Annotated in this window: 55 protein-coding genes (1 of these 55 cut by a window edge); 23 read left to right on the top strand and 32 right to left on the bottom strand. The window is 74.1% G+C overall.

The genetic code is table 11. From position 1 onward, the window contains the following. Positions 1-96 carry the beginning of a phenylacetate--CoA ligase PaaK gene (gene paaK, locus O2W16_RS08170; protein WP_269158317.1) on the bottom strand. Its footprint begins 1,260 nt before the window's first position, so the window shows 96 of its 1,356 coding nt (coding positions 1-96); its start codon is at positions 94-96; the stop codon falls past the left edge of the window. Between the two features lie 366 nt (positions 97-462). Here paaK and paaA point away from each other — a divergent pair, with 366 nt between their 5' ends. From paaA to paaE, 5 genes are all read left to right on the top strand, one after another. Then, a complete protein-coding gene (paaA, locus tag O2W16_RS08165; RefSeq protein WP_269158316.1) occupies positions 463-1,467 on the top strand; it encodes a 1,2-phenylacetyl-CoA epoxidase subunit PaaA in 1,005 nt (334 codons plus the stop codon). Continuing rightward, positions 1,467-1,859, top strand: a complete 393-nt coding sequence (gene paaB, locus O2W16_RS08160; RefSeq protein ID WP_442928903.1) for a 1,2-phenylacetyl-CoA epoxidase subunit PaaB — start codon at positions 1,467-1,469, stop codon at positions 1,857-1,859. The genes paaA and paaB overlap by 1 nt, the downstream gene beginning before the upstream one ends. A gap of 99 nt (positions 1,860-1,958) precedes the next feature. Beyond that, positions 1,959-2,870, top strand: a complete 912-nt coding sequence (gene paaC / locus O2W16_RS08155) for a 1,2-phenylacetyl-CoA epoxidase subunit PaaC (protein ID WP_269158315.1) — start codon at positions 1,959-1,961, stop codon at positions 2,868-2,870. Positions 2,871-2,878: 8 nt separating this feature from the next. Continuing rightward, positions 2,879-3,388 carry a 1,2-phenylacetyl-CoA epoxidase subunit PaaD gene (paaD, locus tag O2W16_RS08150; RefSeq protein ID WP_269158314.1) on the top strand — a complete coding sequence of 170 codons (510 nt, stop codon included), beginning with the start codon at positions 2,879-2,881 and terminating at the stop codon, positions 3,386-3,388. Beyond that, on the top strand, positions 3,388-4,464 hold the full coding sequence (gene paaE / locus O2W16_RS08145; protein ID WP_269158313.1) for a 1,2-phenylacetyl-CoA epoxidase subunit PaaE: 1,077 nt from the start codon (positions 3,388-3,390) through the stop codon (positions 4,462-4,464). The genes paaD and paaE overlap by 1 nt, the downstream gene beginning before the upstream one ends. Positions 4,465-4,514: 50 nt before the next feature. Here paaE and O2W16_RS08140 read toward each other — a convergent pair whose 3' ends face one another. After that, a complete protein-coding gene (locus tag O2W16_RS08140) occupies positions 4,515-5,702 on the bottom strand; it encodes an aldose epimerase family protein (RefSeq protein WP_269158312.1) in 1,188 nt (395 codons plus the stop codon). Positions 5,703-6,136: 434 nt separating this feature from the next. On the opposite strand from O2W16_RS08140, the gene O2W16_RS08135 reads away from it, so the two are divergent. From O2W16_RS08135 to O2W16_RS08125, 3 genes are read left to right on the top strand one after another with little or no spacing between them, the layout of a single operon-like run. Beyond that, positions 6,137-6,301, top strand: a complete 165-nt coding sequence (locus O2W16_RS08135; protein WP_269158311.1) for a hypothetical protein — start codon at positions 6,137-6,139, stop codon at positions 6,299-6,301. A 44-nt stretch (positions 6,302-6,345) separates the two neighbouring features. Next, positions 6,346-6,498: a hypothetical protein gene (locus O2W16_RS08130; protein ID WP_164699637.1), complete on the top strand. Its 153-nt coding sequence runs from the start codon at positions 6,346-6,348 to the stop codon at positions 6,496-6,498. Between the two features lie 47 nt (positions 6,499-6,545). Further along, positions 6,546-7,817 (top strand): D-arabinono-1,4-lactone oxidase, encoded by a 1,272-nt coding sequence (locus O2W16_RS08125; protein ID WP_269158310.1) that lies wholly within the window; start codon positions 6,546-6,548, stop codon positions 7,815-7,817. A 17-nt stretch (positions 7,818-7,834) separates the two neighbouring features. On the opposite strand, the gene O2W16_RS08120 is transcribed toward O2W16_RS08125, so the two are convergent. From O2W16_RS08120 to O2W16_RS08070, 11 genes are all read right to left on the bottom strand, one after another. Beyond that, positions 7,835-8,758, bottom strand: coding sequence for a CapA family protein (locus O2W16_RS08120; protein WP_269158309.1), 924 nt, complete (start codon positions 8,756-8,758; stop codon positions 7,835-7,837). A 689-nt stretch (positions 8,759-9,447) separates the two neighbouring features. Continuing rightward, on the bottom strand, positions 9,448-10,284 hold the full coding sequence (ppk2, locus tag O2W16_RS08115) for a polyphosphate kinase 2 (RefSeq protein ID WP_269158308.1): 837 nt from the start codon (positions 10,282-10,284) through the stop codon (positions 9,448-9,450). Between the two features lie 84 nt (positions 10,285-10,368). Next, entirely contained in the window at positions 10,369-11,376 is a 1,008-nt protein-coding gene (locus O2W16_RS08110) for a sugar phosphate isomerase/epimerase family protein (protein ID WP_269158307.1), read from the bottom strand. Between the two features lie 10 nt (positions 11,377-11,386). After that, on the bottom strand, positions 11,387-12,562 hold the full coding sequence (locus O2W16_RS08105; protein WP_269158306.1) for a Gfo/Idh/MocA family protein: 1,176 nt from the start codon (positions 12,560-12,562) through the stop codon (positions 11,387-11,389). A gap of 71 nt (positions 12,563-12,633) precedes the next feature. Beyond that, on the bottom strand, positions 12,634-13,692 hold the full coding sequence (locus O2W16_RS08100) for a substrate-binding domain-containing protein (protein WP_269158305.1): 1,059 nt from the start codon (positions 13,690-13,692) through the stop codon (positions 12,634-12,636). 99 nt (positions 13,693-13,791) lie between these two features. Then, entirely contained in the window at positions 13,792-14,961 is a 1,170-nt protein-coding gene (locus tag O2W16_RS08095; protein WP_269158304.1) for an ABC transporter permease, read from the bottom strand. Then, the gene (locus O2W16_RS08090; protein ID WP_269158303.1) at positions 14,961-16,514 is read right to left on the bottom strand and encodes a sugar ABC transporter ATP-binding protein; all 1,554 of its coding nucleotides are present in this window, start codon (positions 16,512-16,514) and stop codon (positions 14,961-14,963) included. Before O2W16_RS08090 ends, O2W16_RS08095 begins: the two co-directional genes overlap by 1 nt. 377 nt (positions 16,515-16,891) lie before the next feature. Beyond that, positions 16,892-18,091: an ROK family protein gene (locus O2W16_RS08085; protein WP_269158302.1), complete on the bottom strand. Its 1,200-nt coding sequence runs from the start codon at positions 18,089-18,091 to the stop codon at positions 16,892-16,894. Between the two features lie 56 nt (positions 18,092-18,147). Next, a complete protein-coding gene (locus tag O2W16_RS08080; RefSeq protein ID WP_269158301.1) occupies positions 18,148-18,588 on the bottom strand; it encodes a flavodoxin family protein in 441 nt (146 codons plus the stop codon). Between the two features lie 18 nt (positions 18,589-18,606). Further along, entirely contained in the window at positions 18,607-19,413 is an 807-nt protein-coding gene (locus O2W16_RS08075; protein ID WP_269158300.1) for a creatininase family protein, read from the bottom strand. Further along, on the bottom strand, positions 19,410-19,874 hold the full coding sequence (locus tag O2W16_RS08070; protein ID WP_269158299.1) for a RidA family protein: 465 nt from the start codon (positions 19,872-19,874) through the stop codon (positions 19,410-19,412). Before O2W16_RS08070 ends, O2W16_RS08075 begins: the two co-directional genes overlap by 4 nt. 69 nt (positions 19,875-19,943) lie before the next feature. Here O2W16_RS08070 and O2W16_RS08065 point away from each other — a divergent pair, with 69 nt between their 5' ends. Beyond that, positions 19,944-21,488: an ATP-dependent DNA ligase gene (locus O2W16_RS08065; protein ID WP_269158298.1), complete on the top strand. Its 1,545-nt coding sequence runs from the start codon at positions 19,944-19,946 to the stop codon at positions 21,486-21,488. A gap of 10 nt (positions 21,489-21,498) precedes the next feature. Here O2W16_RS08065 and O2W16_RS08060 read toward each other — a convergent pair whose 3' ends face one another. The 8 genes from O2W16_RS08060 to O2W16_RS08025 all read right to left on the bottom strand — a co-directional run bounded on the left by O2W16_RS08060 (position 21,499) and on the right by O2W16_RS08025 (position 28,248). Next, positions 21,499-21,876: a DUF4267 domain-containing protein gene (locus O2W16_RS08060; protein WP_269158297.1), complete on the bottom strand. Its 378-nt coding sequence runs from the start codon at positions 21,874-21,876 to the stop codon at positions 21,499-21,501. Next, complete coding sequence (locus tag O2W16_RS08055; RefSeq protein WP_269158296.1) at positions 21,873-22,454, bottom strand: hypothetical protein; 582 nt, start codon at positions 22,452-22,454, stop codon at positions 21,873-21,875. Before O2W16_RS08055 ends, O2W16_RS08060 begins: the two co-directional genes overlap by 4 nt. After that, a complete protein-coding gene (locus tag O2W16_RS08050) occupies positions 22,451-23,125 on the bottom strand; it encodes a class I SAM-dependent methyltransferase (RefSeq protein ID WP_269158295.1) in 675 nt (224 codons plus the stop codon). The genes O2W16_RS08055 and O2W16_RS08050 overlap by 4 nt, the downstream gene beginning before the upstream one ends. Before the next feature lie 79 nt (positions 23,126-23,204). Continuing rightward, a complete protein-coding gene (locus O2W16_RS08045; RefSeq protein WP_269158294.1) occupies positions 23,205-24,293 on the bottom strand; it encodes a lysylphosphatidylglycerol synthase transmembrane domain-containing protein in 1,089 nt (362 codons plus the stop codon). Positions 24,294-24,442: 149 nt separating this feature from the next. Next, complete coding sequence (locus tag O2W16_RS08040; RefSeq protein ID WP_269158293.1) at positions 24,443-25,009, bottom strand: HNH endonuclease signature motif containing protein; 567 nt, start codon at positions 25,007-25,009, stop codon at positions 24,443-24,445. A gap of 18 nt (positions 25,010-25,027) precedes the next feature. Further along, positions 25,028-26,254: a hypothetical protein gene (locus O2W16_RS08035; RefSeq protein ID WP_269158292.1), complete on the bottom strand. Its 1,227-nt coding sequence runs from the start codon at positions 26,252-26,254 to the stop codon at positions 25,028-25,030. Positions 26,255-26,335: 81 nt separating this feature from the next. Then, positions 26,336-26,962: an SRPBCC family protein gene (locus tag O2W16_RS08030; protein ID WP_269158291.1), complete on the bottom strand. Its 627-nt coding sequence runs from the start codon at positions 26,960-26,962 to the stop codon at positions 26,336-26,338. A 257-nt stretch (positions 26,963-27,219) separates the two neighbouring features. Further along, positions 27,220-28,248: an Atu2307/SP_0267 family LLM class monooxygenase gene (locus tag O2W16_RS08025; protein ID WP_269158290.1), complete on the bottom strand. Its 1,029-nt coding sequence runs from the start codon at positions 28,246-28,248 to the stop codon at positions 27,220-27,222. Positions 28,249-28,372: 124 nt separating this feature from the next. Here O2W16_RS08025 and O2W16_RS08020 point away from each other — a divergent pair, with 124 nt between their 5' ends. The 3 genes from O2W16_RS08020 to O2W16_RS08010 all read left to right on the top strand — a co-directional run bounded on the left by O2W16_RS08020 (position 28,373) and on the right by O2W16_RS08010 (position 33,299). Continuing rightward, on the top strand, positions 28,373-29,710 hold the full coding sequence (locus O2W16_RS08020) for a M20 family metallopeptidase (RefSeq protein WP_269158289.1): 1,338 nt from the start codon (positions 28,373-28,375) through the stop codon (positions 29,708-29,710). 104 nt (positions 29,711-29,814) lie between these two features. Next, on the top strand, positions 29,815-32,220 hold the full coding sequence (locus O2W16_RS08015; protein WP_269158288.1) for a phosphoketolase family protein: 2,406 nt from the start codon (positions 29,815-29,817) through the stop codon (positions 32,218-32,220). After that, positions 32,217-33,299 (top strand): acetate/propionate family kinase, encoded by a 1,083-nt coding sequence (locus tag O2W16_RS08010; protein WP_269158287.1) that lies wholly within the window; start codon positions 32,217-32,219, stop codon positions 33,297-33,299. The genes O2W16_RS08015 and O2W16_RS08010 overlap by 4 nt, the downstream gene beginning before the upstream one ends. On the opposite strand, the gene mug is transcribed toward O2W16_RS08010, so the two are convergent. Further along, complete coding sequence (gene mug, locus O2W16_RS08005) at positions 33,289-33,834, bottom strand: G/U mismatch-specific DNA glycosylase (protein WP_269158286.1); 546 nt, start codon at positions 33,832-33,834, stop codon at positions 33,289-33,291. The genes O2W16_RS08010 and mug overlap by 11 nt on opposite strands. An 89-nt stretch (positions 33,835-33,923) precedes the next feature. Here mug and O2W16_RS08000 point away from each other — a divergent pair, with 89 nt between their 5' ends. The 4 genes from O2W16_RS08000 (at position 33,924) to O2W16_RS07985 (ending at position 38,218) form a co-directional block, all read left to right on the top strand. Then, positions 33,924-34,784: an NAD-dependent epimerase/dehydratase family protein gene (locus tag O2W16_RS08000; protein WP_269158285.1), complete on the top strand. Its 861-nt coding sequence runs from the start codon at positions 33,924-33,926 to the stop codon at positions 34,782-34,784. Further along, positions 34,781-36,094, top strand: a complete 1,314-nt coding sequence (locus O2W16_RS07995; RefSeq protein WP_269158284.1) for a glucose-6-phosphate dehydrogenase — start codon at positions 34,781-34,783, stop codon at positions 36,092-36,094. Before O2W16_RS08000 ends, O2W16_RS07995 begins: the two co-directional genes overlap by 4 nt. A gap of 208 nt (positions 36,095-36,302) precedes the next feature. Continuing rightward, entirely contained in the window at positions 36,303-37,442 is a 1,140-nt protein-coding gene (locus O2W16_RS07990; protein WP_269158283.1) for a globin domain-containing protein, read from the top strand. Next, complete coding sequence (locus tag O2W16_RS07985; protein ID WP_269158282.1) at positions 37,439-38,218, top strand: DivIVA domain-containing protein; 780 nt, start codon at positions 37,439-37,441, stop codon at positions 38,216-38,218. The genes O2W16_RS07990 and O2W16_RS07985 overlap by 4 nt, the downstream gene beginning before the upstream one ends. A 42-nt stretch (positions 38,219-38,260) precedes the next feature. Here the strand turns inward: O2W16_RS07985 and gdhA are convergent, their stop codons facing one another. Beyond that, positions 38,261-39,610, bottom strand: a complete 1,350-nt coding sequence (gdhA, locus tag O2W16_RS07980; protein ID WP_269158281.1) for an NADP-specific glutamate dehydrogenase — start codon at positions 39,608-39,610, stop codon at positions 38,261-38,263. 90 nt (positions 39,611-39,700) lie between these two features. After that, the gene (locus tag O2W16_RS07975; RefSeq protein ID WP_269158280.1) at positions 39,701-40,462 is read right to left on the bottom strand and encodes an HpcH/HpaI aldolase family protein; all 762 of its coding nucleotides are present in this window, start codon (positions 40,460-40,462) and stop codon (positions 39,701-39,703) included. A 162-nt stretch (positions 40,463-40,624) separates the two neighbouring features. On the opposite strand from O2W16_RS07975, the gene O2W16_RS07970 reads away from it, so the two are divergent. Continuing rightward, positions 40,625-42,028 carry a short-chain fatty acid transporter gene (locus O2W16_RS07970; protein ID WP_269158279.1) on the top strand — a complete coding sequence of 468 codons (1,404 nt, stop codon included), beginning with the start codon at positions 40,625-40,627 and terminating at the stop codon, positions 42,026-42,028. Positions 42,029-42,055: 27 nt separating this feature from the next. Here the strand turns inward: O2W16_RS07970 and O2W16_RS07965 are convergent, their stop codons facing one another. Together O2W16_RS07965 and O2W16_RS07960 are read right to left on the bottom strand one after the other, a co-directional pair. Beyond that, on the bottom strand, positions 42,056-42,280 hold the full coding sequence (locus O2W16_RS07965) for a hypothetical protein (protein WP_269158278.1): 225 nt from the start codon (positions 42,278-42,280) through the stop codon (positions 42,056-42,058). Positions 42,281-42,401: 121 nt separating this feature from the next. Next, positions 42,402-42,857 (bottom strand): Lrp/AsnC family transcriptional regulator, encoded by a 456-nt coding sequence (locus O2W16_RS07960; protein ID WP_269158277.1) that lies wholly within the window; start codon positions 42,855-42,857, stop codon positions 42,402-42,404. 131 nt (positions 42,858-42,988) lie between these two features. On the opposite strand from O2W16_RS07960, the gene pdhA reads away from it, so the two are divergent. From pdhA to O2W16_RS07940, 4 genes are all read left to right on the top strand, one after another. Beyond that, positions 42,989-44,080 carry a pyruvate dehydrogenase (acetyl-transferring) E1 component subunit alpha gene (gene pdhA / locus O2W16_RS07955; protein ID WP_269158276.1) on the top strand — a complete coding sequence of 364 codons (1,092 nt, stop codon included), beginning with the start codon at positions 42,989-42,991 and terminating at the stop codon, positions 44,078-44,080. A 1-nt stretch (position 44,081) separates the two neighbouring features. Further along, positions 44,082-45,110: an alpha-ketoacid dehydrogenase subunit beta gene (locus O2W16_RS07950; RefSeq protein ID WP_269158275.1), complete on the top strand. Its 1,029-nt coding sequence runs from the start codon at positions 44,082-44,084 to the stop codon at positions 45,108-45,110. Then, on the top strand, positions 45,107-46,498 hold the full coding sequence (locus O2W16_RS07945; protein WP_269158274.1) for a dihydrolipoamide acetyltransferase family protein: 1,392 nt from the start codon (positions 45,107-45,109) through the stop codon (positions 46,496-46,498). Before O2W16_RS07950 ends, O2W16_RS07945 begins: the two co-directional genes overlap by 4 nt. 74 nt (positions 46,499-46,572) lie before the next feature. Further along, positions 46,573-46,998, top strand: coding sequence for a thioesterase family protein (locus tag O2W16_RS07940; protein WP_269158273.1), 426 nt, complete (start codon positions 46,573-46,575; stop codon positions 46,996-46,998). 22 nt (positions 46,999-47,020) lie between these two features. Here the strand turns inward: O2W16_RS07940 and O2W16_RS07935 are convergent, their stop codons facing one another. The 5 genes from O2W16_RS07935 to O2W16_RS07915 form a co-directional block, all read right to left on the bottom strand. Further along, entirely contained in the window at positions 47,021-48,220 is a 1,200-nt protein-coding gene (locus tag O2W16_RS07935; RefSeq protein ID WP_269158272.1) for an alpha-hydroxy acid oxidase, read from the bottom strand. Further along, complete coding sequence (locus O2W16_RS07930) at positions 48,217-49,005, bottom strand: ABC transporter ATP-binding protein (protein ID WP_269158271.1); 789 nt, start codon at positions 49,003-49,005, stop codon at positions 48,217-48,219. Before O2W16_RS07930 ends, O2W16_RS07935 begins: the two co-directional genes overlap by 4 nt. A gap of 52 nt (positions 49,006-49,057) precedes the next feature. Further along, positions 49,058-50,959: a branched-chain amino acid ABC transporter ATP-binding protein/permease gene (locus tag O2W16_RS07925; RefSeq protein WP_269158270.1), complete on the bottom strand. Its 1,902-nt coding sequence runs from the start codon at positions 50,957-50,959 to the stop codon at positions 49,058-49,060. A 3-nt stretch (positions 50,960-50,962) separates the two neighbouring features. Further along, the gene (locus tag O2W16_RS07920; RefSeq protein WP_269158269.1) at positions 50,963-51,832 is read right to left on the bottom strand and encodes a branched-chain amino acid ABC transporter permease; all 870 of its coding nucleotides are present in this window, start codon (positions 51,830-51,832) and stop codon (positions 50,963-50,965) included. Positions 51,833-51,932: 100 nt separating this feature from the next. Further along, positions 51,933-53,132 (bottom strand): ABC transporter substrate-binding protein, encoded by a 1,200-nt coding sequence (locus tag O2W16_RS07915; protein WP_269158268.1) that lies wholly within the window; start codon positions 53,130-53,132, stop codon positions 51,933-51,935. 218 nt (positions 53,133-53,350) lie between these two features. Here O2W16_RS07915 and O2W16_RS07910 point away from each other — a divergent pair, with 218 nt between their 5' ends. Together O2W16_RS07910 and O2W16_RS07905 are read left to right on the top strand one after the other, a co-directional pair. After that, positions 53,351-53,815 (top strand): pyridoxamine 5'-phosphate oxidase family protein, encoded by a 465-nt coding sequence (locus O2W16_RS07910; RefSeq protein ID WP_269158267.1) that lies wholly within the window; start codon positions 53,351-53,353, stop codon positions 53,813-53,815. Between the two features lie 5 nt (positions 53,816-53,820). After that, a complete protein-coding gene (locus O2W16_RS07905; protein ID WP_269158266.1) occupies positions 53,821-55,554 on the top strand; it encodes a GAF domain-containing sensor histidine kinase in 1,734 nt (577 codons plus the stop codon). 28 nt (positions 55,555-55,582) lie between these two features. Here O2W16_RS07905 and O2W16_RS07900 read toward each other — a convergent pair whose 3' ends face one another. Beyond that, the gene (locus O2W16_RS07900; RefSeq protein ID WP_269158265.1) at positions 55,583-56,260 is read right to left on the bottom strand and encodes a response regulator; all 678 of its coding nucleotides are present in this window, start codon (positions 56,258-56,260) and stop codon (positions 55,583-55,585) included. Positions 56,261-56,423 lie beyond the last annotated feature (163 nt).

The raw sequence follows: 56,423 nt of genomic DNA, 5'->3' as shown, positions 1-56,423 counted from the left end.
CATCCGCTCCGCCGGGTCGAGCTGCGCGGGGTCGGGCGCCGAGCCCAGCCGGCGGGCGTTCTCGTCGGTGCCCGTGGCCCCGGTCGCTGTGGTCATGCGCTGTGTCCTCCGCGGTCGCCGAGCGTCGTTGCCGGCCGGCCGGCCGGGCGCACAGGGCACCCAAATACCGTCCAGGTGGTCAGTAACCAACTCCTCACCGGGACCGCTGTCAACCCGCACCGCGCCCCGCCCCCGGGTCCCGCCCCGGCCCCGACCCGGGACCCTGGCTCCGCTGTGCACGCCCAGTGCCCGCAGTGCTCGTGCTTCAGCACGAGCACTGCGCACGAAGCGCGTGCAACGTCCTCGGCAGCCTCCGCCGCGACAGCGGACTCGAGCGGGGACGGCGCCTCCCGCCGTCCGGTGGGACGGCTTGTGCTGCGCCGGGTGAGGGTGGACACTGAATACCGACCGCATGGTCAGTAAATGATCGCCCGACGAGGGGACGACATGTCTGCGCCGACGCTGGACCGCCCTGTTCCTGACGAGACCGCGCTGCAGCAGCAGTTCGACGCCACGATCGCGGCCGACCACCGCATCGAGCCGCGCGACTGGATGCCCGAGGGCTACCGCAAGGGCCTGATCCGGCAGATCGCCCAGCACGCGCACTCGGAGATCATCGGGATGCAGCCCGAGGGCGACTGGCTGCTCGCCGCCCCCAGCCTGCGCCGCAAGGCGATCCTGCTGGCCAAGGTGCAGGACGAGGCCGGCCACGGGCTGTACCTCTACTCGGCCGCCGAGACCCTCGGTGCCGACCGGGCCGACCTCACCGACAAGCTCATCGAGCGCAAGCAGAAGTACAGCTCGATCTTCAACTACCCGACGCCCACCTACGCCGACGTCGGCGTCATCGGCTGGCTGGTCGACGGCGCGGCGATCTGCAACCAGGTGCCGCTGTGCCGCAGCTCCTACGGGCCCTACGCCCGGGCGATGATCCGGGTCTGCAAGGAGGAGTCCTTCCACCAGCGGCAGGGCTACGAGCTGCTGATGACGATGATGCGCGGCACCGACGCCCAGCGGGCGATGGTGCAGGACGCCGTCGACCGCTGGTGGTGGCCCTCGCTGATGATGTTCGGCCCGCCGGACGACGACAGCCCCAACTCGGCGCAGTCAATGGCGTGGGGGGTCAAGCGGCACAGCAACGACGAGCTGCGCCAGCGCTTCGTCGACATGTCCGTGCCGCAGGCCGAGGTGCTGGGCGTGACCCTCCCCGACCCCGAGCTCGCCCTGGACCCCGAGACCGGCCGGTACCGCTTCGGCGCCATCGACTGGTCGGAGTTCAAGCAGGTGCTGGCCGGCAACGGCCCGTGCAACGACGAGCGGATCGCCCGTCGCCGGGCCGCCCGCGACGACAACGCCTGGGTCACCGAGGCCGCCACCGCCTATGCCGACAAGCACGCAGCCGACAAGCACGCGGCCGTGAGCGCCTGATGAGCGACGCAGCTGCCGGCGGCCCGATGGGCGACGTCACCGCCGAGGGCGGGCACGGCGCCGTCCCGACCGGGCCGGGGGTGCCGGTGGGCGACCAACCGGCGGTGAGCAAGCGGGACTGGCCGCTGTACGAGGTGTTCGTCCGCGGCAAGCGCGGGCTGAACCACGTGCACGTCGGCTCGCTGCACGCCCCGGACGACGAGATGGCCGTGCACGCCGCCCGGGACCTCTACACCCGGCGCAACGAGGGCGTGAGCATCTGGGTCGTGCGGGCCAGCGACATCACCGCCTCCAGCCCGGACGAGAAGGACCCGCTGTTCGCCCCGAGCGGCGACAAGGTCTACCGGCACCCGACGTTCTACGAGATCCCGGACAACGTCCCCCACATGTAAAGGACCCCCTCGCCCCCCACTCGCCTCGTTCCTCGGCGAGCGGGCCCCTGCGAGGGGGCCGATGGCCGTGCACTCCGTGCCCGGAAGAGAGGTTCCGTCGTGGCCCATGAAGAGACCGTGTACGAGGCGTTGGACCATGCGCACGGGGGCGAGGGGCAGTGGGCGTTCGGCACCGGCTTCGACGAGCCGCTGGCCGGGGTCGACACCACCGTGCCCGAGGGCATCGACCCCGCTGACCTGGGCGCCTACTGCCTGATGCTCGGCGACGACGCGCTGGTGCTGTGCCAGCGGCTCACCCAGTGGGTGACCAACGCCCCCGAGCTGGAGGAGGAGGTCGCCCTGGCCAACTGCGGGCTGGACCTGCTCGGCCAGGCCCGGCTGCTGCTGGCCCGGGCGGGGTCGGTCGGCGTGCTCGGCCGCAGCCGCGAACGGGCAACGGCGAGCATCCCCGACGAGGACGCACTCGCCTACTTCCGTGACCCCGACGAGTTCCGCCACTCCGGGCTGGTCGAAGCCCCCAACGGCGACTTCGGGCAGACCGTCGTCCGGCTGCTGGCCGCCTCGGCCTGGCGGCTGGCGCTCTTCGCCCGGCTGCGGGAGTCCCGCGACCCGGTGCTCGCTGCGATCGCGGCCAAGGGCGTGCCCGAGCTGACCTACCACCGCGACCACGCCGCCCGCTGGGTGCTCCGGCTCGGGGACGGGACGCCGGAGTCGCACCGCCGCACCCAGGCCGGGGTGGACGCCGTCTGGCTGTTGCTCGCCGACCTGTCCACCGCCACCGACGTGGAGACCCGGCTGACCGCCGCCGGGGTGGCCGTCGACCCGGCGGAGCTCACCGACGAGGTGCGCGACGTGCTCACCCTGGTGCTCGAGCGGGCGACCCTCACCGTGCCCGAGTGGCCCACCCCGCAACCCAGCCGCGGCCGCGCCGGCGAGCACAGCGCCGAGTTCACCGAGCTGCTCACCGAGCTGCAGTCCACCGCCCGCGAACACCCGGCCGCGACCTGGTGACGACAGAAATGGCCATTTCTGTCGACGAGGGTGTGGCGCGGGCGGTGGCGGAGACGGTCACCGACCCCGAGCTGCCGATGCTGACGCTGGCCGACCTCGGCGTGCTGAGGGACGTCCGGGACGAGGCCGGCACAGTGGTCGTGGAGATCACCCCGACCTACTCCGGCTGCCCGGCGATGGGCGTCATGCGCGCGGACCTGGTGCACGCGCTGCACCGGGCCGGGTTCGCCGACGTCGACGTCCGCACCGTCCTCTCCCCCGCGTGGAGCACCGACTGGATCAGCGCGGAGGGCCGCCGCAAGCTGGCCGCCGGCGGGATCGCACCGCCCGGGGACGCGCCGGTGCGCAGCGCCGGCCCGGTGCCCCTGCAGCTCGGCCCGTCCCGGCGGACGGCGACCTGCCCGCAGTGCGGGTCGCCGGACACCGAGGAGATCAGCGAGTTCAGCGGGACCGCGTGCAAGGCGATGCGCCGCTGCCGGGTCTGCCGCGAGCCCTTCGAGCACCTCAAGGAGATCTGATGACGGCGAGCACCCGCCGCAGGCCGCAGTTCCACCCGCTGCGGGTCGCGAAGGTCGAGCGGCTCACCGACGACGCCGTGGCGGTGACCTTCGACGTCCCGCCCGAGCTGGCCGATGACTACCGGTTCCGGCCGGGCCAGGCCCTGACCCTGCGCCGGGTGGACGGCGACCGGGACGAGCGGCGCTCGTACTCCATCTGCGCGCCGGTCGGTGCCGCACCCCGGGTCGGGGTCCGCGAGGTGCCCGGCGGCTTCTTCTCCGCCTACCTGGTCAACGAGGTCCGGGCCGGCGACGAGATCGAGGTGCTCCCCCCGTCGGGCACCTTCACCGCCGACCTCTCGGTCCCTGGTGACCACGTCTTCGTCGTCGCCGGTTCCGGGGTCACGCCGGTGCTCTCGCTGGCCGCCACCGTGCTGCGGGACGGTGAGTCGACGGTGACCGTCTTCTACGGCAACCGGCGCACCAACACGGTGATGTTCGCCGACGAGCTCGCCGACCTGAAGGACCGCTACGGCACCCGGCTGCAGCTGGTGCACGTGCTCTCCCGCGAGCCGCGGGACGCCGAGCTGACCAGTGGCCGGCTGGACGGCGACCGGCTGCGCACCCTGGTCGACGCCTTCACCGACGCCCCGCAGGTGGACCACTGGTGGCTGTGCGGCCCGCACGGCATGGTCACCGACGCCCGCGAGCTGCTCACCGAGCTGGGCGTGCCGGCCGAGCGGGTGCACCAGGAGCTGTTCTACGTCGACGACCTGCCCCCGGAGCCGGTCCGCGGCGACGACCAGACCGTCGAGGGCCCCAGCAGCTCGGTGACGATCGTGCTGGACGGTCGCACCACCACGCTGACGCTGCCGCGCGGGGTGCCGGTGCTCGACTCGGCGCAGCAGGTGCGCGGCGACCTGCCGTTCGCCTGCAAGGGCGGGGTCTGCGGCACCTGCCGCGCCCGGGTCACCGACGGCGAGGTGGAGATGCGCCGCAACTACGCGCTGGACCCGGGCGAGGTGGACGCCGGGTACGTGCTGACCTGCCAGTCGCTGCCGCTGACCGACGAGGTCACCGTCGACTACGACGCCTGAGGTCGCCGGCTGCGGGTGGAGAGCCCCACCCGCAGCCGGCGACCGGGCCGTCAGTTGTCCAGGATGAACACCGTGGTGCTCTGGTACTCCTCGCCCGGCTGCAGCTCCGTCGAGGGGAACTCGGGCTGGTTCGGGGAGTCCGGGAAGTGCTGGGTCTCCAGCGCCAGCCCGTCACCCTGCCGGTAGACGCTCCCGCCGGTGCCCACGATCGTGCCGTCGAGGAAGTTGCCCGAGTAGAACTGCAGGCCCGGCTCGGTGGTGGCGATCGTCAGGGTCCGGCCGCTGTCCGGGTCGTGCAGCACAGCCGCCTTCTCCAGCGCGTCCTCGCTGTCCGAGCCCTCGCGCGCGCCGTCGTCCTCGCGGTCGAGCACCCAGTTGTGGTCGTAGCCCTGGCCGTACAGGATCTGCTGGTCGGCCACCCGGATGCGCTCCCCGATCGGGGTCGACTCGCGGAAGTCGAACGGCGTGCCCTCGACCGGCGCGATCTCCCCGGTGGGGATGAGCGTCTCGTCGACCGGCGTGTACGCGTCGGCGTCGATCTTCAGCTCGTGGTCGTAGATGGTGCCGGACCCCTCGCCGCCGAGGTTCCAGTAGGTGTGCTGGGTGAGGTTGACGACGGTCGGTGCGTCGGTGGTGGCCTCGTAGCGGACGGCCAGCCGGTTGTTCGCGTCCATGGCGTAGGTGACCGCGGTGGTGAGGGTGCCGGGGAAGCCCTGGTCGCCGGCCGGGCTGACCAACTCCAGCCGCAGCGCCGCCACGCGGTCGTTGCCGACGGGGGTCGCCGTCCACACCCGGTCGTCGAACCCGTCGGGCCCGCCGTGCAGGGTGTTCGGGCCGTCGTTGAGCGGCAGCTGGTAGGTCTCGTCCTCGATGTCGAATGCGCCGCCGGCGATGCGGTTGCCGTAGCGGCCGATGAGCGAGCCGAAGTACGGGTCGGCGTCGGAGGCGTAGCCGGCCACGTCCGGGAAGCCGAGGACGATGTTCTCCACGTCCCCGTTCTCGTCGGGCACCTCCAGGGTCTGGATGACACCGCCGTAGGTGAGCACCCGGACGGTCATGTCGCCGTTGCTCAGCGTCCAGCGCTCGACCGGGGTGCCGTCGGGCGCAGTGCCGAAGGGCTCGACGGTCGTGCTCGCGGAGCCGCGGTCGGAGCCGCCGCCGCGCCCGGGGTGCCCCTCGCCCGCGGCGGCCGGTGCGGCCGCGCTGCCGACGAGGAGGCCGGTGCTGAGCGTGGCCACCAGGGGCCAGTGGCGCCGTCGGTGCTGTCGGGTCGCCGCGGCGGCCGGTTGGCGGGAGGAGGGCAGGGTGGCGCGTCCAGGCATGGCGGGGCTCCGGTGTCCGTGGTGGTCCACCGGCGTCATCGCACGGTGGTGCTGGCCCGCCTCCTCGACACCATGAACGGCCGACGAGGTGTGCCCTCGATCACTCCGGTGGAACGGGCCCGACCGTAGGGACGCCGGTGGAGGGGTGTCAATGGGACGTTCGGGAGCGGGGTCGCGCCCGGGGCCACGACGTGGACCTGGGCATCCGCGTCTGGATCGCGACCGGGCTGGGCATTGTGCTGGCGACCCGGGCGAGCCGAGCCCGGTGACCCGAGCCCTCCGGCGGCCCGGCGTGGACCTGGTCCGCGACCGCGCCGCGGTGGGGGCTCCCGTCCTGGGAGGAGAGACCCATGGCCGATGAGCCCGACCCCGGGCACGCGGATGAGCCCGGCCTGCGGCAGCGGATGGCCAACGGCGGTTGGCAGCTGTACGTCGCGGAGTTCCTGGTGCTGCTGGTGATCTTCGGCTGGATGTTCGTCACGGTGTACATCGGCGGCGGCGCGGGCTTCTGGTGAGCCGCGCGGCGGTTCGCCTCGCTGGACCCGGGTAGGCACCCGCCGTGCGTGAGATGGACCCCAAGGACCCCAGCACCCTCTACGCCGAGGGCCCGGTGGCCGACGAACCACCCGACGACGACGTCCCCGAGTCGTCTCCCGTCCGCGACTCCGGCGGCACCGGACCGGGGCCCGACGACCTCGACCGGCTGCTCTGATCGGACGGCCCGCCGACGCGAGCGGCCGGACTGCGGGACACTGGGGCGTGACCGAGGCACCCGTCGCACTGGCGACCACGAACTGGGCAGGCAACCACACCTATCGCGCGACGCAGTTGCACCGGCCGGAGTCGCTGGCCCAGCTGCAGGAGACGATCGCGAACGCCCGGCAGCTGCGGGTCCTGGGCTCCCGGCACTCCTTCACCGCCATCGGCGACAGCGCAGAGCTGGTCTCGCTGGAGGCGATGACCTCCGACCGGGTCGACGTCAGTGACGACCGGCGCACGGTCACCGTCGACGCCGGCCTCCGGTACGGCGAGCTGGCTGCCGCACTGCACCGGGACGGCCTGGCGCTGCACAACCTGGCGTCGCTGCCGCACATCTCGGTCGCCGGTGCGGTGGCCACGGCCACCCACGGTTCCGGTGTCGGCAACGGCAACCTGGCGACGGCGGTCGCCGGCCTGGAGCTGGTGACCTCCAGCGGGGAGCTGGTCCGGTGTGCACGCGGTGACGCCGACTTCGACGGCATGGTGGTCGGGCTCGGCGCACTCGGGGCGGTCACCCGGGTGACCCTGGACGTCGAGCCGGCCTTCGACGTGCAGCAGCGGGTGTTCGAGCGGCTGGCCTGGACGTCCCTCTACGACAACCTGGATGAGGTGCTGTCGGCCGGCTACAGCGTCAGCCTGTTCACCCTGCTGGGCCCGGACGTGGACATGGTCTGGGTGAAGGCCCGCACCGACGTCGCCGGCTCCCCCGCCGGCGACCTGTTCGGCGCCGTCGAGGCCGCCGCCGAGCGGCACCCGCTGCCCGGGATCGACCCCGCACCAGCCACGGCGCAGCTGGGCAGCGCCGGGCTCTGGTCGGACCGGCTGCCGCACTTCCGAATGGGCTTCACCCCGAGCAACGGCAACGAGATCCAGTCCGAGTACCTGGTGCCGCGCGCTGCGGGGGTGCAGGCGCTGGAGGTGCTGCGCGCGCTGGGCGACCGGATCCGGCCGCTGCTGCAGATCTGCGAGATCCGCACGGTCGCCGCCGACGAGCTCTGGATGAGCACCGCGTACGGCGAGCCCACCCTCGGCCTGCACTTCACCTGGCTGCCCGCCCAGGCCGACGTCGAGGAGCTGCTGGTCGAGCTGGAGGCCCGGCTGCTGCCGTTGGGCGCCCGCCCGCACTGGGGCAAGCTCTTCCTCGCCGACGCGGCCACCCTCGCCCCCCGGTACCCCCGCCACGCCGACTTCCTCGCCCTGGTCGACCGGCTCGATCCGCGCGGCGCCTTCGGCAACGACTGGCTCACCCGGCACGTCCTGGACGTCGGCTAGTCCGCCGACCGCCGAGGTCAGGTGGGGGCGTCGGTGAGCCCGGCGCAGGCGCGGAGGGCGGCGAAGTCGGCCTCCGCGCGGTCGGCGTCCGGCCCCGTGAGGGGTCGCGGGATGCCCGTGTCGTCGATCCGCGCCGGTACGAAGTCCGCCTGGAGGACCTCTCCGTCGTCGACGGTGAGGTCGAGGACCCCGGTCTGGACGGAGATCTCCGAGAGCGAGCGCCACCAGACGAAGTTGCCGAGGCCGTAGGCGACGTACGTCTGCCCGAGCCACCCGGCTCCCTGCAACTGGTGGGCGTGGGTGCCCACGACGATGTCCGCACCGGCGTCGGACAACTGCTGGGCGAGCGCCTGCTGCAACGCCGTGGGGCAGCTCTGCTCCTCCTGGCCCCAGTGCAGGTAGACCACCACCGTGTCGGCCTGCTGCCGTGCTTCGGCCACCGCCTGCAGCAGCCGATCGGTGTCGAAGGCCGATGCGACCCCGCCCCGACCCGGCCCGGCGGAGTACCGCGCCACGGTCTCGTCGGGCACCTGGTCGGCGCCCAGCACCGCGATGCGCTCGCCGCGGATCGTCACCAGGTGGGGCGCGAAGGCGGCGGTGTCGTCGACGCCGAGCCCGACCACCGGGAAGCCCCGCTGTCGAGCGGCGTCCAGGCTGTCGGTGAGCCCGACCGGTCCGAAGTCCACGCCGTGGTTGTTGGCCATGCTCACCACGTCGACGCCGGCCACCCGCAGCGCATCGAACACCGACGGCGGTGCGCGGAAGGTGAACGACTTGTCCTCGGCCGTGCCGCGGTCGGTCACCGCGGTCTCGAGGTTGACGACGGTCAGGTCGGCGCTCCCCAGCAGCGGACCCACCGATGCAAGGGCGGTCTCCGGCTGCTGCTGGAAGCGTTCGGTGAGCCGGCCGGCGGCGTGCACGTCCCCGGCGAAGCTCAACACGACCGGGCGCGGCTCTGGCGGGCTGCTGCTCGTGGTGGGAGCAGGCGTCTGCGACGCGGGCGCACTGGTCGTCCGCTCGGCGGCCGTGGGCTCTGGGTCGGGTGCCGTCGTACACCCGGTGACCGTCAGGGCGGCCAGGAGGCAGAGGAGGCGACGAGCCATCTGCGGGAACCTAGCCGAGCGAGCGGCGACTCGCTTCCCTGACGCCGCGGGCTCCCCCTGCCGTCTGCACCCGATGCCTCCGTCGCCGCTGGGCGGTCATCAAGGCGCGGACGGGACCGCAGTGCTGTCCATCGTGGTCGTGGCCCTGTCCGGCCAGTGCACTTAGGCTCTGTCCACCTTCAGCGGATGGGGCGCCGATGAGGATCGGGACGAGGGTCAAGGCCGTGCGGGACATCAAGGGCGGATGGACGACGCCCGTCGTGCGAGCCGGCTCCAGAGGAGTGGTCGTGCGCGCATCTGCCTGGAGTGGCAAGCACATCGTGACCTTCACCGGTCAGGGGCTCTTGGGTGGTGGGACGGTCACGGTCAAAGACGTGGCCGGAGCGGACCTGCGACGAATCTGACACTCGGAGCGATCGACGTCCTCGGAACCGACCTTGGTCTTTCTCGAGGCGGGCGGCGATGGTCGCCGGGCACGGCACCGGCTCGACCCGGCCGGCGGTCGCGACACGGCGGAACGGGTCAGTTCACGGGACGACGTCGGGCACGATGTGCTGGCTCTCCTTGGGCGGCCGGAGGTAGTCCTCCTCCACCGGCGGCCGGGGCGGCAGCTCCGGCGCAGGCGGGGTCAGGTCCTCGTACGGCACCTGGGTCAGCAGGTGCGCGATCACGTTGAGCCGGGCGCGTTTCTTCACCTCCGCCTCGACGACCCACCAGGGCGCCTCGGGGATGTCGGTGGCGGCGAACATCGCGTCCTTGGCCCGGGAGAAGTCGACCCAGCGGTTGCGCGCCTCCAGGTCCATCGGGCTCAGCTTCCAGCGCTTCGTCGGGTCCTTGAGCCGCTTCTGGAACCGGGCCTCCTGCTCGGTGTCGCTGACGGAGAACCAGTACTTCACGACCGTGATGCCGCTGCGCACCAGCATCCGCTCGAACTCCGGACACGAGCGCAGGAACTCCTCGTACTCCTCGTCGGTGCAGAAGCCCATGACCCGCTCGACGCCGGCGCGGTTGTACCAGGACCGGTCGAACAGGACCATCTCCCCCGGGCCGGGCAGGTGCGCCACGTACCGCTGGAAGTACCACTGCCCCTTCTCGCGGTCGGTCGGCGCGGGCAGGGCGACGACGTGCGCGTGCCGGGGGTTGAGGCTCTCGGTGATCCGCTGGATCGCCCCGCCTTTGCCGGCGGCGTCGCGGCCCTCGAAGAGGACGACGACCCGCAGGCCCTGCGCGCGGATGTGCTCCTGCTGCTTCACCAGCTCGGCCTGCAGCCGGGCCAGCTCCTTCTCGTAGTACTCCTTGTCGACCTTGCCCGTGGACTGTGGGGTCTCCTCGACCGACGACGTCGGACCCGGTGCGCTGACCATGTGGCGAGCATCACGCTCTGACCGTCCATCGGCAAGCGGTGTGCCGCCGGGCTGCGGGACCCCGTGGCCCCGCAGCCCGACGGGTCAGCTGCCGCTGGAGAAGGCGGCGTCGAAGGCCGCGTCCGGCGGGTCGAAGGCCAGCCGGCGGACGAACTCGAGCGCCTCGGGCGCCCCGACCAGCCGGTCCATCCCGGCGTCCTCCCACTCCACGGAGATGGGTCCGGCGTAGCCGATGGTGTTCAGCATCCGGAAGCACGCCTCCCACGGGACGTCGCCGTGCCCGGTGGAGACGAAGTCCCAGCCGCGCCGCGGGTCGGCCCAGGGCAGGTGCGACCCCATCCGGCCGTTCCGCCCGTTGCCGACCTGCTTCTTCGCGTCCTTGCAGTCGACGTGGTAGATCCGGTCCTTGAAGTCCCAGAGGAAACCGACCGGGTCCAGGTCCTGCCAGACGAAGTGGCTGGGGTCCCAGTTGAGCCCGAACGCCTCGCGGTGGCCGATCGCCTCCAGGGTGCGCACCGTCGTCCAGTAGTCGTAGGCGATCTCCGAGGGGTGCACCTCGTGCGCGAACTTCACCCCGACCTCGTCGAACACGTCCAGAATCGGGTTCCAGCGGGCGGCGAAGTCGGCGTAGCCCTCGTCGATCATCGACTCGGGCACCGGCGGGAACATCGCCACGGTCTTCCAGATCTTCGACCCGGTGAACCCGACGACGACGTCGACGCCCAGCGCCCGGGCGGCCCGCGCGGTCGCCTTCATCTCCTCCGCCGCCCGCTGCCGCACTCCCTCCGGGTCGCCGTCCCCCCACACCCGCGGGTGCACCATGCCGCGGTGCCGCTCGTCGATCGGGTCGTCGCAGACGGCCTGGCCGTTGAGGTGGTTGGAGATGGCGAACACCTGCAGGCCGTGCCGGTCGAGCAGCTCGAGCCGCTCCTTGACGTAGCCGGGGTCCTCGGCGGCCCGGGAGACATCGAGGTGGTCGCCCCAGCAGGCGATCTCCAGGCCGTCGTAGCCCCACCCGGAGGCCAGCCGGCACACCTCCTCGAACGGCAGGTCGGCCCACTGGCCGGTGAACAGGGTGACGGGGCGGGGCATGTCGGAGCTCCTAGATCTCGGTGAAGGCGGAGTTGTCGGCGGCGCTGCGCTCCACGGCGGCCAGCACCCGCTGCACCTGCAGTCCGTCGGCGAACGACGGCCTCGGTTGCTCACCCGCGGCGAGCGCGGTGACCAGGTCGACGACCTGGTGGGTGAAGCCGTGCTCGTAGCCCAGCCCGTGGCCGGGTGGCCACCAGGCCGCGACGTAGGGGTGCTCGGGTTCGGTGACGACGATTCGCCGGAAGCCGGCCGTCGCGGGCGGTTCGCCGCCGTCGAAGAAGTGCAGGACGTTCATGTCCTCGAAGTCGAAGGCCAGACTGCCGGCCGAGCCGTTGACCTCGATCCGGATGGCGTTCTTCCGGCCGAGGGCGAAGCGGGTGGCCTCGAAGGTGCCCAGCGCTCCCCCGGTGAACCGGCCCAGGAAGACGGCGGCGTCGTCGACGGTGACCTCGCCCATCCCCTCGCCGCCGACCCCGCCGAGCTTCCCGCTGCTCGCCGGCAGCGGCCGCTTGTTCACGAACGTCTCCAGCAGCGCGCTGACGCCGGTGAGCGTCTGCCCGGTGATGAACTGGGTGAGGTCGACGATGTGCGCGCCGATGTCACCCAGCGCGCCGGAGCCGGCCTTGTCCTTCTCCAGCCGCCAGGACATCGGCGCGGCCGGGTCGGCGATCCAGTCCTGCAGGTACTGGGCCCGCACGTGCCGGATCCGCCCGAGCCGGCCCTCGGCGACCAGCTGCCGGGCGAGGGTGATGGCCGGCACCCGCCGGTAGGTGAAGCCGACCATCGCCCGCACCCCGGACCGGGCGGCCCGGTCGGCGGCCTCGGCCATCGCCTCCGCCTCGGCCACGGAGTTGGCCATCGGCTTCTCGCACAGCACGTGCTTGCCGGCCTCCAGGGCCGCGATCGCCATCTCGGCGTGGGTGTTGCCGGGGGTGCAGATGTCGACCAGGTCGACGTCGGACCGCTCCAGGACCCGGCGCCAGTCGGTCTCGGTGTCGGACCAGCCGAGCCGTCCGGCAGCCGCGGCGACCCCGTCCGGGTCGCGGCCGGCCAGCACGGTGAGCTCCGGGGCCAGCGGCAGGTCGAAGAAGCGCGGCGCGGAGCGCCAGGCGTGGGAGTGCGCCGCGCCCATGAAGGCGTGGCCGATCAGTCCGACGCGCAGCGCCGGCCGGGCAGGGAGGGTCATCGCAGGCTCCAGGGGTGGGACCGGCGCCGCCGGTGACCGGAGGGGGTCACCGGCGGCACCGGTCGGTGCGGTCAGGACTCGAACGCGTCGTCGATGTACTGGTCGACGTTCTCAGCCGTCACCACCGGCGCGTTGAGCACGATCTCCCGCGGCACCTCCTGGGACACCAGGTCAGACATGCTCTTGCCCTGGGCGATCAACCGGGCCAGCGCGATGCCGTCGGCCGCCTGGGTCGCCGGGTAGATGACGGTCGCCTCGAGCACCGAGTCGCCGGACTGGATGTCCCGCATGGCGTTGGCCGAACCGGCACCGCCGACCATGAAGAACTCGTCGCGGCCGGCGTTGTTGATCGCGGCCAGCACGCCCACCCCCTGGTCGTCGTCGTGGTTCCACAGCGCGTCGATCTCCGGTGCGGCCTGCAGCAGGTTGGCCGCCGCCTCCTCACCGGACTCGACGGTGAACTCCGCGGCCACCCGGTTGTCGACGTCCAGGCCGCAGTCGGCCAGTGCGTCGGCGAAGCCCTGGCTGCGCTCCTGGGTCAGCGGGAGCGAGTCGATGCCGGCGATCTCGGCGACGACGGCGTCGGGCTGGTCGCCCAGCCGGGAGCAGATGTACGTGCCGGCCGAGACGCCCATGCCGTAGTTGTCGCCGAGGATGGTGGCCCGGGCGGCGAACGGGCTGGAGAACTCCCGGTCGACGTTGATCACCGGGATGCCGGCCTCCATCGCCCGCAGCGCCACCGGGGTGAGCGCAGCGCCGTCGAAGGGGAGCAGCACGATCGCGTCGACGCCCTCGTTGATGAACGTCTCGACCTGGGCGATCTGGGCGCCGACCTCGTTGGTGCCCTCGGCGACGATCAGGTCGATGTCCTCGTGGCGGTCGGCCTCGGCCTGGGCGGCGTTGCTGATGCCGGCCATCCAGCCGTGGTCGGCGGCGGGTGCGGAGAAGCCGATCCGCACCGTCTCCCCGGTCTCGTCGTTGGAGCTGGCGATGACGTCGCCACCGCCCTCGTCGGACCCGGAGGCCTCCGGGGTGTTGCTGGTGCAGCCGGCCACCAGGGCACCGGCCCCCACCACGCAGACGGCGGTGGTCAGCAGGCGACCGTACGGACGCTGCCTCGTTGCAGACATGTTCTCTCCTCGTGGATCGCCGCCCTGGCTGCGCTGCCAGGAGCCGGGGTGGTGCGCCGGCAGGCCGGGTGGCCGGCCGGAGGTCAGGGCCTCGCGGACTCAGGCCGGCGGGCGACCGCCGGAGTCGCCGGGGCGGGCGCCGGCCGGCCCACCGGGGGTGGCCGACCCACCGGGCTGGGCACCGGTCGGGTTCCCGGGGGCAGCGGCGCCGCTGGGGCCGCCGCGGGCCTTCTTCCGCGGCCGGGCACCGCCGAGGGCCAGCCGCTGCTGCAGCAGGACGGCGATCACGATGATCACGCCGCGGGCCACCTCCTGCGCCGAGCTGGACAAGTTGTTCAGCGTGAAGACGTTGGCCAGCGTGGTGAAGATCAGCACGCCGAGCACGGTGCCGACGATGGTGCCGCGGCCACCGACCAGCAGCGTCCCGCCGATGACGACGGCGGCGATCGCGTCCAGCTCCAGGAGCGTGCCGTGGGTGGAGCTGCCGGTCGTCGTCCGGGCCATCAGCAAGACCGCGGCGATGCCGCAGGTGACCCCGGACAGCACGTACAGCCACACGGTGTGCCGCTGCACCCGGATGCCGGCCAGCCGGGCGGCCTCGGCGTTCCCGCCGACGGCGAAGGTGCGGCGGCCGAAGGTCGTGCGGTTGAGCAGCACCCAGCCGGCCGCGGCGACCAGCGCGAAGACGATCACGAGCATCGGGATGCCGAGGACGTCGCCGCCGAAGAACTCGATGAAGTCGCGGTCCTGGACGATCTGGGTGCGCCGGTTGGCGATGATCTCCGCCAGGCCCCGGGCGGCCGCGAGCATCGCCAGGGTGGCGATGAAGGCGACCAGTTTCCCGTACGCGATGACGATCCCGTTGACCAGTCCGGCGCCGGCACCGACCAGGACGGCGGTGGCCACCATGACGATCCAGTGGAAGTCCTCGGCCATCGCCTGGGTCGCCAGCGTCGTCGCCCAGACGGAGGAGAGCGCGACCAGCGCCCCCACCGACAGGTCGATCCCGCCGCCGATGATCACGAACGTCATCCCGACGCTGACCACGCCGATGACGGCGGCCGCCCGCAGGATCGTCACCGCGTTGTCCACGTCGACGAAGCGGCCGGGCGCGGTGATGGCACCGACGATGCAGAGCACCAGCAGGGCCACGACCAGCCCGAGGTTCCGGCCCAGCGGGCCGGCCAGCAGGCCCGGCCCCTTGCTCCCGCCGTCGGAGGCGCCGGCGGCGCTGCCCGCCGGCGGAGTCGCAGTGGTGGTCTCGCTCATCACGCCACGTCCCCTTCGCGTGCGGCGCCCGGGGTCGGGGCCGCTCCCTCCATGACCATGTCGAGCACCTGGTGCTCGTCGAGCTCGTCGGCCGGACCGCGGGCGACGATGGCGCCGTCGGCGATCACCAGCACCTGGTCGGCCAGGCCGAGCACCTCCGGGATCTCGCTGGAGACGACGACCACCGCCACCCCGCGGTCGGCCAGCTCCCGGATCAGTGCGTAGATCTCCGAGCGCGCCCCGACGTCGACGCCCCGGGTGGGCTCGTCGAGCAGGAGCACCTTGCAGTCGCGGAGCAGCCAGCGGGCCAGCACGACCTTCTGCTGGTTGCCGCCGGACAGCGTGCGGACCTCGCGGTCGACGTCGACCGGCCGCAGGTCGAGCGCCTCGGCCTGGTCCCGGGCGGCCTGCTTCTCCGCTTCCCCGGACAGCAGTCCTCCGCGGGCGAACCGGGCCAGGCTGGACAGCGTGATGTTGCGGTAGATCGGCTCGGTCAGCAGCAGGCCCTGGCTCTTGCGCTCCTCCGGCGCCAGCCCGACCCCCGCATCGACGGCGGCCGCCACGTTGCCGGGCCGCAGCCGGCGTCCGGCGATCTGCACCGTGCCGGTGCTGGCCCGCCGGGCGCCGTAGACGGTCTCGAGGATCTCCGACCGGCCCGAGCCGACGAGCCCGGCCAGGCCGAGCACCTCCCCCGGCCGGACGGCGAAGGAGACGTCGCTGAACTTCCCGACCAGCGAGAGGTCCTCGACCTGGAGCACCGGCTCGGCGGCCTGGCCGGCGAACTCGCGGCGCTCCGGGAAGACGTACTCGATGGTCCGGCCGGTCATCAGCGTGATGACCTCCCCGGTGGAGGTGTCGCCCGCCGGCAGCCCGGTGGCGACCGTCCGGCCGTCCTTGAGCACGGTGATCCGGTCACCGACGTCCCGGATCTCCTCCAGCCGGTGGGAGATGTAGACGACGGCGACGCCGGAGGCGGTGAGGTCGCGGATGACCTGGAAGAGGTGCTGGACCTCCTCGCTGTCCAGCACCGCGGAAGGCTCGTCCATCACGATCAGCCGGGCGTCCTGGGACAGCGCCCGGGCCATGCTGACCATCTGCTGGGACGCCGCGGACAGCGACCCGACCTCGGCGGTGGGCCGGATCTCCGGGTGTCCCAGCCGGGCCAGCAGCTCCCCGGCGGCCCGGTTCGCCTGAGCCGGGCGGGTGAGGCCGAGGTGGGACCGCTCCCGGCCCAGGAACACGTTGTCCGCCACGGTCAGCCCGGCGACCAGGTCGAGCTCCTGGTAGATCGTGGCGATGCCCAGGGACATCGCCGCCTGCGGGTCGCCCAGGGTGACCGGGGCGCCGTCCCAGGTGATCCGGCCTTCGTCGGGCTGGTGCGCGCCGGCCAGGACCTTGATCAGGGTCGACTTGCCCGCGCCGTTCTGGCCGAGCAGGCAGTGCACCTCGCCGGCCCGGACGTCCAGGTCGACGCCGTCGAGGGCACGGACGCCGGGGAACTGCTTGACGATGCCGTGCATCTCCAGCAGCGGCGTCGCCGACGGAGCGCTCACGCGGAGACCCCGTGCCGGGCGAACAGGACGCCGGTCATGCCACCACTCCAGACTTATGCTCAGCACTGAACGTAAGTACGTCAGGCGGGACACTATGTCCGGCGTCACACACGGGTCAAGGGACCGCGGCGGCGTTACCGAACCGCAACCGCAGCCGGGCAGCCGCGAGGCCGTCGGCGTCCGGGGCATCCGTGCCGTCGCGCTCGCCGGGTCAACCCGGTGCCGGAGGGGTTGACCCGCGTGCGCCTGCGGCTCAACCCCTCACCGTCCGGGTCAACCCGGGCTTGGCGTGCCGATGAGGTCGTCAGCCCGGGCCGACCAGCCGTCGTCCGGGCACGTCGGCCTGGGAACGGACTGCCCGAGGGGACGGACCCCGGTCAGCGGGCGGTCGGGGCCTCGGCGGAGCCGGCGTCGGCGCGCGCGACCTGGTAGGCGGAGTCCTCGTCCAGGAAGCCCTCGATCGCCATCAGCGCGGCGCCCAGCCGCCCGGACAGGTCGGGAGCTGCGCTGACCGAGATGTCCAGCGCGCGGGCGGCCAGCGGCAGCGAGCGGCCGTAGACGGCCTCCCGGATGCCGGCCAGCAGCGGCGGCCCGGCCTGCGCCACACCCCCGGTCATCACGATCCGGTGCGGGTTGAAGAAGTTCACCAGGCTGGCCAGCACGGTGCCGATGGTCCGGCCGGCGTTGCGGACCAGTTCCAGGGCCGGCCCGTCACCGTGGGCCGCCAGCTGCACCAGCTCGCGGGTCGTCGTCACCGGCAGGCCGGCCGCCAGCGCGTCGCGCAGCAACGCACCACCCCCGGCGATCGCCTCGAGGCAGTTCTCGTTGCCGCACCGGCAGAGCACCGGCTCTCCGTACGGCGGCGGGACGGAGATGTGCCCGATGTCGCCGGCGCTGCCCTGGGCCCCGCGGTAGACCTGCCCGTCGACGACGATGCCGCAGCCGATCCCGGTGCCGACCTTGATCACCAGCACGTCCTCGGTCGACCCGGCGATGCCCATCTCGCCCAGCGCCATCACGTTCACGTCGTTGTCGGCGAAGACCGGGCAGTCGTACCGGCCGAAGGCGCTCGGGATCGGGTGGTCGTGCCAGCCCGGCATGATCGGCGGGTGGACCGGCCGGCCGGTGGAGAACTCCACCGGCCCGGGGACGCCGACGCCGACGGCGCAGACGTCGGCCGGGGTCAGGCCCGCCTCCGCCAGCACCCGCTGGGCCAGCCGGTCGACCTCGGCCAGCACCGGACCGGGTCCCTCAGCAATGTCGATCGGGTGGCCCACCGTGGCCAGGACCTCCGCGGACAGGTCGGTGACGGCGACGTCGACGCTGGTCACGCCCAGGTCGACGGCGAGCACGCAGCCGGCCTGGCTGTTGAAGCGCAGCAGCGTCGGCGGGCGCCCGCCGGTGCTCCAGCCGCGGCCGCCCTCCTCGAGGAGGTTCGCGGCGATCAGCTGGTCGACCCGGGCGCTGACCGTGTTGCGGGACGAGCCGGTCAGCGCGACGAGCTCGGCACGGCTCCGCGCCCGCCCGGTGCGCACGTGGTGCAGCAGCGCGCTGGCCGAGGCGGAGGTGGAAGCCACGTCGTCATGGTGGCACGCGCGGCGGTGACCCGGCGGCGGTCATCGAGCGCGCGCTGTCACAGGCCGACCGCGATCGTCGCCGCCAGCTCCCGGCACGCCTCGAGGTCCTCGGCCCCCGGCGCCCCGGTCAGGCTCAGCGGTGCGGCCACCTGTCGCCAGCCCAGCGCCCCGGTGATCCGCTGCACGCTGGTCAGGGCTCCGGCCGTGTCGTCGTTGCCGTGCACGTACACCCCGTACGGCAGCCCGGCCGTGGCGTCCAGGCACGGGTAGAAGACCGTGTCGAAGAAGTGCTTGAGCGCACCGGACATGTACCCGATGTTGGCCGGCGTCCCGAGCAGGACGCCGTCGGCGGCGAGCACGCCCGCCGCCCCCGCCGACAGGGCGGGCCGCACGGTCAGCTCGACGTCCTCGACCAGCGCGACGCCCTCGCGGACGGCGGTCAACACCGCCTGCAGGGCCGGCGAGGGGGTGTGGTGGACGACCAGCAGGCGTGGCATCCCGGCATCCTCCCCCGCTCAGGGCAGCGTCCGCACCGCCTCCAGCTGCTGGGTGAAGTGGGCCGCGAGCGCGTCGGCGACCCGCGCCACGCACAGCTCCCCGATGGCGGTGGACAGCCCGTGCGGGTCGCCCATGATCCCGGTGTCGGAGATCGCCCGGACGCCGCCGGTGAACATGCGCTGCAGGAAGGCGTCGTCGACCGGCCCGGTGTACCCGCGGACCAGGCGCTCGGTGCGCACCTGCCCGGGCCGGAGGACGGCGTAGACGGAGGACTCCGCGACGTCGGCGTGACCGCCGACCCCCTCGGGGTCCCCACCGGCGTCGGCGACGGCGGACCGCCAGATGTCGACCAGGCCGAGGAGGTCGGACCAGACGACCACCCGGCAGTCCGGCCCCACGGCGGCGTCCAGCCGGTCGGCCATCTCGGCCAGCGGCGCGAAGTTCCCGCCGTGGGCGGAGAAGCAGAGGATCGACCGGAAACCGTGCGCGGCGAGGCTCTGGCAGTAGTCGGTGTAGACCGCCTCGAAGGTCTCCGGGCGCAGGCTGATCGTGCCGGCGAAGCCCATGTGGTGCGGCGAGACACCCACCCGGATGGTGGGTGCGACCAGCGCCGTCCCCAGCCGCTGGGCCAGTTCCACCGCCAGCCGGTCGGCGTGCACGGCGTCCACGTCCAGCGGCAGGTGCGGGCCGTGCTGTTCCACCGCGCCGCACGGCACGATGACGTCGCACCGTCCGTCCGCGAGCGCGGCCTGCACCTCTTCGTAGGTCATCGTCTCGAGCAGCACGTCGTCTCCTGTGGGGTTCTCGTCGGGGAACGGGCTCACGTGGTGACGCGGACGACGGCCTCGATCTCCACGGCGATGTCGAACGGGAGCTCGGCCATGCCGACCGCGGACCGGGCGCCCCGACCGGCGTCACCGAGCACGTCGACGAAGAGGTCCGAGCAGCCGTCGATCACGGCGGGTGTGCGGTTGAAGCCGGGGCGGCAGTTGACCATGCCGAAGAGCTTCACCACCTGCCGCACCCGGCCGAGGTCGCCGAGCTCGGCGCGCAGGGCGGCGAGCAGCTGCAGCCCGGTGAGCCGGGCAGCCTCCCGGGCGGTGTCCAGGTCCAGGCCACCGTCGCCGATCTTGCCGGTGACCAGCGTGCCGTCGGGTCGGACCGGGCCCATCCCGGAGAGGAACAGCAGGTCCCCGGCGGCCATGACCGGCAGGTAGTTGCCGCCCGGTCCCATGGGGGTGGGCAGCTCCAGGCCCAGTTCGCGGAGCCGTGCGTCGACGTCCATGGGCGCATCCTGGCCTGCGGGAGCGCGGAACGGGAGTCCTGCCGACCGCCGGGCTGGGAGCATGACCGCGTGCTGCTCGCCGACGTCCTCGCCGCGTCCACCGCGGTCACGGCCACCCGGTCCCGCACCGCCAAGGCAGCGGCCATCGCCACGCTGCTGCGGGCGGCGGACCCCGAGGAGGTCGTGCCGGTCACCGGGTGGCTGGCCGGGGAGCCGCGCCAGGGGCGGCTCGGGGTCGGCTGGCGCACCCTGTCCCGGCTGGGCGGGGGTGCCGCGGACGCGCCGACGCTGACCGTCCCGGAGGTCGACGCGGCGCTGACCGAGCTGGCGGGGACGACCGGTGCCGGGTCGGCGGCTCGGCGCGACGCCGTCCTCGGCGGGCTGCTGGCCGCGGCCACCCCGGAGGAGCACCACTTCCTGGTCCGGCTGCTCACCGGCGAGCTCCGCCAGGGCGCGCTGGAGGGCGTCGTGCTGGACGCGGTCGCCGCCGCAGCCGACGTGCCGGCCGCCGTCGTCCGCCGGGCCTTCATGCTGTCCGGCCGACTGCCGGAGACCGCCGCGCTGGCGCTGACCGGCGGGGTGGCGGCGCTGGCGGCGGTGCGGCTGGAGGTGGGCCGCCCGGTGCGGCCGATGCTGGCCAGCCCCGGGTCCTCGCTGGACGCCGCGCTCGCCGATCTCGGCGCCGAGGTGACCGTCGAGTTCAAGCTCGACGGCGCCCGCATCCAGGTGCACCGGGACGGCGACGTCGTCCGGGTGTGGACCCGGTCGCTTCGGGAGGTGACCGACGGCGTGCCGGAGCTGGTCGAGCGGATCCGGGCGCTGCCGTGCGAGACCGCCGTGCTCGACGGGGAGACCCTCGCGCTGGACGACGACGGCCGGCCGCGCGCCTTCCAGGACACGATGAGCCGCTTCGGCAGCGACAGCGCGGACGCCGGCGTGCTGCTCAGCCCCTTCCTCTTTGACGTGCTGCACCTGGACGGCCGCGACCTGCTCGACGAGCCGCTGGCGGTGCGGCTGGACGCGCTGGCCGGGCTGCTGGCCGACGACGCGCACGCGGCGCTGCGGATGCCCGGGATGCGCCGGCCCACCCCGGAGCAGGCCGCCGGCGTGCTGGACGACGCGTTGACCGCCGGCCACGAGGGCGTGGTGGTGAAGGCGCTGGACGCGCCCTACGCCGCCGGCCGCCGCGGCAAGGCGTGGCAGAAGGTGAAGCCGGTGCACACCCTCGACCTGGTCGTGCTGGGCGCGGAGTGGGGCTACGGGCGGCGCGCGGGCAGCCTGTCCAACATCCACCTCGGGGCCCGCGACCCCGACGGCGGCCAGCCGGTGATGGTCGGCAAGACGTTCAAGGGGATGACCGACGAGCTGCTGGCCTGGCAGACCCGGACGTTCCCGGGGCACGCCGCAGAGCAGCCGGACTGGGGTGTGCGGCTGCGCCCGGAGCTGGTGGTGGAGATCGCGGTGGACGGCGCCCAGCGCAGCACCCGCTACCCCGGCGGCGTGGCCCTGCGGTTCGCCCGGGTGCTGCGCTACCGCCCGGACAAGTCCCCGGCCGAGGCCGACACCATCGACGCGGTGCGCGCCCTGCTCGCCGACGGGCCGACGGCCGACTGACCGGGTCCGGTCAGCGGCGGTGCCAGTGGGCGGCGCCGGCGGCGGCCAGCCCGAGGACGGTCATCGACAGGCCGACGCTCCGGTCGGCCACGTCACCGCCGCGCCGGCCCACCAGGACGGCGGCCCCGTCCAGCGCGGTGAGCAGCAGGGTGACCTCCGTGGTCCGCCGGGCCTGGGGCACCGGGGTGACCAGCAGCGCCGCCCCCATCGCGATGTTCCGCGCGGCGATCAACCGGACCAGCAGCGGCAGGGCGGTGTCGGTGCGCGTGGCGCGCCCGTCCACCCCCAGCACCCGGGTCATCGCCCGCGGCGCGAACAGTGCGCCGGTGCCCAGCCAGATCGACAGCGTCCCGATGCTCTTGCGCGTCACGTCCCAGTTCAACGTCATGACCGGCTGGTGCCCGGCTGCCCGGCCCGCCAACCGGTCGCCACCAGGACGAGCACGAACGCCAGGTACGGCAGCGTGGCCGTGCTGGCCACGAAGTCGCTGACCGTGGCGACGGCGAAGGCACCGACGTCGGGTGAGTCCAGGGGCCCCAGCACCCGGTCGAAGCCCAGCGCCGCCACGGACGCCGGGATCGTCAGCAGCGCCGAAACCACCCCGCCGGTGAGCACCCCGGCCAGCACCGTCCCGGGCCCGCGCCGCACGGCCCGCACCGCGAGCGCGACCCCGCGCCGCAGCGCACCGGAGGGGGTGAGCCGCCCGCCGTCGAGCAGGCCGGCGACCGCCCCGGTCACCCACAGCTGGGCGACCAGGCCGGTCAGGAACCCGACGACGTCGACGGCCAGTGCGGCCCAGAGCCGGGGGTCGTCCCAGACCAGGACGTGCCGCAGCACGTCGGGGACGGCGTTGACCGCGGCGGCGGCCGCGGCCGCGAGGAAGGCGGCCGGGGCGTGCCGGCGAAGCAGCCGGAGCGCCGTGCCGAGCGTGCCGACCGTCCCCTGCGGTGGGCTCCCCTCACTCACGACCTGGTGGCGACGAGCGCCGTCCAGCAGCCGGCCAGCCGGTTCTCCTGGGCGGTGACGGTGAGCCCGGCGGACCGGCACGCCTCGGCCATGGCCGCGGGGGTGGGACGGTCGCCGTCGGCCGGGTGGGCGGAGACCGCACGGAGCACCCGGCTGTCGATGAACCGGGCCGTCATCTCGCAGGAGTAGAGCCGGCCACCGGGGCGCAGCACCCGCGCCGCCTCGGCCACCACCGCCCGCCAGTCGTCGGTGTGGTGCAGCACGTGCCAGCCGAACACCGCGTCGTAGGAGGCGTCGGCTGCGCTCAACCGGGTCGCGTCGCCCTCGCTGACCTGCACCCGGTCGCCGAGGTCGCGCACCGCGGCACGGCAGTCCGCCACGCTGGCGGGGAACAGCTCGACCCCGTCGGCGTGCGCGGCCTGGAAGGTGTCCAGCGCCGACCTCAGGCCGGTGCCGCGCCGGCCGGTGCCCAGCTCCAGCACCCGGCCACCGGGCACCGGCCCGCCGAGCCGGAGCAGCAGCCGGGCCTCGATGCGGGCCTGGACCAGGGCGCGCAGGCGGGCGTCGACCCACAGCCGGGTGCCGTCGACGAAGGTGGGCGGGACGCCGGGTGCCCGGTCGCCGCGTGAGGTGGCCGGGCCGGACGAGGAGTGCTCGGGGAGGTCAGGCACGCCAGCCGGTGTGCCCGCCGGGGACCGGGCGAAACCGGACGACGTCCGCGGACCGTGCGGCCGGTGGTGGTGGCGGCGGTCAGCTCGCGGGGGTGCTGGCGTGCCGGCGCCGGCCTCCGCGCGCCGTCGATCCCGGGTCCGCCAGGAGGAGCAGCGCCCCGATGCCGACGGGGAGCCACAGGCTGACCAGCCGGTAGACCAGCACGGCCGGCACTGCCTGGCTGGCCGGCAGGCCGGCGACGGCGATCAGCGCGGAGGCCAGCGCCGCCTCCACGACCCCGATGCCACCGGGGGTCAGCCGCGCAGACGAGGCCAGCGCGCCGGCGGCCCAGGCGAGCAGCAGTCCCTGCCACGGGATCGGCGCGCCGACGGCCACGAGGGCCAGCGCCAGACCCGCGACGTCCAGCACCCAGTTGGCCAGCGCGAACAGGCCGGCGGCGGTCGCGGTGCCGAAGGACAGCCGGATGGCGCCCAGCGAGGTCAGCAGCTCGTCGATCCGCCGCGCGACGTCCCGTCCGCGCAGCGACCGGATCCATCGGGCCAGCGCGGTGACGACGCGCGTGGCGAGCCGGACGACGACGGTGCGCGACCGCTCGTGCCGGAGCACCAGCACGAGGCCCAGCACCGGCACGACGCCGGCCGCGGTGGCGAAGAAGGCGCCGAGCGCACCCCACAGCGACCCGGTCGCCGCGGATCCCACGGCCAGCACCACTGCGAGCGTGGCCGTGGCCGCGATTCCGGAGACCGCCAGCGCCCAGCCGACGAGCGCCGGGCTGTTGCCCAGCGCGTGCAGCCGGGTGTAGGTGTACGCAGCGCTCGCCGGGGCCCCGGCGACCGGGACCGTCGAGGCGATGGTGTTGCCCGCGTAGATGGTGGTCGTGGCGTGCCGCAGCGGGACGTCGCCACCGCCCGCGCGCACCAGCACGCGCTGCTGCAGGACCAGGAAGTGCAGGGAGAGGAGCTGGGTCAGAGCGGCGAGGGCGACCCACGACCAGGCGATGCCGACCAGGCCGTCCCACCACTCGGCGATCCGGTCCCGGAAGACGACGACCGCCGCACCGGCCGCGACGAGCAGGGCGGCCCGCAGCACGAGGTTCCGCACCCGCCGGCGAGCGCTCCGGCGACCGGTCGGCGAGGCCCCGGAGGACGGGTCCTGCGCCTGCGGCACCCCCGTCACTCCTCCTCCGGTCACACACACATGGTCGCCGTCCACTCACATCGGGCGCACAGCAGGGTCGGGTTCCGACCGTGCACAACCGGAAGAGTGTCCGCGATCACGACCCGCCGGCATTGCCTCGCCGACCCTTGCGCGCCGGCTCAGAAGGGCGGCGGGTCGTCCGGGTCGGGTGGGATGCCGCCGCCGGTCAGCTGGCCGGCGGCGGACAGCCGGGGGCCCGGTGGTTGGAGGCTCGCTCCTTGGCGACTCGTTGTTCGGAGGCTGGGCAGGCGGAGGCCTGGTGGTCGGGTCACGCGGGTGACGCCGGAGGGGGTGGTGACCGACAGGACCCCGTCACCGGTCAGCACAAACCGCCACCGATGCGCGTGGGTCTTCAGCCGGTGGTGTCGCCGGCACAAACAGCACAGGTTGGCGCAGTCGGTGGCCCCACCGTCACGGTGGGCGCAGACGTGGTCCAGGTCGGTGCGGGCGGCCGGTCTGCGGCAGCCGGGGTGCCGACACGTCCGGTCCCGGGCCCGCACGTACCGGCGCTGGGCCGGGGTCGGCGTGTAGCGATCGACCGGGGGTGGCCGGTCCAGCAGCCCGCAGCCGCAGTCGGTGCCGGCCGGGTGGTCGGGGCAGCCGCGGCGGGCCAGCCGCTCCAGTTCCGGGCGGGTCACCGTCGCCCGCAGCGCCCCGGTGACCGGATCGACCAGGTCGATGCCCAACGTGCCCCCGACCGGGGCCTACAGGCCGCCGGGGCAGAGCGCGTCCAACTGCGCCAGCAGCTCCCGCAGCTGCCCGGCGGTGATCGGCGCCCCGTCCACGGTTGCTGCGTCCCGGTCATCGCACGGCGCGACATGGCTCTGGCCCGGCAGGGTGCGCCCCTCGGTCGCCACGTCGCCTCCGCCCGGCGCCACGTCGCCTCCGCCCGGCGCCACGTCACCTCCGCCCGGCGCCACGTCACCTCCGCCCGGCGCCACGTTACCTCCGCCCGGCGCCACGTCACCTCCGCCCGGCGCGGTCCGGTCGCTCAGCGGGCGGGTGTGCAGCGCCGGCAACGGCGCCAGAACGGTGAGATGCGCGGTCACCGGCTCCCGGCTGGTGTCCCACGGCCGCAGGATCAGGTCGGCCATGACCTGCGCGCGCAGCTGCCCGATCGCCCGCCCATCACCGTCGGCCTTCGCCATCCGCGCGTAGCCGTCCACCGTCTCCCGGCAGGCCGCAGCCACTGGCATCGGCAGGTCCGCCACCAGCTGACCCATCCCATCCGCGGTGGCCCGGGTCGTCACATCGGCACACCGCTCGGCCTTCTTCCGCCGACGATCAGCCGCCGCCTCATCCAGCGCGATCAGCGCCGCCGCCGTGCGCTCCCGCAACCGCACCGGCGTCTCCCCCGCCACCGCCCACCCCAGCGCCTGCGCCTCCACCTCGGCCACCACCGCGGGCTCGACCCGGCCCCCGGCATGGACCGACTGCCCGCCCAGCGCGCGCACGATCGCATTCGCGCGGGCCGGGTCGATTCGGCTGTCGGCCAGCATCGCCCACGTGGCCGGCAGCTCACGCACCAGGACCAGGGACCGCTCGGCCAGCACCGTCGCCGCCGTCGGCGAGATGCCCGCCACGACCGCCAGCTCATCGGCCAAGAACTCCGACACCCCCACCGGCACCCGAACCGGGCGCCAGCCCTCCACCCCGTGCCCCGGCTCCTGCTCGGTCAGGTCCCACTCCACCGGACGACGCCGCGCCAGCTCGGCCACCACCACCGCCTCATAGGCAGCCAGCTGCGCCCGCACGTCGGCGATCGTGCTCAGCTCGCCCACCAGGCCGGTGTCGGAGAACCCGCCGGGCGGGAGCACCTCCGACAGCCGCGTGCGCCGGCGCGTCACCCCCGCCGGCGGCGGAGGCAGCTCCTCGCAGACCGACGGGACGCGCGGGGACACCGTGACCGCCACCCCGAACCCGTCGCCCATGGACACACCCCGAACCTACGGAGAGGGTCTGACAGTTCTGAGCCGATGAGGTGGACCGAGCGGGGGCGACGGATCCGGCGGTCAGGCCTCGCCGACGACGTCCGGGGTGAACTGGGCCCGCGCGGCCGCGATCCCCGCGTCGATCTCCTCCTCGGTCGCGGTGCCGCCGTCGCGTACCGCGTCGGCCCAGGCGTCGATCGACCGGGCGGCAGCCTGCTGCCCCTCCAGCGTGTTCTCCCAGGCGGCCGGGTCGTCGACGACCTCCCCGCGGAGGAAGCCGGCCAGCCCGAGGACGGCGACGTCCCAGCCCGGGCCGACGTACAGGGCCCCGGCCCCGCTGCCGACGAACTCGACCGGCACGGTGTGCTCCAGCTCCAGGAGGGTGCCGTCGCCGCGCTCGGACAGCCGCACGTCCACGACGCTGTCCGGCCCGCCCCAGGTGACCTTGAGCCGGCGCGGCGGCTCGCAGCCCTGGATCTCACCCTCGGCGTTCCCCTGGACGGCGAACGTGCCTCCGGGGCGGAGGTCCCCGTTGACCGGGGCGAACCAGCGGGCCAGCCGCTCGGGGTCGGTCAGGGCGCTCCAGACGTCCGGCACGGCCGCCTCGTAGCTCCGCCGGATCAACGCGGAGACCAGTTCGGTCCCGTCGGACTCCCGCCGGGTCACCACCCGCTCCGCCGCCGCCAACTCGTCCAGGACGTTCCTCATGCGCACTCCTCGGTGTGGGCCGTCGTCCCCTCCTGGGACGGCGGCGTCCGGTCCCCGTGGTGTCGTGCGCGCACCCCACGCCGCAGCTCGGTGTCCAGCGCGTCCAGGTGCTGGTCCCAGGAGCGGCGGAACTGGTCGAACCAGACGTCGTCCTCCCGCAGCGGCGCCGGCGGACCGGCTCGCCGAGGACGTCGACGCGTGCACGTCGACGACGCTAGAGCGAGGGCTCACCTGCGTCGAGGGTCAGAAGAGGCGCCTCAGGCGGAGGCGACCTTCGGGGCGACCTCGGTGCCGAGCAGCTCGATGCCGCGCAGCAGGTCGGCGTGCGCCAGCCGGGGGTTGGTCATCTGCAGCGAGATCCGGTCGACGCCGCCGAGCTGCCCGGAGATCCGGACCAGCTTCTCCGCCACGGTGTCCGGGTCGCCCATGAAGAAGGCGCCGTTCGGCCCGCTGGTGGCGTCGAACTGGGCCCGGGACGGCTGGGAGAAGCCGCGCTCGCGGGAGATCTTGGCGAACATCTCGTGCCACCCCGGGTAGATGGTGTCCGCGGCCACCTGGTCGCTGTCGGCGACGAAGCCGAACACGTGCAGTCCCACCTGGAGCTTCTCGGGCGCGTGCCCGGCCTGCGCACCGGCGCGGCGGTAGAGGTCGATGAGCGGGGCGAACTGGCGGGGCTCGCCGCCGATGATCGCCACCATGAGCGGCAGGCCGAGCAGCCCGGCCCGAGCGAAGGACTCCGGGCTGCCGCCGACCCCGACCCAGATCGGCAGCGGGTCCTGCAGCGGCCGCGGGTAGACGCCCTGACCGGTCAGTGCCGGGCGGTGCCGACCGGACCAGGTCACCTGCTCGGAGTCGCGGATCTGCAGCAGCAGGTCGAGCTTCTCGCTGAACAGCGTGTCGTAGTCGCCCAGCGAGAGCCCGAAGAGCGGGAACGCCTCGGTGAAGGAGCCACGCCCGACGACCAGGTCGATCCGGCCCTTGGCGATCAGGTCGAGGGTGGCGAACTGCTGGAAGACCCGCACCGGGTCGGCGGCGCTGAGCACCGTCACCGCGCTGCCCAGCCGGATCCGGGAGGTCCGCGCCGCAGCCGCCGCGAGGATGATCGCCGGCGCCGAGTCGTAGTACTCGCTGCGGTGGTGCTCACCGATGCCGAAGGAGTACAGCCCCACGCGATCGGCGAGCTCGATCTCCTCCAGCAGGTCCGCCATCCGCTCCTCCGGCCCGACGAGGCGCTCGGTGGTGGGGTCGGTCACTGCCGAGACGAAGCTGTCGACGCCGAGGTGCATGGGGTCCTCCAGAGGTTCTCGCGGACGACGAGGGGCCGGCGTCCGTCAAGCGCTCAACCACTTGCCGACCGAGATCGTTCCCGGCGGGTCTCCGCGGCGCCACCCCACCGGGTAGACACGGCACATGACCGACCCCGTCGACGCCCGGCTCCCCCGCCCGGCGGACCCCGCCCACCTGGACGAGCTGCGGGCGGCCACCGACCGCGCGGCCGCCACCGCCGAACCGCTCTCCTCCCCGCACGCCGGTGCACCCGAGGAGCTGCTGGCCCGGACCGAGCAGGCGATCGAGTCGGCGTCGGCGGACCTGCTGGCGCTCAGCCACGACCTGCACGCCCACCCCGAGGAGGGGTACGAAGAGCACCGCTCGGCCCGGGCGGTGGCCGACCTGCTGGCCCGCTCCGGGATCGAGGCGGAGGTCGGCGTCTTCGGCCTGGAGACGGCGCTGCGGGCCAGCGTCGGCAGCGGTGGGCCGACGGTGGCGGTGCTGGCCGAGTACGACGCGCTGCCCGGCATCGGCCACGGCTGCGGCCACAACGTCATCTGCGCGTCCGCCGTGGGGGCTTTCCTCGGGCTGGCCACCGTGCTGGCCGACGGCGGGGTCGAGGGCACCGTGCTGCTGCTGGGCACCCCGGCCGAGGAGGGCGGCGGCGGCAAGGAGCTGATGGCCCGGGCCGGCGCCTTCGACGGCGTCGACGCCGTGGTGATGCTGCACCCGTTCTCCTACGACGCCGCGGTGCAGCCCTTCCTCGGCCGCCGCCAGCTGCGGGTCACGTACACGGGCATCGCCGCGCACGCCTCGGCACAGCCCTTCATGGGCCGCAACGCGCTGGACGCCGTGGTCGCCGGCTACAACGGCGTGGCGATGCTGCGCCAGCACGTCCCGGACACCGACCGGGTGCACGGGGTGATCACCGACGGCGGGCAGCGGCCCAACGTCGTCCCGGAGACCGCCGAGGCGCTGTACTACGTGCGCTCCGCGACGCCGGAGACGCTGGCCGACCTGAGCCGCCGGATGGAGGCGGTCATGGCCGGCGCGGCGGCGATGACCGGCTGCGGGTACGAGCTGCACTGGGACGAGCTGCCGGCCTACCTGCCGATCCGGGCCAACCTGGAGCTGGCCGCCCGGTGGACCCGTCACCAGGCCCGCCGCGGCCGCACCGCCCTCCCACCCGGGGTGACCCCGGCGTCGCTGGCCGGGTCGACCGACCTGGGCAACGTCAGCGTCCGGGTGCCCTCGATCCACCCGATGATCGCCATCGCCGGGCCGGAGACGTCGATGCACACCACCGGCTTCGCCGCGGCCGCCGCCTCCCCGGCCGGGGATCGGGCCGTGCTGGACGGCGCCGTGGGCCTGGCGCTCACCGCGCTGGACGCGCTGGTCGACCCGGCCGTGCTCGCCGCGGCCCGGGCCGAGTTCGAGGCGGCCGGCGGCGTCCTGGAGCTGGCCGACCTGCTGGGCTGAGCGGCGGGACCTTCGGCCCGGGCACCCACCGCCCGGGCCGGTCAGGATCGCTCCGGGGCCGCACCAGCCCCGGCCGTTCACCCGAGACCGACAGTGTGGAGCCCATGACCGAGCAGGCGACGACGGCGGACTACCCCGACGACCAGCTCGACCTGGACCTGCGGTGGTGGGCCGCGGCCAACTACCTCACCGTCGGCCAGATCTACCTGCGGGACAACGCGCTGGTCCGCCGGCCGCTCGCGCACACCGACGTCAAGCCGCGGCTGCTCGGCCACTGGGGCACCAGCCCCGGCCTGTCGGCGCTGTACGTGCAGCTCAACCGGCTGATCCGGCGCACCGGCACGCCCTGCCTCTACGTCGCCGGGCCGGGGCACGGCGGCCCGGCGCTCGTGGCCGCCACCTACCTGGAGGGCAGCTACAGCGAGATCTACCCGCAGGTGAGCGGCGACGCCGAGGGGGTGCACCGGCTGTTCCGACAGTTCTCCACCCCCGGCGGCATCCCCAGCCACGTGAGCGTGCAGACCCCGGGCAGCATCCACGAGGGTGGCGAGCTCGGCTACGCGCTGGTGCACGCCGCCGGCGCCGCCTTCGACTCCCCCGACCTGCTGGTCGCCTGCGTGGTCGGGGACGGCGAGGCGGAGACCGGCCCGCTGTCCGGCTCCTGGAAGATCCCGGCCTTCCTGGACGCCCGCCGGGACGGCGCCGTCCTGCCGGTGCTGCACCTGAACGGGTACAAGATCAACAGCCCGACGGTGTGGGGCCGGTCGTCGGACGAGGAGATCGCCGACTACCTGCGCAGCCAGGGCTGGGCCCCGGTGTTCGTCGCCGGCGACGACCCGCGCGCGGTGTTCCGGGACCTGGAGGCCGCCGTGCGCACCTCGCACCACCGGATCCGGGAGATCCAGACCGCCGCCCGCGGCGGGGCCGAGGACGTGCGCCCGGGCTGGCCGGCGATCGTGCTGCGCACGCCGAAGGGCTGGACCGGCCCCCACGAGGTGGACGGCGTGCAGGTCGAGGGCACGTTCCGCGCCCATCAGGTTCCGCTGTCGGGCGTGCAGACCGACGGCGCGCACCTGGCCCTGCTGGAGGACTGGCTGCACTCCTACTCCCCCGAGATCCTCTTCACCGCCGACGGCGCGCTGGTGCCCGAGCTCGCGGCGCTGGCCCCGGCGGGCGACCTGCGGATGGGCGCGACGCCGTACGCGAACGGCGGGCGCCGGCGCACCCCGCTGGACCTGCCCCCGCTGGAGTCCTACGCCGTCGACGTCCCCGCGCCGGGGACCACCTACGCCCAGACCACCCACCCGCTCGGTGAGCTTCTGCGCGACGTCTACGCCCGGACGACGACGGAGGACGGCGGCGGGACGTTCCGGCTGTTCTGTCCCGACGAGACCGCCAGCAACCGGCTCCAGTCGGTCTTCGAGGTGACCGACCGCTGCCTGCAGGCCGAGGTCCTGCCCACCGACGACCACCTCTCCCCGCACGGCCGGGTGATGGAGGTGCTGTCGGAGCACCTGTGCCAGGGCTGGCTGGAGGGCTACCTGCTGTCCGGCCGGCACGGCCTCTTCGCCACCTACGAGGCCTTCGCCATGGTGAGCGCCTCGATGGTGGTCCAGCACGTGAAGTGGCTGCAGCACGCCGCCACGCTGCCGTGGCGGGCGGCGGTGTCGTCGCTGACGATCCTGCTGACCAGCACCTGCTGGCGCAACGACCACAACGGCTTCAGCCACCAGGGCCCCGGCCTGCTGGACACGGTCATCCCGCTGTCCCCGCAGGTGGTGCGGGTGTGGCTGCCCCCGGACGCCAACACCCTGCTCTCGGTCGCCGAGCACTGCCTGCAGAGCACCGACCACGTCAACCTGCTCATCGCCGACAAGCAGCCGCACCTGCAGTACCTGACCCTGGAGCAGGCGCACGCGCACGCGGCGGCCGGGGCGTCGGTGTGGGACTGGGCCGGCACCGAGGACGACGGGCAGGCGGAACCGGACGTCGTCCTCGCCGCGGCCGGCGACGTCCCGACGATGGAGACCCTGGCCGCCGCCGAGCTGCTGCGGGAGTGGGTGCCCGCGCTGCGGGTCCGGATGGTCAACGTGATCGATCTGATGGGCCTGCTCCCGCCGGACGACCACCCGCACGGGTTCTCCGAGAAGCACTTCGACCAGCTGTTCACCGCCGACACCGACGTCGTCTTCGCCTTCCACGGCTACCCCCGGGCGGTGCACCAGCTGCTGCACGGCCGCCCCGACCCGGCACGCTTCCACGTGCGCGGCTTCGAGGAGCAGGGGACGACGACCACCCCCTTCGACATGGTGGTGCTCAACCGGATGAGCCGGTACCACCTGGTGATCGAGGCGCTGCGCCGCTCCCGGCGGGCGCCGGAGCGCGGCGCGGAGCTGGTCCGGTTCTGCCGCGAGCAGCTCGACCGGCACCACGGGTACGTCCGCGAGCACCTGGAGGACATGCCGGAGGTCCGGGACTGGACCTGGGGCGCGGGGGCGGCACGCGGATGACCGACGGCGCCATCCTGGCCGTCAACCCGGGCTCCCGCTCCCTCAAGGCCGCCGTGCACGACGCGGCCGGGCAGCGGCTGCTCGACGTGCACGTCACCCGGCCGGTCGACGACGCCCGCACCGCGGTCGCGGAGCTGGCCGACCGGGTGGCCGCCGAGGGCATCGAGCTCGTCGCCGTCGCCCACCGGGTGGTGCACGGCGGGCCGGAGCACGTCCGGCCGGCGCTGGTGGACGACGAGCTGCTCGCCTCGCTGCGGGCGCTGGCGCCCTTCGCCCCGCTGCACCTGCCCGGGGACGTCGCGGAGATGGAGGCCGCCCGGGCTCAGTGGCCCGGCCTGCCGCAGGTCGCCTGCTTCGACACCGCGTTCCACGCCGACCTGCCCGCGGAGGCCCGGCGGCTGCCGCTGCCGGCCGAGGTCGACGCCCTCGGGGTGCGGCGCTACGGCTTCCACGGGCTCAACCTCGAGCACGTGGTCGACACCGTCCCCGAGCTCGGCCGGGCGGTGATCGCCCACCTGGGCGGCGGCTGCAGCGTCACCGCGGTGGCGGAGGGGCGCTCGCTGGCGACCACGATGAGCTTCTCCCCCACCGGCGGCGTCCTGTCGGCGAGCCGCAGCGGCGACCTGGACCCCGACGCGCTGCTGTTCCTGGCCGACCGCGGCTGGTCGGTCGAGGAGCTGCGCGACCTGGTCGACCACCGCTCGGGGCTGGCCGGGATCGCCGGCTCCACCGACGTCCGGGAGATCACCGAGCGGGCGGACGCCGGGGACGCCGACAGCCGGCTGGCCCTCGACGTCCTCAGCCGATCGGTGGCGGTCGCCGTCGCCGGGTACACCGCGGTGCTCGGCGGCCTGGACACCCTGGTGTTCACCGGTGGCGTGGGCGAGCACTCGGCGCCCGTGCGGGCCGCCGTCGCCGCCCGGCTGGCCCACCTCGGCGTCGTCCTGGACCCCGCGGCGCCCGCCCCGGGCGACCTGTCCGCCCCCGGGGCGACGGTGCGCACGCTGGTCGTCCCCGCCGACGAGGAGGTCGTGCTGGACCGGCAGGCCCGCCGGGTGCTCGGCGACCTCAGCCGCTGACCTCCGACGGCGCATCCCGCAGCTCCCGGTAGAGCCGGGCCAGGTCGGGCAGCTGGTGGTGGGCGTTGAGCCCGCTGGGGTTGGGCGCCACCCAGGTGGTGACCCCGCCGATCCGCTCGGGCTGGCGCCCCAGCGTGGCCCGCGGCCGGTCGAACGCCAGCCGCCAGGCGGTGACCCCCAGGACGGCGAGCACCCGCGGCCGGTACCGGGCCACCAGCGCCTCGAGCTGCGCGGCGCCGGCGCGCAGCTCGGCCGGGTCGAGCTCGGCCGCCGTCCGGGTCGGCCGGTCGACGACGTTGGTGACCCCGATCCCGCAGCGCAGCAGCTCCTGCCCCTCGGCCGGGGTGAGCCGGCGCGGGGAGAGGCCGGCCAGGTGCAGCGCGGGCCAGAACCGGTTGCCCGGCCGGGCGAAGTGGGTGCCGGTCTCGGCCGAGCGCAGCGACGGGTTGATCCCGCAGAACAGCACGTCCAGCCCGGGCGCGATCAGGTCGGGCACCGGCTTGGGCCGGTCGGCACCGGTCTCGTGCTCCGTCATGACGTCCAGTGTCCCGCCCCCGGTGTGCGGGCACGCCGGCCACGGGCCAGGCTGTCCCGGGCACATCGGTCGAAGGACGAAGGAGAACCATGGCGCGGGCAGCGGTCACCGGCAGCAGCGGGAAGCTCGGCCGGGCGGTGGTCACCCACCTGCTCGAGCACGGCTGGGACGTCCTGGCGCTGGACCGGACGCCCAGCCCCCGGACCGACGTGGAGTCCGCGGTCGTCGACCTCACCGACGCCGGCCAGGCCGTCGAGGCGCTGTCCGGGTTCGACGAGCACCGCGCACCGATCGACGCGCTGGTGCACCTGGCCGCCGTCCCGGCGCCCGGCCTCATGCCGAACGCGGCCACGTTCGCCAACAACGTGACCGCCTCGTACAACGTCTACAGCGCCGCGCTGCGGGCCGGCGTCCGGAAGATCGTCTGGGCCTCCAGCGAGACGGTGCTCGGGCTGCCCTTCGACGAGGACCCGCCCTACGTCCCCGTCGACGAGGAGTACGCGCCCCGGCCGACGACCACCTACTCGCTGGTCAAGACGCTGGAGGAGGAGCTGGCCCGCCAGCTGTGCCGGTGGCACCCGGACCTGTCGATGACCGGGCTGCGGTTCAGCAACGTCATGTACCCCGAGGACTACGCCGCCTTCCCCGGCTACGACGCCGACCCGGCGCTGCGGCGCTGGAACCTGTGGGGCTACATCGACGCCCGCGACGGCGCCCAGGCGGTCCGGCGCGGCCTGGAGCACGGCGAGCCCGGAGCCGACGTGTTCATCGTCGCCAACGCCGACACCGTCTCCGCCCGGCCGAACAGCGAGCTGCTGGCGGCCCAGTTCCCCGACGTCCCGCACCGCCGGGACGTCGGCACGCACGACACCCTGCTGTCGATCGACAAGGCCCGCCGGGTGCTCGGGTTCGCCCCCGAGCACTCCTGGCGGGACTCCGCGGGCCGGTGATCACCCGGCTCCTGCTGTTCGGCGCCACCGGCGACCTCGCCGGCCGGTTCGTGCTACCCGCCCTGGCCGGGTCGCTCGCCGCGGGGCACCTGCCCGCGGACCTGCAGCTGGTCGGCGCCGCCGAGCAGGACTGGGACGACGCCCGGTTCGCCGAGCACGTCGCCGCCCGGCTGCGGGAACACGCCGGCGACCTGCCCGCCGCGGCCCGGGAGGCGCTGGTGGACGCCGCCCGCTACCGCCAGGTCGAGCTGACCGAGCCGGGCACCGTGGCGAGCGCGGTGTCCGCCTTCAGCGGGGCCGGGCCGGTCGCCGTCCACCTGGCGCTGCCGCCGGCGCTGTTCCCCGCGACCGTCCGCGCCCTGGGAGCCGCCGGCCTCCCGCGGGGCAGCCGGATCGCGGTGGAGAAGCCCTTCGGCCGGGACCTGGCCGATGCGCAGGCGCTGAACGCGCTGCTGGCGCAGGCGACCGGCGACGTCGAGCAGGCCGCCTTCCGGGTCGACCACTTCCTGGGCATGCCGGCGGTGGCCGAGCTGCTCGCACTGCGGCAGCCGGGCGGCGCCCTGGCCGGGCGGTGGAGCGGCGAGCACCTCGCCCAGGTCGACGTCGTCTGGGAGGAGACGCTCACCGTCGGCAGCCGGGCCGGCTTCTACGACCGGACGGGCGCGGTGCGCGACGTGCTGCAGAACCACCTGGTCCAGGTGCTCACCGTGCTGGCGATGGAGCTGCCCGCGACGCCGGCCGAGGAGGACCTGCACCGGGCCCGGCTGGACCTGCTCCGGTCGGTGCGGGTGCCCGAGGTGGCGGCCACCCGCCGGGCGCAGCACACCGCCGGCCCGACGACCCGGGCCTACGTCGAGGAGGACGGCGTCGACCCGGCCCGGTGCACCGAGACCTTCGCCGAGCTGGCGTTCGTGGTGGACACGCCCCGGTGGGCCGGCACCCGGTTCGTGCTGCGCACCGGCAAGGCGCTGGCGGCCGACCGCAAGCAGGTGGTGCTGCACCTGCGCGCGCCGGCACCCGGCGGCCTCCCACCGGGGGTCGAGCGGGTCGCCGACGACCGGCTGGAGATCCCGCTGGACGGCGCCGAGCACGATGCTGCCGGGGTGGCAGTGCGCGCACCGGGTGAGCGCACCGCGTACAGCGCGGTGCTCACCGACCTGCTGTCCGGCAGCAGCCGCACCGCGGTCAGCGCAGCGGAGGCCGAGGAGGCCTGGCGGATCGTCGACCCGGTGCTGCAGGCCTGGGCCGCCGGTGAGCCCCCGCTGCTGAGCTACCCCGCCGGCTCCGCCGGGCCGCCCGGAGACCGCTGACCACGGCCCACCGGCCGGCGCCGGTCGGTGGGGCTCCACCGGGTCGTCCACCGCCCGGTCCACCTGGTGATCCAGGAGTGGCATCGCCCGCGCGGAGCGACCAAACTCGCCGCATGTCCGTGGCCCTTCGGCTACCGGCGGTGAGCGCTGGCAGGCAGCACCGGCGCTGAGGGCGCACCGAACGCCGACCAGGAGGAGGACCGAGCGAGTGGACATCCCCGCGATGCGGGCGAGCTTCGCCAAGGCGGCCGCCCACGGAGACCAGGTCCCGCTGTGGTTCTACTCCCACCTGTTCCTGACCCACCCGGAGACCCGGGAGATGTTCCCGGTCTCCATGGCGACCCAGCGCGACCGGCTGTTCGCCGCCCTGGGTGAGGTGATGTCCCGGGTCGACGACCTCGACGCCCTGGTGCCGATCCTGCAGCAGCTCGGGCGCGACCACCGCAAGTTCGGTGCGCTCGCCGCCCACTACCCCGCGGTCGGGGCCAGCCTGCTCGCCACCCTCGAGCACTTCGACGAGGAGTGGGACGACGAGCTGGCCGCCTCCTGGACCGAGGCGTACGGCCTGATCGCCGACGTGATGATCGGCGCGGCGGACGAGGCCGCCGACCAGCCCGCCTGGTGGGAGGCCGAGGTCGTCGCGCACGAGCGCCGCACGCTGGACGTCGCCGTCCTGCAGGTGCGCCCGCGGACGCCCCTCGGGTACCTGCCGGGGCAGGCGGTCTCGCTGGAGATCGACCAGCGCCCGCGGCTGTGGCGGTGGTACTCCCCCGCCAACGCCCCCCGGCCCGACGGCCTGCTGGAGCTGCACGTCAAGGCCCGGGACGGCGGCCCGGTCAGCTCCGCGCTGGTCCGGCTGACCCGTGTGGGCGACGTCATGCGGCTGGGGCCACCGGTCGGGCACCTGAGCCTGGACACCGACTCCGACCGCGACCTGCTGCTGGTCGCCGGCGGCACCGGGCTCGCCCCGCTGAAGGCCCTGGTCGACCAGGTCGCCCGGCACGGACCGGCCCGGCGGGTCGACCTCTTCGTCGGCGCCCGGACCGAGGACGCCTTCTACGACCGGGCCGACCTGCACCGGCTGGAGCAGGAGCACCCGTGGCTGACGGTGACGCCGGCGGTCTCCCAGGAGAAGGGCGCACCCGCCGAGCACGGGGACATCGGTGACGTCGTCCTGCGGCACGGCCCCTGGAACAGCCGGGACGTGTACGTCGCCGGCAACCCGGCCATGATCGAGGACACCGTGACCCGCCTCGTCCACTCCGGGGTCCCCATGGCGCGCATCCGCACCGAGGTGTTCGCCCCCAGCCGACCGAGCCCGACTCTCGACGGGAAGGTGACCGAATGACCACCAGCGACACCGGCTCCGGCTACGAGGCAGGGCCCCCCACGGCCGACGACCTCCGCGCCGTCCACTTCACCCCGGCGAGCATGCTGCACCCCGGCTACACCGACCGGGAGGTCGACGCCGTCTTGGCCCGGGCGGCCGACGGGCTCGCCCAGCTCACCGACGAGAACGGCCGGCTCGCGCGGGAGAACGTCCAGCTCGCCGAGGAGAACGCCCGCCTCCGCGCGCAGGTCCAGGGGCTGCAGGAGCAGGTGGACGCGGCAGCGGCCCGCCCCTCCCCCAGCGACCAGGCCGTCGGCATCCTGGCCACCGCCCAGCTGACCGCCGACGAGTACGTCGCCGAGGCGGAGGACTTCAGCCGGCAGATGACCAGCGAGGCGCGCGCCCAGTACGAGGAGCAGCTCACCGCCGCACGGGAGAAGGCCGGCGCGATCATCCAGGCGGCCCAGGAGGCCGGTGCCGCCATCCGGGGCAACGGCATCCCGGTGGTCAGCGGTGGCCAGCCGGAGTCCGAGGAGCTGCAGGAACAGGTCGCCTACCTCAAGGCCTTCAGCCAGGCCTGCCGGGTGCAGCTGCGCTCCTACCTCGAGGCGCTGCTCAGCGACGTGGAGACGGAGTGGGGACGGGCCCACCCGGGCGCGCTGCCCACGCCGCCGCGCGGCACCCGGCCCCAGCAGCTGGAGCGCGGCCGGCCGGACGTGGCGTTCTCCGCCAACGCGACCGCCGACGACACCGAGCCGGCCGGGGCCGTCCCGGCATCCCGCTCCTCCTCCTGAGCCGAGGACGCCCCGCGGCCTGGGTTGGCCGCGGGGCGTCGCTCAGACGAGGCCGTGGGCGTGCACGGCCTCGGCGACCTGCAGGAAGCCCGCCACGTTCGCGCCGAGCACCAGGTCGTCGGGGACGCCGTACTCCTCGGCCGTCTCGTGGCAGCGGGCGTGGATGTTTCGCATGATCTCCTCCAGCCGCTGCTCGCTGTGCTCGAAGGTCCAGCGGTCGCGGGAGGCGTTCTGCTGCATCTCCAGCGCCGAGGTGGCGACCCCCCCGGCGTTGGCCGCCTTGCCCGGCGCGAACGCCACCCCGGCGTCCCGCAGGACCCGGACGGCGCCCGGCGTGGTGGGCATGTTCGCCCCCTCGACGACGTAGCCGCACCCGTGGCCGGCCAGTGCCGCGGCCGCGTCGGCGTCGAGCTCGTTCTGCGTGGCGCTGGGGACCGCCACCTCGCACGGGACGTCCCAGATGCTGCCGCCCTCGACGAAGCGCGCCGAGGACACCCGGTCGGCGTAGCCGCTGATCCGCGCCCGCTCGACCTCCTTGACCTGCTTGAGCAGCTCGAGGTCGATCCCCCGCTCGTCGACCACGTACCCGGACGAGTCCGAGCAGGCCACCACCGTCCCGCCGAGCTGGTGCACCTTCTCGATCGCGTAGACTGCCACGTTCCCCGAGCCGGAGACGGTCACCCGCTTGCCGTCGAAGGAGTCACCGCGCACCTCCATCATCGCCTGGGCGAAGAAGGCCGCCCCGTAACCGGTCGCCTCGGTGCGCACCTGCGCACCGCCCCAGCCCAGGCCCTTCCCGGTCAGGACACCGGACTCGTACCGGTTGGTGATCCGCTTGTACTGGCCGAACAGGTAGCCGATCTCCCGCCCGCCGACCCCGATGTCACCGGCCGGGACGTCGGTGTACTCGCCCAGGTGCCGGTAGAGCTCGGTCATGAAGGACTGGCAGAAGCGCATCACCTCGGCGTCCGACCGCCCCTTGGGATCGAAGTCCGAGCCGCCCTTCCCGCCGCCGATCGGCATGCCGGTCAGCGCGTTCTTGAAGATCTGCTCGAAGCCCAGGAACTTCACGATGCCCAGGTTGACCGACGGGTGGAAGCGCAGCCCGCCCTTGTAGGGACCCAGCGCCGAGTTGAACTCGACCCGGAACCCCCGGTTGATCCACACCTCGCCGCGGTCGTCCTGCCACGGCACCCGGAAGATGACCTGCCGTTCCGGCTCGCAGATCCGCTCGATCGTCTTCATCTCGGTGTACTCGCGGTGCCGGGCGAGGACGGCCGACAGCGAGTCCAGCACCTCCTGCACCGCCTGGTGGAACTCGGTCTCCCCGGGGTTCCGTCGCAGGACGTCCTGGTAGATCTGCTCGACGACCTCTGACACGTCGGTGCTCACGCGGTGCTCCTGTCCTCGATGACAGGGTCACCCCATCACTGCCCGGCCCGCCCCGCAGGTCGGGTGGCCCGGTCCGGACTGCTGACGGCCTCAGGCCCCGCGGGCCAGCCGCAGCTGCTCGGCGAGGGCCGTCCGGAGCACGGTGGTGTCCATCGCGGCGGTGACGATCGTCGTCCCCGCCGCCGCGTGGGCCGCCGCGCCCGCCCCGTCGAAGGCGTGCACGCCCACCGGCACCCCGGCGGCCCGGGCGCGGGTGAGGACCGAGGACAGCACCTCTCGCAGCCCCTCGACGTCCCCGGCCAGCCCCAGGGAGGCGGCCAGGTCGACCGGGCCGACGTAGACCCCGTCGAGGCCGTCGACGGCCAGGACGGCGTCCAGCTCCGCCAGCGCCTCGGCCGTCTCCAGGATGACGAGCACCAACGGCTCCTCCGCCCCGCCGGACAGCCGCCCGGCCGACCGGTTGCCCCGCGGCGCGTAGCGGCAGCCAGCGACGACCTCCCGGACGTGGTCGGCGCCGAGCACGGTCGGCACCAGGACGCCGTGGGCGCCGAGGTCCAGCGGCCGGCCGACGTCGGTGAAGTGCGCGCTGCGGGTGCGCACCAGCGGCACCGCGCCGGCCAGGGCCACCGCCGCCGTCACCCCGGGCAGCTCCGCCTCGGCGAGCGCTCCGTGCTGCAGGTCCAGCACGACGAAGTCCGCGCCGGTGCCGGCCAGCAGCTCCGCGGTCACCGCACCGGGCAGCTGGCTCCAGATCCCGTGACAGGCCTCCCCGGCCGCCCACCGCTCCCGCAGGGCACGGACGCCACCCGGACCCACCGGCCCGCCACCCTCTGCACGCTCACCGACCGGCACCCGATCAGTCTGCCGTCTCACCACGCGCGCGGCGGCCCCCGCGGGTGCCAAGATCCCTGGGTCGCCGCTGCCGTCGTCGGACCCCCTCGCCGTGCAGCCGGCGCCCTGACCGCCGATCCCGGCGTGGCCCCGCCACCCGACCCCCCCGAGAGCGAGCCTGCGATGACCAGGACCCCACGGACGCCGACCAAGCGGCCCGAGAGCGAGGCCGGACGGTCGAGCGGCCTCTCTGCGCTGATGCGGCCGGTCAACGCCGTCGTCGAGCGCTACATCCCGAGCGCGCTCGTCTTCGCCGTGGTGCTGACGTTCGTCGTCGCCGCGCTCGCGCTGCTGCTGACCGACGCCGGCCCCATCGACGTCCTGGACGGCTGGGGCGACGGGCTCTCGGGGCTGCTGGCGTTCATGACCCAGATGGCGCTGATCCTGCTGCTGGGGCACACGCTGGCCAACACCGGCCCGGTGCGGCGGCTGCTCACCCGGCTGGCCGCCGTGCCCCGGACGCCGCTGCAGGCCTACCTCTACGTCTTCGTGATCGCGGCCCTCGCCTCGCTGATCACCTGGGGCCTGGGCCTGGTCGTCGGCGCGCTGCTGGCCCGGGAGCTGGCCGTCCAGGGGCGGGAGCGGGGCCAGCGCCTGCACTTCCCGCTGCTGGTGGCCGCCGGGTACTCCGGCTACGTCATCTGGCACATGGGCTACTCGGGTTCGGGCCCGCTCACCGCTGCGACCGAGGACTCCTTCCTCGCCGAGACGCTGGGCGGCACCATCCCGATCAGCGAGACCATCTTCACCTGGTGGAACATCACCGCGGCCGTGGCCACGATCCTGGTCGTCGGCCTCGCGCTGGCCGCGGTCGCTCCCCGCGGCGGTGACCGGGTGATCGAGCTCCCGGCCGACGTGCGCGACGCCGAGGGGGTGGCGCTGGACGACGAGGTGGTCACCCCGGCCGACCGGGTCGACGGCAGCCGGCTGGTCACCACCCTGGTCGGGCTGGCGCTGGTCGCCTACCTGGTGCACCACTACGTCGACGGCGGCAGCGCGACCCTGGACATCGTCAACTGGACGTTCCTGGCGCTGATCTTCCTGCTCGTCCGCAACCCGTTCGAGCTCATCGCGCTGGTGAAGAACGCCGCCGCCAACGTCGGGGAGATCCTGCTCCAGTTCCCGCTGTACGCCGGGATCATGGGGATCATGTCGACGACGGGCCTGATCGCCGTCTTCTCCGACGCCGTCGTCGACATCGCCACCCCGGCGACGTTCGGGCTGCTCGCCTTCCTCTCCGCCGGCGTCGTCAACTTCTTCGTCCCCTCCGGCGGCGGGCAGTTCGCCGTCCAGGGGCCGGTCATGCTCGACGCCGCGCAGAGCCTGGGGGTCGACCCGGCAGTCGCGATCATGGCGATCGCCTACGGCGACCAGTGGACGAACATGATCCAGCCGTTCTGGGCGCTCCCGGTGCTGGCCATCGCCGGGCTGAAGATGCGCGACATCCTCGGGTACACGACGGTCACGCTGATCGCCTCGGGCCTGGTCTTCGGCACGGTGACGCTGCTGCTCGGGGTGCTGGCCTGAGGGCCCGCGGGCACCGGCCGGGGCCGGTCAGCTCCAGGGCGACCGGCCGCGCCGTTCCCGGTTGGCGGCGTCCAGCCGGGTGAGGGCGCCCACCCCGCGGGCGACGTCGCCGGCCAGCTGCGCGACGGTGTCGACCACGCCGTCCAGCCAGGTGTCGGTGCGCGGGCGGGCCCGCGGGGACTCCGGCCGGGAGCTCCGGCCGAGGGTGCGGAACACCAGCACCCCGAGGGCCAGGAACAGGAACAGCTCCATCGGGCTCTCCCGTCTCCCGGACCGGCGCCCCGGGTGAGGTGCCGTGTCACCACGATGACCCCATCGACGCCGGAGTGCCAGCGGCAGGAACGCCACCGACCGCTGCTGGACTGCCAGCCCGTCAGACGCGGGTGCAGGCCAGCGGTGGGGGCTCCTCGAACACCAGCAGCGTGCGGGTGCTCAGCACCCCGGGCATGCCCTGGATCTCGTCGAGCACCAGCCGCCGCAGGTCGGCGTTGTCCCGCGCCCGCACCAGCAGGATCACGTCGAACTCGCCCCCGACGAGGCCGATGTGCGCGATGCCCGGCAGGGCGCGCAGCCGTTCCCGGACGTGCCGCCAGTCGGCCTGCCGGGTGTTCAGCGTGACGTAGGCCGACGTGCCCAGCCCGGCCGCGACCGGGTCCACGTCGGCACAGAAGCCCCGGATCACCCCGGAGGTCCGCAGCCGCTCGACGCGGGCATAGGCGTTGGCGCGGGAGATGTGCAGCTTCTCGGCCAGTGCCCGCATGGGCATCCGGCCGTCGGCGGTCAGCTCGTCGAGGATGCGGCGGTCGATCTCGTCCAGGCCACTGGCCACGTGTCTCCCCCTCCGTGCGTTTCGCTGTCCGGCACTGGACATCTGGCTCGATGAACGCCGGTCCGACGCGACAAGATCTCACATCTGGCCAGGTCCTGGCGTGCAGATGACGTCTCCACGACGATCCCACCATGACACGTGACCTGGATCTCCTCCTGCCGTCACCTCACCCCGTCGAGCTGATCGACCCGACCGGTCAGACGGTGGCCGAGGCGACGCGCGACCTGCCGGACGACGCTGCGCTGCTGCGCGCCTTCGCCGGGCTGACCACCGCCCGCCGGATCAACGACCAGGCCTCCGCCCTCGCCCGCCAGGGCCGGCTCGCCGTCTACCCCTCCTCGCACGGGCAGGAGGCGTGCCAGGTGGCCGCCGCCCAGGTGCTCACCGACGACGACTGGCTCTTCCCCACCTACCGGGACACCGCCGCCGTGGTGCTGCGGGGCGTCGACGTGGCCGAGGCGTTCCTCCCGCTGCAGGGCGCCTGGCACTCCGGCTACGACCCGCACGAGCACAAGACCGCTCCCCAGGCGACCCCGCTGGCGACCCAGCTGCTGCACGCGGTCGGCGTGGCCCACGCCGCCCGGCTGCGCGGCGAGCCGACCGTCGCGCTCGCGCTGTGCGGCGACGGCGCGACCAGCGAGGGCGACTTCCACGAGGCGCTGAACTTCGCCGCGGTGTTCCGGGCGCCGGTGGTGTTCCTGGTGCAGAACAACCAGTACGCCATCTCGGTCCCGCTGGCCCGGCAGTCGGTCGCCCCCTCGCTGGCGCACAAGGGCATCGGCTACGGGGTCCCCGGCGAGCGGGTCGACGGCAACGACGTCGCCGCCCTGCTCGCCGTGCTCGGCGCCGCCATGACCCGGGCCCGGGCCGGCGAGGGCCCGCAGCTCGTCGAGGCGCACACCTACCGGATGCAGCCGCACACCAACGCCGACGACTCCCGGCGCTACCGCCAGGACGACGAGGTGGCCGGCTGGGCGCAGCGCGACCCGCTGGCCCGGCTGGAGACCTGGCTGCGCCAGCACGACCTGCTCGACGACGCCGGACTGGCCGCGGTCACCGCCGACGCCGACCAGCTCGCCGCCCGGATGCGCACCGAGCTGTCCCGGGACGCCACCCCGGAGCCGGCCGAGCTGTTCGCGCACGTGTACGCCACCCCGACCCCCCAGCTGGTGGAACAGGCCGCCGTCGTGGCCGACGAGCTGAGCCGAGAGGACGCCCGCTGAGATGACCAGCACCCAGACGACGAGCACCCGCCCTGCCGAGAGCGGCGGGCACGTGAAGCTGACCATGGCGCAGGCGCTGAACCGCGCCCTGCGGGAGTCGATGGCCGCCGACGACTCGGTGGTCGTCTTCGGCGAGGACGTCGGCGCCCTGGGCGGCGTCTTCCGGATCACCGACGGGCTCACCGCCGAGTTCGGCGACACCCGCTGCTTCGACACGCCCCTGGCCGAGTCCGGGATCGTCGGCATGGCCATCGGGATGGCGATGAACGGCATGCGGCCGGTGGTGGAGATGCAGTTCGACGCCTTCGCCTACCCGGCGTTCGAGCAGATCACCAGCCACGTGGCGAAGATGCGCAACCGCACCCGGGGCAAGGTCTCGCTGCCGATGGTCATCCGGATCCCCTACGCCGGCGGGATCGGCGGGGTCGAGCACCACTGCGACTCCTCCGAGGCCTACTACGCGCACACCCCGGGCCTGCACGTCGTCACCCCGTCCAACGCCGCGGACGCCCACCGGCTGCTGCGCGCGGCGATCGCCTCGCCGGACCCGGTCGTGTTCATGGAGCCCAAGAAGCTCTACTGGACCAAGGAGGAGGTCGACCTCGGCGCCGAGCTGCCGGGCATCGGGCGGGCGATGATCCGCCGCGAGGGCACCGACGCCACGCTGATCGCCTACGGCCCCTCGGTCCCGGTCGCCCTGGAGGCCGCCGAGGTCGCCGCCCAGGAAGGGCGCAGCCTGCAGGTGGTCGACCTGCGCTCGATCGTGCCGTTCGACGACGAGACGGTCTGCGCCGCGGTGCGCTCCACCGGGCGGGCCGTGGTGGTCGCCGAGGCCCCCGGCTTCGCCAGCGTCGCCTCGGAGATCGTCGCCCGGGTCACCGAGCGGTGCTTCCACTCCCTCGCCGCACCGGTCCGCCGGGCGGTCGGCTTCGACATCCCCTTCCCCGCCCCCAAGCTCGAACACCTGCAGCTGCCCGGGGTCGACCGGGTGCTCGACGCCGTCGACGACCTGCAGTGGGACCTGTCGTGAGCGAGGAGACCTTCCTGCTGCCCGACCTGGGTGAGGGCCTCACCGACGTCGAGGTGGTCCGCTGGCTGGTGGCCGAGGGCGACGTCGTCGCCGTCGACCAGATCGTGGTGGAGGTCGAGACGGCGAAGTCGGTGGTCGACGTCCCCACCCCGTTCGCCGGGCGGGTGGCCACGCTGCACGCCGCTGAGGGCGACACCGTGCTGACCGGCCGGCCGCTGATCACCGTGGCCGCGGCCGAGTCCGCGCCGTCGCCGGTCGCCGCGCCGGTGCAGCCGGACGGCGCCGACTCCCCCGAAGCCGAGGTGTACCGGGAAGAGGAGCAGGCCGGCTCGGGCAACGTGCTGATCGGCTACGGCACGACGGCCAGCACGGGCTCCGGTCGACGACGCCGCCCACGGTCGTCGGGGCAGCCCGCCGCCGCACCGGCGGCTGCCGCACCGGCTCTCGAGCCGGTTCCCGATCCGGCTCCTGACCCCGTCGCCGTCGCCGCTGAGGGGTCCGGAGGTCCCCGTGGGGTGCCGCAGGTCGTCTCCCCGCTGGTCCGCCGGCTGGCGCGGGAGAAGGGCGTGGACCTGCACGGTCTGGCCGCGGCCAACGGCGGCGGGGTGATCACCCGGGCCCACGTCGAGCTGGCCTCCGCCGAGCCCTCCCCCGCCGAACCGGCCGCGCCGGTCCCGGCGCCGGCCGCGGCCGAGGGCGGCGAGCGCCGCATCCCGCTCAACGGCTTCCGCCGGGCCGTCTCGGCCGCGCTGTCCCGCAGCCGGTCGGAGATCCCCGAGGCGACCGTCTGGGTCGACGTGGACGCCACCCCGCTGGTGCAGCTGCGGGAGAGCGCGCGCACCGCGACCGACCCCGGACCGGGGCTGCTGGCCTACCTCGCCCGCTTCGTCGTCGCCGGCCTGCGCCAGTACCCGGTGCTCAACTCCCGGCTGGACACCGAGCGCCAGGAGATCGTGGAGCACGACCGGGTCAACCTGGGCCTGGCCGTGCAGAGCGACCGCGGGCTCGTCGTCCCGGCGGTGCTGGGGGCCGACACGATGACCACCGAGCAGCTGGACCGGGAGATCCGCGCGCTCACCGCCCGGGCGCGCGAGGGCAAGGCGAGCGCGGAGGAGCTGGCCGCCGGCACCTTCACGCTGAACAACTACGGCGGCTTCCGGGTCGACGGCAGCGCCGCGATCATCAACCACCCGCAGGTGGCGATCCTGGGCTTCGGCCGCATCCTCGACCGGCCGTGGGTGGTCGACGGGGAGATCGTGGTCCGGAAGATCACCCAGATGTCGTTCGTCTTCGACCACCGGGTCTGCGACGGCGGCACCGCCTCGGGGTTCATCCGGGCGGTGGCCGACGCGATCGAGGACCCCGCGTCGGCCATCCCCCGGCTGTGACCGGCCGACCGCTGCCCACCCGCCCGGCGGGGACCTCCGGGTCCCCGCCGGCCCCGCCGCCCGAGGAGGGCCCCGTGGCCGACACCCCCGTGCTCACCGTCCCCGTGGGGGCGACCGCGACGCTGGACGTCGTCGTCACCCCCGAGCTCACCGTGCACTTCGACGAACTCGGCCCGGTGCACCCGGTCTACGCGACCTACAGCATGGCCAAGCACTTCGAGGAGGCCGGCCGCAAGCTGCTGCTCCAGCACCTCGAGCCCGGCCAGGCGGGGATCGGCCGGTCGGTGGCGGTGGAGCACCTGGGACCCAGCTGGGTCGGCGACACCGTCTCGGTGACGGCCCGCTGCACGGAGGTGTCGGGCAACCGGCTCACCTGCGCGTGCACGGCCACCGACGCCCGGGGCCGGGAGCTCGGCCGCGGGACGACGGTGCAGGTGGTGCTGCCCGAGGAGCTGCTGGAGCAGCGGATCGGCCCGGCCGCGCGGGCAGCCCGGGGCTGAGCAGCCACGCCCGGCCCCGGGCTCAGCGGCGGCGCAGCACCGAGCGGTCGAGCTGCGCGACGTCGGTGACCCCGAGCAGCTGCAGCGCCCGGCGCAGCTCGGCGGCCAGCAGGTCGACCGCCCGCTCGACGCCGGCCTGACCCGCGACGGCCAGCCCGTACAGCTGCGGCCGCCCCAGCAGCACCGCGCGGGCGCCCAGGGCGAGCGCCGTGGCGATGTCGGTGCCCCGCCGGAACCCCGAGTCGACCAGCACCTCCAGGTCGTCGCCGACGGCGTCCACGACCTCGGTCAGCGCCGTGAGCGTCGCCCCCACGTGGTCCAGCTGGCGGCCACCGTGGTTGGACACCACGACGGCGTCCACCCCGGCCGCCGCGGCCCGCCGGGCGTCGGCCGCGGTCAGCACGCCCTTGACCACGAACGGCCCGCCCCACGCCTCGACCATCCGCTCGATGTCGTCCCAGGTCACGGTCGGGTCGAACTGCCGGCCCACGAACTCCATCACCGCCTGCGGCCCGCCGGCCACGTGCCGCACGTTGGCGAAGGTGACCGCCTCCGAACGCAGCAGCCCCCACCACCAGTGCGGCCGCCGGGCGCCGTCGGCCAGCGTGCGCAGGCCGAGCTCCGGCGGGATGGTCAGCCCGTTGCGCAGGTCACGCTCCCGCGCCCCGGGCACCGGGGTGTCCACGGTCAGCACCAGCGCGCGGTACCCGGCCTCCCGGGCCCGGCTGATCAGCTCCTTGCACAGCCCGCGGTCCCGCCAGACGTAGAGCTGGAACCACTGCGGCGGGCTGCCCGCGGCGGCGATGTCCTCCAGCGACGTCGTGCCCAAGGTGGCGGCGGTGTAGGGGATGCCGCGGGCCGCGGCCGCCCGGGCCACCGCCAGCTCGCCGTCCGGGTGGACCATCCGGGTGAACCCGGTCGGGCCCAGCACCAGCGGCAGGGCCGAGCGGGCACCGAGCACCTCGGTGCCGAGCTCGACCTCCCCGACGTCGCAGAGCACCGAGGGCACCAGCTCCCACTCGTCGAAGGCGGTGCGGTTGCGACGCATCGTCACCTCGTCCTCGGCCGCGCCGTCGACGTAGTCGAAGACCGCGCGCGGCAGCCGCCGGCGGGCCGTCGTCCGCAGGTCCGCCACCGTGTGGCAGCGGGCCAGCCGGCGCCGGTCGCCGTCCAGCTCCGGCCGCTGCACGCGCAGCAGCGCGACCATCTCCGCCGGGGTCACCGCCGGTCGGCCGCCCGCGTCGCGCCGGTGGCGGGTGCCGCCTCGGTCGTTGCGTCGGCGTCCGCGGCGAAACCGCCGCCGAGGAAGCCGCCGGACACCCGCGGGTCGGTCGACAGCGCGGCCGGGTCGCCCTCCAGCACCACCCGCCCGCGGTCCATCACCGAGACCCGGTCGGCGACGGCGAAGGCGGCCCGGGCGTTCTGCTCCACGACGACGAGGGTCAGCCCGTCGTCCCGGAGCTTGCCGAGGGCGGAGAAGATCTCCCCCACCAGCCGCGGCGCCAGCCCGACGCTGGGCTCGTCCAGCACCAGCACCCGCGGCTGGGCCATCAGCCCGCGGGCGATCGCCAGCATCTGCTGCTCGCCGCCGGACAGCGTGCCGGCCGCCTGCTCCAGCCGCGGCTCCAGCCGCGGGAACAGCGCCATCGCCCGGTCGCGGGCCTCCTTCCGGGCGGACGCCGGCCCCCGCCGCCGGGTGTAGCCACCCAGCACCAGGTTGTCGGCGACGCTCAGCGACGGGAACACCAGCCGGTTCTCCGGCACGTGCGCCAGCCCGGTGCGGGCCAGCTTCTCCGGCCCGTAGCCGGTCACGTCCGTGCCGGCCAGGTGCACCGTCCCGGAGGTGACCGGCAGCAGCCCGGACAGCGCCCGCAGCAGCGTCGACTTGCCTGCCCCGTTCGCGCCGATGACGGCGACCAGCTCGCCCTCCCCCGCGGTCAGGTCGATGCCGTGCAGCACGGCCAACCGGCCGTACCCGGCGTGCAGTCCCCGGACCTCCAGGCTCATGACCGTCCCTCCTCGGGGACCGGGTGGGCCGGTCCGTCCGTGACCGGCCGGCTCACGGGGCGCCCGCCTCGGCGACCGCGGTCGCGGCGCCGTCCTCCGGCTCGACGCCCAGGTAGGCCGCCAGCACCGCCGGGTCGTGCCGCACCTCGTCGGGCGTGCCGAGCGCGATCCGGACGCCGTCCTCCAGCACGGCGACCCGGTCGGCGAGGGCGAGCACCGCCTCCACGTCGTGCTCGACCAGGACGATCGCCATGCCCCCGGCGCGGAGCCGGCGCAGCAACCGGGCCAGCTCGCGCCGCTCGGTGCCGGAGAGGCCGGCCATCGGCTCGTCCAGCAGCAGCAGGTCGGGGTCCAGGGCCAGCGCCCGGGCGATCTCGACCAGCCGCTGCCGGCCGAAGGGCAGGTCGACCGCCAGGCGGTCGGCGTCCTCGCCCAGCCCGAGCAGGTCCAGCAGCTCCCGCGCGGACTCCTCCACGGCGCGCTCCTCGCGTCGGGCCGGCAGCACCAGCGCGGCCCCGAGCATCCCGGAACGGCTGCGCAGGTGCCGGCCGACCATCACGTTCCCCAGGACCGTCGCCGAGGCGAAGATCTGCAGGTTCTGGAACGTGCGGGTGGCCCCGGCCCGGGCGAACACGTGCGGCTTGCGCCCCTCCACCCGGGTGCCGGCCATGGTGACCTCACCCGCGGTCGGGGTCACCGCACCGCTGATCATGTTGAAGGCAGTGGTCTTGCCGGCACCGTTGGGCCCGATCAGCGCCACGATCTCCCCGGCTGCCACCGTCAGGTCGAAGTCGTCGACGGCGGTGACCCCGCCGAAGCGCTTGGTCAGCCCGCGCACCTCCAGCAGCGGCGTGCCCGGGGCCGGCCGCCCTTCCCGCGCGAGCAGCGGGACGTCGTCGGCCACCGGCTCCAGCCGTGCCTCCCCCTCGTCCTCGGGGTCGGGGGCGGAGGTGTCGCCGGCCATCCGTCGGCGGGCCCCGGTCCACAGCTGGTGCAGGCCGCCGGGCAGGAAGATCATGATCGTGGTGAGCAGGATGCCGAACCCGATCAGCTGCACCTCACCGACCGCGCCGGGCAGCAGCTCCGGGATCAGCCGGCGCAGCCCGTCGTCCAGCCCCTCGACGGCGAAGGCCCCGACGACCGCGCCGTAGACGCTGCCCACCCCGCCGAGCACCGCCATCAGCAGGAACTTCACCGACAGCGGGAAGTTCGCCGCATTCGGGTTGATCACCCCGAGCCAGTGGGCGAACGCCGTCCCGGCGACGCTGGCGTAGGCGGCCGAGAGCACGAAGACCTGGACCCGCAGCCGGAAGGTGTCCACCCCGAGGGACTCGGCGGCCACCTCGGAGTCGTTGACGGCGCCGAGCGCGCGGCCGATGCGGCTCTCCACGATGTTGCGGGCCAGCCACAGGCCGAGCAGCACCACCGGGACCAGCAGCAGGTAGTACTCGGTCGGTGAGTTGTACGTGCGACCGTTCATCTCCGGCTTGGTGATGCCGAAGATGCCCGAGGTGGCGCCCAGGAAGTCGGACTCGGTCGCCAGCACGGTGACGATCACGCCGAAGCCGAGGGTGGCCAGGGCGAGGTAGTGGCCCCGCAGCCGCAGCAGGGGCAGCCCGACCAGCAGCGCCGCCGTCATCGTCACCGCCACCGCCAGCACCGACGCCGGCAGCCCGCTCCACTCGTACTTGGTGACCAGCACGGCCTGCGTGTAGGCCCCGATCGCGAAGAAGCCCGCCTGCCCGAGGCTGACCTGGCCGGCGAGACCCATCAGCAGCGAGAGCCCGAGCGCGGCCAGGGCGTAGATGAGCGCGTACACCCCGACGTTGATGACGCTGGAGGAGGCGACCAGGGGCAGCGCCAGCATGAGCAGCGCGACGACGGCGATGCCGATGACGTCGCCGCGCCGGCTGCGGCGACGGTGGGCCCCGATGCGGGGCAGTCGACGGGTCACGGGTCAGACCCTCGCTTCCGCGGTACGCCCGAAGATCCCGGCGGGCCGGGCGACGAGCACGATGATGAGGAGCAGGAAGGCCACCGCGTCCCGCAGGCCGGTGCTGATGTAGCCGGCGGTGAGCGTTTCGAGCACGCCGAGCAGGAGCCCGCCGAGCACGGCGCCCCGTACCGAGATCAGCCCGCCCAGGGTGGCGGCGACGAAGCCCTTGAGCCCGAGGGTGAGCCCGGACTCCCAGGACGTGAAGTAGATCGGGCTGGCCAGCACACCGGCGATCGCCCCGACGGTCCCGGCGATCAGGAAGCTCAGCAGCGACGCCTTGGTCAGCGAGATGCCGACGAGCCGGGCGGCCACCGGCTGCTCGGCGCAGGCACGCAGCGACTTGCCGGCCAGGGTCCGCTCGTAGAACCAGTAGACCGCCAGAGAGACCACCCCGGCGATCAGCAGGATCCACAGCTCCTGGTAGCGGATGCTCACCCCGCCTAGGGAGAACCCGCCGGGGGTCAGCGGGGTCAGCCCCTCCGCGTTCGGTCCGTAGACCAGCAGCATCAGGGCCTTGAGCCCGGTCGAGACGCCCAGCGTGAGGATCAGCGACACCAGGGTCGTCATCCGCTTGACCGGGAAGATGACCAGCCGCTCCATGATCACGGCCACCAGGGCGACCGAGACCACGGCGAGCACCACCGCGGCGAGCAGCGGCAGCCCGCTGCCCACCGCGGAGATGGCCACCAGCCCGGCCAGGGCGGCGAACTCGCCCTGGGCCAGGTTGATGACCCCGCTGACGGTGAAGATCGCCACGAAGCCGATGGCGACGAGTGCGTAGACCGCACCCTGGCTGAGCCCGGCGAACAGCAGCTGCAGCAGGTCGGTCACCGACCCACCACCTCACCGCTGTCCGCAGGGCACCCGCCGACGGGCGGGACCAGGGGCAACAGCCCCCTGCAGGACCTGGCGACGACGCTCACGGCGGGCGTCAGTCGCCCTGGTCCGGGACCAGCTGCCACTGACCGTCTTCCACGGTGACCAGCGCGAGGGCCTCCTTCGACAGCCCCGCGTGGTCCTCCGGGGTCATCGTGAAGACCCCGCTGATGCCGGTGAAGTCGGTGATGCCCTCCAGGTGGTCGCGGATGGCCTGGGGGTCGGTGCCCTCCTCGCGCAGGGCGTCGACGGCCAGCTGCCAGGCGTCGTAGGCGTGCCCGGAGAAGGTGGACGGACCGGCCCCGAACTCAGCGGTGTAGTCGTCGATGAAGGTGGTGATGATCTCCTTCTGCGGGTCGTCCTCGGGCAGCTGCTCGGCGACGACGAGCCGGCCCAGCGGCGCGACCATGCCCTCGGCGGCGTCCCCGGCGGTGTCCAGGAACACCTGGTTGCCGATGCCGTGGCTCTGCATCACCGGCGTCTCGATGCCCAGCTGGTCGTAGGCCCGCTGCGCCAGACCGGCGGCCGGCGGGATCCCCCAGATCACGTTGACGTCGGCACCGGCGTCGCGCAGGTTCACCATCTGCGCGGTGAAGTCGGTCGCGTCCGGGGCGAACTTCTCCGTCGCGACGACGGAGATGCCCTTCTCCGCGCCGATCTCGTCGAACATCTCGGCGACGCCCTCGCCGAAACCGGAGGCGTCGCGGGCCAGGCCGATGGTGCTCCAGCCCTGCTCGGCCATGTAGTCGATCATGCGCTCGATGACGACCCGGTCGTTCTGGGCGGTCTTGAAGACCCACTCCGAGTCCTCGACGATCGCCTGGTTCGCGGCCAGGGAGATCATCGGCGTCTCGGTGGACTCCGCGATCGGCCGCATCGCCAGGCTGGGGCCGGTGCGGCTGGCGCCCAGGACGATGTCGACCTCGTCCTCGTTGACCAGCTTGTTCATCGCCTTGGCGGCGCCGTCCTCGGTGGACTGGTTGTCCTCGATGATCAGCTCGACCTCGCGGCCGTCGATGCCGCCCTCCTCCTCCAACTGCCCGGCGAGCAGCTCCAGGGCCTGGCGTTCCGGCACGCCCAGCGACGCCCCGGCGCCGGTGATGTCGAGCACGGCACCGATCTTGATCGGGCCCGTCTCGTCGGCGGTGGCGCCGCCCCCACCACCGCCCTCCTCGGACTCGGCGCAGGCCGCCAGGCTGAGGGTCATCGCCGCCAGCAGTGCGGCGGTACGCGTGGTCGCGGTCCTTCGTCCCATGAGGTCTCCTTTGACCGCAGCTCGAATGTCGAGCGCTCTGTTCGAAGTCCGCCACAGGCTAGCCACCTTGTGGTGCCGATCACAAGCATCGCCGCGCTGCGGCCCGACCGCGGCCAGGAGAGGACCAAGGACACCGGCGGCGATCGGCCCGGCGCCGGACGATGGGCCAGGACGGCAGGCCCGGAGACCGGCCTCAGCACTGACCCCGAGGAGGCCCGGTGGACACCCTGGACGACGACCGCGACGTACAGGTCCTGGACGAGGCCGAGTGCCTGCGCCTGCTGGACACGGCACCGATCGGCAGGATCGCCTTCACCGAGGGCGCGCTGCCCGCGGTCCAGCCGGTCACCTTCACCCGCGGCGACCGGGAGATCTACGTCCCCACCCACCCGGGCAGCGCCGTCGCCGCGGCCAGCCGGGGCGCCGTGGTGGCGTTCGAGGTCGACCAGGTCGACGTGGAGACCCGCACCGGCTGGAACGTCACCGTGGTGGGCCCGTCCCGGCTGATCACCGACCCGGCCGAGGTCCGCCGTCTCGACAGCCTCGGGGTCGGCCCGTGGGTCCCCTCGGGTGTGCACTGCTATGTCGGGGTCCAGGTGGGGCTGGTGCGCGGCCGGCGGATCGGACACCGCCCGGCGACGACGCCGGGCCTGTCCCCGGCCGGGGTGGGCCTGCCAAGCTGAGGAGGATGAGCGAGGACGGAACGACACCGCTTTCCCCGGACGCACCGCGCGGCACCGACGCCGCCTCCCCGCTGGCGGCGATGCGGCTCACCGAGCTGCTCGAGGAGGTGCAGGACCGGCTGTCCACGGTGGCCCGCACCCAGGCCCGGGTGCAGGACCTCCTGGACGCCTTCCTCAGCGTATCCGCCGGCCTGGACCTGGACACCACCCTCCGCCAGATCGTCGAGGCTGCTGCCCGGCTGGTCGACGCCGAGTACGGCGCCCTCGGCGTGCTGCGGCCGGAGGGCGGCCTGGGCCAGTTCATCACCGTCGGCATCGACGAGGAGACGCGCGCCCGGATGGGCCACCTGCCCGAGGGCAAGGGCGTGCTGGGCCAGCTGATCACCGACCCGCACGCGCTGCGCATCGCCGACCTCGGCGACCACCCGTCCTCGGTGGGCCTCCCACCCGGGCACCCGCCGATGCGCACCTTCCTCGGCGTGCCCGTGCTGGTCCGCGGCACGGTCTTCGGCAACCTCTACATGACCGAGAAGCACGGCGGCGGCCACTTCACCCACGAGGACCAGGCTGTGCTGGTGGCCCTGGCCGGAGCCGCCGGCATCGCGATCGACAACGCCCGGCTCTACGCGGAGGGCGAGGTCCGCCGGCGCTGGCTCACCGCGGTCGCCGACATCCGCTCCACGCTGCTGGGCGGGCTGGCACCGGAGCAGGCGCTGCAGCTGGTCGTCGACCGGGTCGCCGAGCTGACCGCGGCGGACGGCGCCTGGCTGGTGTCCGGCCCCGACCCGGTGGACGGCAGCTACGAGGTGCAGGCGCAGTCCGGCGCGGAGCTCGCCGACGTCGTCGGGCACCGCCTGCACCTCGCGGACGCACCCACCCGGCAGCCGGCCGCCGGCCCGCGCGCGCTGACCCCCGTCGACCTGGCCGGCTCCCCGCTCGGTGGTCCCGATGCCGCCCCCTGGGGCCCCGGGATCGGCGTGCTGTTGCCCGGCACGGACGCCCAGGCCGCGGTGGTGATCGCCGCCCGCCGCGGTGGCCGCCCCGGGTTCGACCCCACCATCGGACCACTGATCGGCGAGTTCGCCGACCAGGTGGCGCTCGCCCTCGACATGGCGGCCCGTCAGCAGGTCGCCCGGCGGCTGGACGTCTACGAGGACCGGGACCGGATCGCCCGCGACCTGCACGACCACGTCATCCAGCGGCTGTTCGCGGCCGGTCTCAGCCTGCAGGCGGCAGCCACCCGCGTGCAGGACGACGTCGTCGGGCAGCGGCTGCGCCAGGTGGTCGACCAGCTCGACGAGACCGTCCGCGACATCCGCACCACGATCTTCGACCTGCACACCACCGACGGCGCCGACCACTCCGAGAGCCTGCGCCGGCAGGTGCTGGACATCGTGACCGAGACCGCCGGCGAGCACCTGGAGTCGACCGTGCGGATGTCGGGCGCGGTCGACAGCCTCGTCACCGGCGACCTGGCCCTCGACGTCACCGCCGTCGTCCGGGAGGGGGTCAGCAACGCCGCCCGGCACGCCGGCGCCCGGCACGTCACCGTCACCCTGGACGTCGCCGACACCGTCGTCGTCGAGGTCCGGGACGACGGCCGCGGCATCGACCCGACCGTGGCCTGCAGCGGCCTGCGCAACCTGGCCGACCGGGCCCGGCTGCGGGGCGGGGAGTCGGTGGTCCAGCCGCTGCCCGAGGGGGGCACGCTCGTCCGCTGGCACGTCCCGCTGCCCTGACCGTCACGACGACTGGCGCGCCCCCGGGTCAGCCGCGGGACGCCGCCGGGCCCGGGCGACGGAGCTCGGTGGCCAGGATCGCGGCCTGGGTCCGCCGCTCCAGCCCCAGCTTGGCCAGCAGGTGGGACACGTAGTTCTTGATCGTCTTCTCGGCCAGGAACATCCGCTCGCCGATCTGCCGGTTGGTCAGCCCCTCCCCGATCAGCTCCAGCACCGTGCGCTCCTGGTCGCTGAGCTTGGCCAGCGGACCGCTGGGCTCGGTGGCCCGGCGCATCCGCTGCATGACCGCCGCCGCCGCGGCCGGGTCGAGCAGCGACCCACCGGCGGCCACCGTGCGCACCGCGCTGACCAGGTCCTGCCCCAGGATCTGCTTCAGCAGGTAGCCCGAGGCGCCGGCCATGATCGCCTCGAACAGCGCCTCGTCGTCGCTGTAGCTGGTCAGCATCACCGCCTTCAGGTCCGGCAGCCGGGACCGCAGCTCCCGGCAGACCGAGACGCCGTCACCGTCGGGCAGCCGCACGTCCAGGACGGCGACGTCCGGGCGCAGCGCCGGCACCCGGGCCAACGCCTCGGCGGCGTTCTTCGCCTCGCCCACGACCGTGATGCCCGGGTCGGTCTCCAGCACGTCGGCGACACCGCGCCGGACGATCTCGTGGTCGTCGAGCAGGAAGACCCGGATGGGGCCGGACGCAGCGTCCGTGGTCACGCGGTACCTCGTGCTCTCTGCCGGGTCCTGGCGACGCGGCTGGTTCGTCGTTGCCGGCGCACTCCGACGCACGCCTCCGGGAGCGAATCTAGGCGGTGCCGGATCACGACTCCATGACGCACGTGACCACGTCGTCCGCGGTGGGTAGGCGGAGCGGAACGCC

This window comes from Modestobacter sp. VKM Ac-2984 (assembly GCF_026967985.1).
Lineage (GTDB): Bacteria > Actinomycetota > Actinomycetes > Mycobacteriales > Geodermatophilaceae > Modestobacter.
The sequence above is the reverse complement of the archived record's forward strand: the minus strand, read 5'-3'. Positions and strand labels throughout refer to the sequence as shown.

Bases quoted from the DNA above. Each gene is read 5' to 3' on its own strand.
- O2W16_RS07905 (WP_269158266.1), top strand. From the start codon at position 53,821: ATGAGCGAGGACGGAACGACACCGCTTTCCCCGGACGCACCGCGCGGC.
- paaD (WP_269158314.1), top strand. From the start codon at position 2,879: ATGGCCATTTCTGTCGACGAGGGTGTGGCGCGGGCGGTGGCGGAGACG.
- O2W16_RS07950 (WP_269158275.1), top strand. From the start codon at position 44,082: ATGACCAGCACCCAGACGACGAGCACCCGCCCTGCCGAGAGCGGCGGG.
- O2W16_RS08020 (WP_269158289.1), top strand. From the start codon at position 28,373: ATGACCGACCCCGTCGACGCCCGGCTCCCCCGCCCGGCGGACCCCGCC.
- O2W16_RS08100 (WP_269158305.1), bottom strand. From the start codon at position 13,692: ATGTCTGCAACGAGGCAGCGTCCGTACGGTCGCCTGCTGACCACCGCC.
- O2W16_RS08110 (WP_269158307.1), bottom strand. From the start codon at position 11,376: ATGCCCCGCCCCGTCACCCTGTTCACCGGCCAGTGGGCCGACCTGCCG.
- O2W16_RS07930 (WP_269158271.1), bottom strand. From the start codon at position 49,005: ATGAGCCTGGAGGTCCGGGGACTGCACGCCGGGTACGGCCGGTTGGCC.
- O2W16_RS08080 (WP_269158301.1), bottom strand. From the start codon at position 18,588: ATGCCACGCCTGCTGGTCGTCCACCACACCCCCTCGCCGGCCCTGCAG.
- paaA (WP_269158316.1), top strand. From the start codon at position 463: ATGATCGCCCGACGAGGGGACGACATGTCTGCGCCGACGCTGGACCGC.
- O2W16_RS08030 (WP_269158291.1), bottom strand. From the start codon at position 26,962: ATGAGGAACGTCCTGGACGAGTTGGCGGCGGCGGAGCGGGTGGTGACC.
- O2W16_RS08135 (WP_269158311.1), top strand. From the start codon at position 6,137: ATGGCCGATGAGCCCGACCCCGGGCACGCGGATGAGCCCGGCCTGCGG.
- O2W16_RS08025 (WP_269158290.1), bottom strand. From the start codon at position 28,248: ATGCACCTCGGCGTCGACAGCTTCGTCTCGGCAGTGACCGACCCCACC.
- O2W16_RS08070 (WP_269158299.1), bottom strand. From the start codon at position 19,874: ATGGACGTCGACGCACGGCTCCGCGAACTGGGCCTGGAGCTGCCCACC.
- O2W16_RS08095 (WP_269158304.1), bottom strand. From the start codon at position 14,961: ATGAGCGAGACCACCACTGCGACTCCGCCGGCGGGCAGCGCCGCCGGC.
- O2W16_RS08000 (WP_269158285.1), top strand. From the start codon at position 33,924: ATGGCGCGGGCAGCGGTCACCGGCAGCAGCGGGAAGCTCGGCCGGGCG.
- O2W16_RS07970 (WP_269158279.1), top strand. From the start codon at position 40,625: ATGACCAGGACCCCACGGACGCCGACCAAGCGGCCCGAGAGCGAGGCC.
- O2W16_RS08060 (WP_269158297.1), bottom strand. From the start codon at position 21,876: ATGACGTTGAACTGGGACGTGACGCGCAAGAGCATCGGGACGCTGTCG.
- mug (WP_269158286.1), bottom strand. From the start codon at position 33,834: ATGACGGAGCACGAGACCGGTGCCGACCGGCCCAAGCCGGTGCCCGAC.
- O2W16_RS07985 (WP_269158282.1), top strand. From the start codon at position 37,439: ATGACCACCAGCGACACCGGCTCCGGCTACGAGGCAGGGCCCCCCACG.
- paaE (WP_269158313.1), top strand. From the start codon at position 3,388: ATGACGGCGAGCACCCGCCGCAGGCCGCAGTTCCACCCGCTGCGGGTC.
- pdhA (WP_269158276.1), top strand. From the start codon at position 42,989: ATGACACGTGACCTGGATCTCCTCCTGCCGTCACCTCACCCCGTCGAG.
- O2W16_RS08015 (WP_269158288.1), top strand. From the start codon at position 29,815: ATGACCGAGCAGGCGACGACGGCGGACTACCCCGACGACCAGCTCGAC.
- O2W16_RS08010 (WP_269158287.1), top strand. From the start codon at position 32,217: ATGACCGACGGCGCCATCCTGGCCGTCAACCCGGGCTCCCGCTCCCTC.
- O2W16_RS07965 (WP_269158278.1), bottom strand. From the start codon at position 42,280: ATGGAGCTGTTCCTGTTCCTGGCCCTCGGGGTGCTGGTGTTCCGCACC.
- O2W16_RS08035 (WP_269158292.1), bottom strand. From the start codon at position 26,254: ATGGGCGACGGGTTCGGGGTGGCGGTCACGGTGTCCCCGCGCGTCCCG.
- ppk2 (WP_269158308.1), bottom strand. From the start codon at position 10,284: ATGGTCAGCGCACCGGGTCCGACGTCGTCGGTCGAGGAGACCCCACAG.
- O2W16_RS08105 (WP_269158306.1), bottom strand. From the start codon at position 12,562: ATGACCCTCCCTGCCCGGCCGGCGCTGCGCGTCGGACTGATCGGCCAC.
- O2W16_RS07915 (WP_269158268.1), bottom strand. From the start codon at position 53,132: ATGGGACGAAGGACCGCGACCACGCGTACCGCCGCACTGCTGGCGGCG.
- paaB (WP_442928903.1), top strand. From the start codon at position 1,467: ATGAGCGACGCAGCTGCCGGCGGCCCGATGGGCGACGTCACCGCCGAG.